This is a genomic window from Pseudomonas fluorescens, from assembly GCF_902498195.1.
Lineage (GTDB): Bacteria > Pseudomonadota > Gammaproteobacteria > Pseudomonadales > Pseudomonadaceae > Aquipseudomonas > Aquipseudomonas fluorescens_BU.
In genome coordinates, this window is the sequence record NZ_CABVIY010000002.1 from 627744 (window position 1) to 683902 (window position 56159).

General features: G+C 60.9%; 54 protein-coding genes and 2 tRNA genes (1 of these 56 only partly in view). 22 read left to right on the plus strand and 34 right to left on the minus strand.

The genetic code is table 11. The annotated features are described in order from the left end of the window. Nucleotides 1-109: 109 nt before the first annotated feature. Complete coding sequence (mutS, locus tag F8N66_RS08280; RefSeq protein WP_150769712.1) at nt 110-2689, minus strand: DNA mismatch repair protein MutS; 2580 nt, start codon at nt 2687-2689, stop codon at nt 110-112. 210 nt (nt 2690-2899) lie between these two features. On the opposite strand from mutS, the gene F8N66_RS08285 reads away from it, so the two are divergent. The 5 genes from F8N66_RS08285 (at nt 2900) to recX (ending at nt 6457) form a co-directional block, all read left to right on the plus strand. Further along, nucleotides 2900-3634 carry an XRE family transcriptional regulator gene (locus tag F8N66_RS08285; RefSeq protein WP_150770156.1) on the plus strand — a complete coding sequence of 245 codons (735 nt, stop codon included), beginning with the start codon at nt 2900-2902 and terminating at the stop codon, nt 3632-3634. Nucleotides 3635-3875: 241 nt separating this feature from the next. Next, complete coding sequence (locus F8N66_RS08290) at nt 3876-4217, plus strand: phage holin family protein (RefSeq protein WP_150769713.1); 342 nt, start codon at nt 3876-3878, stop codon at nt 4215-4217. Nucleotides 4218-4335: 118 nt separating this feature from the next. After that, a complete protein-coding gene (locus F8N66_RS08295; protein WP_150769714.1) occupies nt 4336-4836 on the plus strand; it encodes a CinA family protein in 501 nt (166 codons plus the stop codon). An 83-nt stretch (nt 4837-4919) separates the two neighbouring features. Next, nucleotides 4920-5978 carry a recombinase RecA gene (gene recA / locus F8N66_RS08300; protein WP_008030012.1) on the plus strand — a complete coding sequence of 353 codons (1059 nt, stop codon included), beginning with the start codon at nt 4920-4922 and terminating at the stop codon, nt 5976-5978. Between the two features lie 8 nt (nt 5979-5986). After that, nucleotides 5987-6457 carry a recombination regulator RecX gene (recX, locus tag F8N66_RS08305; RefSeq protein WP_150769715.1) on the plus strand — a complete coding sequence of 157 codons (471 nt, stop codon included), beginning with the start codon at nt 5987-5989 and terminating at the stop codon, nt 6455-6457. Nucleotides 6458-6499: 42 nt separating this feature from the next. Here recX and F8N66_RS08310 read toward each other — a convergent pair whose 3' ends face one another. Then, complete coding sequence (locus F8N66_RS08310) at nt 6500-7618, minus strand: LOG family protein (RefSeq protein WP_150769716.1); 1119 nt, start codon at nt 7616-7618, stop codon at nt 6500-6502. Nucleotides 7619-8101: 483 nt separating this feature from the next. On the opposite strand from F8N66_RS08310, the gene F8N66_RS08315 reads away from it, so the two are divergent. Further along, the gene (locus F8N66_RS08315; RefSeq protein ID WP_150769717.1) at nt 8102-8302 is read left to right on the plus strand and encodes a hypothetical protein; all 201 of its coding nucleotides are present in this window, start codon (nt 8102-8104) and stop codon (nt 8300-8302) included. Here F8N66_RS08315 and F8N66_RS08320 read toward each other — a convergent pair whose 3' ends face one another. Continuing rightward, a complete protein-coding gene (locus F8N66_RS08320; protein WP_150769718.1) occupies nt 8303-8728 on the minus strand; it encodes a PA3611 family quorum-sensing-regulated virulence factor in 426 nt (141 codons plus the stop codon). Between the two features lie 191 nt (nt 8729-8919). On the opposite strand from F8N66_RS08320, the gene F8N66_RS08325 reads away from it, so the two are divergent. The 3 genes from F8N66_RS08325 to F8N66_RS08335 all read left to right on the plus strand — a co-directional run bounded on the left by F8N66_RS08325 (nt 8920) and on the right by F8N66_RS08335 (nt 10943). Beyond that, nucleotides 8920-9663: a tRNA-uridine aminocarboxypropyltransferase gene (locus F8N66_RS08325; RefSeq protein WP_150769719.1), complete on the plus strand. Its 744-nt coding sequence runs from the start codon at nt 8920-8922 to the stop codon at nt 9661-9663. 191 nt (nt 9664-9854) lie between these two features. Beyond that, nucleotides 9855-10505, plus strand: coding sequence for a response regulator transcription factor ErdR (gene erdR, locus F8N66_RS08330; protein ID WP_150769720.1), 651 nt, complete (start codon nt 9855-9857; stop codon nt 10503-10505). Between the two features lie 75 nt (nt 10506-10580). After that, nucleotides 10581-10943, plus strand: a complete 363-nt coding sequence (locus F8N66_RS08335) for a diacylglycerol kinase (RefSeq protein ID WP_150769721.1) — start codon at nt 10581-10583, stop codon at nt 10941-10943. Here the strand turns inward: F8N66_RS08335 and F8N66_RS08340 are convergent. Continuing rightward, the gene (locus tag F8N66_RS08340; RefSeq protein WP_150769722.1) at nt 10940-11866 is read right to left on the minus strand and encodes a LysR family transcriptional regulator; all 927 of its coding nucleotides are present in this window, start codon (nt 11864-11866) and stop codon (nt 10940-10942) included. The two genes, F8N66_RS08335 and F8N66_RS08340, sit on opposite strands and share 4 nt — an antisense overlap. A gap of 139 nt (nt 11867-12005) precedes the next feature. Between F8N66_RS08340 and fpr the strand changes: the two genes are divergently transcribed. Beyond that, nucleotides 12006-12785 carry a ferredoxin-NADP reductase gene (gene fpr / locus F8N66_RS08345; RefSeq protein ID WP_008054100.1) on the plus strand — a complete coding sequence of 260 codons (780 nt, stop codon included), beginning with the start codon at nt 12006-12008 and terminating at the stop codon, nt 12783-12785. Between the two features lie 133 nt (nt 12786-12918). Here fpr and tsaA read toward each other — a convergent pair whose 3' ends face one another. From tsaA to rimO, 6 genes are all read right to left on the minus strand, one after another. Further along, nucleotides 12919-13617 (minus strand): tRNA (N6-threonylcarbamoyladenosine(37)-N6)-methyltransferase TrmO, encoded by a 699-nt coding sequence (tsaA, locus tag F8N66_RS08350; protein WP_150770157.1) that lies wholly within the window; start codon nt 13615-13617, stop codon nt 12919-12921. Between the two features lie 185 nt (nt 13618-13802). Next, nucleotides 13803-14573: an SDR family oxidoreductase gene (locus tag F8N66_RS08355; RefSeq protein ID WP_150769723.1), complete on the minus strand. Its 771-nt coding sequence runs from the start codon at nt 14571-14573 to the stop codon at nt 13803-13805. A 215-nt stretch (nt 14574-14788) separates the two neighbouring features. Further along, the gene (locus F8N66_RS08360; RefSeq protein ID WP_046816549.1) at nt 14789-15259 is read right to left on the minus strand and encodes a DUF1456 family protein; all 471 of its coding nucleotides are present in this window, start codon (nt 15257-15259) and stop codon (nt 14789-14791) included. 75 nt (nt 15260-15334) lie between these two features. After that, nucleotides 15335-16045 (minus strand): rRNA pseudouridine synthase, encoded by a 711-nt coding sequence (locus F8N66_RS08365; RefSeq protein WP_150769724.1) that lies wholly within the window; start codon nt 16043-16045, stop codon nt 15335-15337. Nucleotides 16046-16235: 190 nt separating this feature from the next. Continuing rightward, nucleotides 16236-16709, minus strand: coding sequence for a GNAT family N-acetyltransferase (locus F8N66_RS08370; RefSeq protein ID WP_150769725.1), 474 nt, complete (start codon nt 16707-16709; stop codon nt 16236-16238). Nucleotides 16710-16832: 123 nt separating this feature from the next. Next, nucleotides 16833-18170, minus strand: a complete 1338-nt coding sequence (gene rimO / locus F8N66_RS08375; protein WP_150769726.1) for a 30S ribosomal protein S12 methylthiotransferase RimO — start codon at nt 18168-18170, stop codon at nt 16833-16835. Nucleotides 18171-18458: 288 nt separating this feature from the next. Here rimO and F8N66_RS08385 point away from each other — a divergent pair, with 288 nt between their 5' ends. Beyond that, complete coding sequence (locus F8N66_RS08385; RefSeq protein ID WP_150769728.1) at nt 18459-20360, plus strand: potassium transporter Kup; 1902 nt, start codon at nt 18459-18461, stop codon at nt 20358-20360. 259 nt (nt 20361-20619) lie between these two features. Here F8N66_RS08385 and F8N66_RS08395 read toward each other — a convergent pair whose 3' ends face one another. The 4 genes from F8N66_RS08395 to F8N66_RS08410 form a co-directional block, all read right to left on the minus strand. Further along, a complete protein-coding gene (locus F8N66_RS08395) occupies nt 20620-21918 on the minus strand; it encodes a virulence factor family protein (protein ID WP_150769729.1) in 1299 nt (432 codons plus the stop codon). After that, the gene (mprF, locus tag F8N66_RS08400; RefSeq protein ID WP_412070722.1) at nt 21918-24524 is read right to left on the minus strand and encodes a bifunctional lysylphosphatidylglycerol flippase/synthetase MprF; all 2607 of its coding nucleotides are present in this window, start codon (nt 24522-24524) and stop codon (nt 21918-21920) included. Before mprF ends, F8N66_RS08395 begins: the two co-directional genes overlap by 1 nt. A gap of 314 nt (nt 24525-24838) precedes the next feature. Continuing rightward, nucleotides 24839-24915 (minus strand) — tRNA-Met (locus tag F8N66_RS08405). Nucleotides 24916-25132: 217 nt separating this feature from the next. After that, nucleotides 25133-25209 (minus strand) — tRNA-Met (locus tag F8N66_RS08410). A gap of 284 nt (nt 25210-25493) precedes the next feature. Between F8N66_RS08410 and dinB the strand changes: the two genes are divergently transcribed. Further along, a complete protein-coding gene (dinB, locus tag F8N66_RS08415) occupies nt 25494-26555 on the plus strand; it encodes a DNA polymerase IV (RefSeq protein ID WP_150769731.1) in 1062 nt (353 codons plus the stop codon). Between the two features lie 97 nt (nt 26556-26652). Here the strand turns inward: dinB and F8N66_RS08420 are convergent, their stop codons facing one another. From F8N66_RS08420 to F8N66_RS08435, 4 genes are all read right to left on the minus strand, one after another. Further along, nucleotides 26653-27606 (minus strand): hypothetical protein, encoded by a 954-nt coding sequence (locus F8N66_RS08420; protein WP_150769732.1) that lies wholly within the window; start codon nt 27604-27606, stop codon nt 26653-26655. A gap of 17 nt (nt 27607-27623) precedes the next feature. Beyond that, nucleotides 27624-29339 (minus strand): proline--tRNA ligase, encoded by a 1716-nt coding sequence (locus F8N66_RS08425; protein ID WP_150769733.1) that lies wholly within the window; start codon nt 29337-29339, stop codon nt 27624-27626. 143 nt (nt 29340-29482) lie between these two features. Next, complete coding sequence (locus F8N66_RS08430; protein WP_150769734.1) at nt 29483-31042, minus strand: AmpG family muropeptide MFS transporter; 1560 nt, start codon at nt 31040-31042, stop codon at nt 29483-29485. Between the two features lie 44 nt (nt 31043-31086). Next, nucleotides 31087-31440: an MGMT family protein gene (locus F8N66_RS08435; RefSeq protein ID WP_150769735.1), complete on the minus strand. Its 354-nt coding sequence runs from the start codon at nt 31438-31440 to the stop codon at nt 31087-31089. Nucleotides 31441-31603: 163 nt separating this feature from the next. On the opposite strand from F8N66_RS08435, the gene F8N66_RS08440 reads away from it, so the two are divergent. Further along, a complete protein-coding gene (locus F8N66_RS08440; protein WP_150769736.1) occupies nt 31604-32611 on the plus strand; it encodes a DUF481 domain-containing protein in 1008 nt (335 codons plus the stop codon). Between the two features lie 160 nt (nt 32612-32771). Here F8N66_RS08440 and F8N66_RS08445 read toward each other — a convergent pair whose 3' ends face one another. After that, nucleotides 32772-32981, minus strand: a complete 210-nt coding sequence (locus F8N66_RS08445) for a cold-shock protein (protein WP_002554837.1) — start codon at nt 32979-32981, stop codon at nt 32772-32774. 353 nt (nt 32982-33334) lie between these two features. On the opposite strand from F8N66_RS08445, the gene dcd reads away from it, so the two are divergent. Continuing rightward, nucleotides 33335-33901 (plus strand): dCTP deaminase, encoded by a 567-nt coding sequence (gene dcd / locus F8N66_RS08450; protein ID WP_150769737.1) that lies wholly within the window; start codon nt 33335-33337, stop codon nt 33899-33901. A 107-nt stretch (nt 33902-34008) separates the two neighbouring features. Beyond that, nucleotides 34009-34218: a hypothetical protein gene (locus F8N66_RS08455; RefSeq protein WP_008060697.1), complete on the plus strand. Its 210-nt coding sequence runs from the start codon at nt 34009-34011 to the stop codon at nt 34216-34218. Between the two features lie 72 nt (nt 34219-34290). Here the strand turns inward: F8N66_RS08455 and pdeM are convergent, their stop codons facing one another. Both pdeM and F8N66_RS08465 read right to left on the minus strand, forming a co-directional pair. Then, nucleotides 34291-34977, minus strand: coding sequence for a ligase-associated DNA damage response endonuclease PdeM (gene pdeM, locus F8N66_RS08460; RefSeq protein WP_150769738.1), 687 nt, complete (start codon nt 34975-34977; stop codon nt 34291-34293). Beyond that, nucleotides 34974-37463 carry a ligase-associated DNA damage response DEXH box helicase gene (locus F8N66_RS08465; protein WP_150769739.1) on the minus strand — a complete coding sequence of 830 codons (2490 nt, stop codon included), beginning with the start codon at nt 37461-37463 and terminating at the stop codon, nt 34974-34976. Before F8N66_RS08465 ends, pdeM begins: the two co-directional genes overlap by 4 nt. Before the next feature lie 239 nt (nt 37464-37702). Here F8N66_RS08465 and F8N66_RS08470 point away from each other — a divergent pair, with 239 nt between their 5' ends. Beyond that, nucleotides 37703-38080, plus strand: coding sequence for a hypothetical protein (locus F8N66_RS08470; RefSeq protein WP_224790452.1), 378 nt, complete (start codon nt 37703-37705; stop codon nt 38078-38080). Between the two features lie 42 nt (nt 38081-38122). Here F8N66_RS08470 and F8N66_RS08475 read toward each other — a convergent pair whose 3' ends face one another. From F8N66_RS08475 to F8N66_RS08510, 8 genes are all read right to left on the minus strand, one after another. After that, a complete protein-coding gene (locus F8N66_RS08475) occupies nt 38123-38887 on the minus strand; it encodes an ABC transporter ATP-binding protein (protein ID WP_056856146.1) in 765 nt (254 codons plus the stop codon). Between the two features lie 13 nt (nt 38888-38900). Then, nucleotides 38901-40037: a succinylglutamate desuccinylase/aspartoacylase family protein gene (locus F8N66_RS08480; protein ID WP_150769741.1), complete on the minus strand. Its 1137-nt coding sequence runs from the start codon at nt 40035-40037 to the stop codon at nt 38901-38903. A gap of 26 nt (nt 40038-40063) precedes the next feature. Continuing rightward, nucleotides 40064-40774, minus strand: coding sequence for an ABC transporter permease (locus tag F8N66_RS08485; protein WP_150769742.1), 711 nt, complete (start codon nt 40772-40774; stop codon nt 40064-40066). Further along, nucleotides 40771-41499, minus strand: coding sequence for an ABC transporter permease (locus F8N66_RS08490; protein WP_150769743.1), 729 nt, complete (start codon nt 41497-41499; stop codon nt 40771-40773). The genes F8N66_RS08485 and F8N66_RS08490 overlap by 4 nt, the downstream gene beginning before the upstream one ends. 56 nt (nt 41500-41555) lie before the next feature. Next, on the minus strand, nt 41556-42338 hold the full coding sequence (locus tag F8N66_RS08495) for a transporter substrate-binding domain-containing protein (protein ID WP_150769744.1): 783 nt from the start codon (nt 42336-42338) through the stop codon (nt 41556-41558). A gap of 243 nt (nt 42339-42581) precedes the next feature. Beyond that, a complete protein-coding gene (locus tag F8N66_RS08500; RefSeq protein WP_150769745.1) occupies nt 42582-44270 on the minus strand; it encodes an ATP-dependent DNA ligase in 1689 nt (562 codons plus the stop codon). Further along, nucleotides 44267-45301, minus strand: a complete 1035-nt coding sequence (locus F8N66_RS08505) for a ligase-associated DNA damage response exonuclease (RefSeq protein WP_150769746.1) — start codon at nt 45299-45301, stop codon at nt 44267-44269. The genes F8N66_RS08500 and F8N66_RS08505 overlap by 4 nt, the downstream gene beginning before the upstream one ends. A gap of 196 nt (nt 45302-45497) precedes the next feature. Then, nucleotides 45498-47948, minus strand: coding sequence for a penicillin acylase family protein (locus F8N66_RS08510; RefSeq protein ID WP_150769747.1), 2451 nt, complete (start codon nt 47946-47948; stop codon nt 45498-45500). Between the two features lie 201 nt (nt 47949-48149). Here F8N66_RS08510 and F8N66_RS08515 point away from each other — a divergent pair, with 201 nt between their 5' ends. Next, nucleotides 48150-48701 carry a cysteine hydrolase family protein gene (locus F8N66_RS08515; protein ID WP_150769748.1) on the plus strand — a complete coding sequence of 184 codons (552 nt, stop codon included), beginning with the start codon at nt 48150-48152 and terminating at the stop codon, nt 48699-48701. A 108-nt stretch (nt 48702-48809) separates the two neighbouring features. Here F8N66_RS08515 and F8N66_RS08520 read toward each other — a convergent pair whose 3' ends face one another. The 4 genes from F8N66_RS08520 to F8N66_RS08535 all read right to left on the minus strand — a co-directional run bounded on the left by F8N66_RS08520 (nt 48810) and on the right by F8N66_RS08535 (nt 50545). Then, nucleotides 48810-49010: an SEC-C metal-binding domain-containing protein gene (locus F8N66_RS08520; RefSeq protein ID WP_034146774.1), complete on the minus strand. Its 201-nt coding sequence runs from the start codon at nt 49008-49010 to the stop codon at nt 48810-48812. Nucleotides 49011-49015: 5 nt separating this feature from the next. Then, a complete protein-coding gene (locus F8N66_RS08525) occupies nt 49016-49501 on the minus strand; it encodes an LEA type 2 family protein (protein WP_150769749.1) in 486 nt (161 codons plus the stop codon). Nucleotides 49502-49566: 65 nt separating this feature from the next. After that, nucleotides 49567-50043: a YchJ family protein gene (locus tag F8N66_RS08530; RefSeq protein WP_150769750.1), complete on the minus strand. Its 477-nt coding sequence runs from the start codon at nt 50041-50043 to the stop codon at nt 49567-49569. 4 nt (nt 50044-50047) lie between these two features. Further along, on the minus strand, nt 50048-50545 hold the full coding sequence (locus F8N66_RS08535; protein ID WP_150769751.1) for a DUF6231 family protein: 498 nt from the start codon (nt 50543-50545) through the stop codon (nt 50048-50050). Nucleotides 50546-50735: 190 nt separating this feature from the next. Between F8N66_RS08535 and F8N66_RS08540 the strand changes: the two genes are divergently transcribed. From F8N66_RS08540 to F8N66_RS08555, 4 genes are all read left to right on the plus strand, one after another. Further along, on the plus strand, nt 50736-51431 hold the full coding sequence (locus F8N66_RS08540; protein ID WP_150769752.1) for an OmpA family protein: 696 nt from the start codon (nt 50736-50738) through the stop codon (nt 51429-51431). 90 nt (nt 51432-51521) lie between these two features. Beyond that, nucleotides 51522-52235, plus strand: coding sequence for an OmpA family protein (locus F8N66_RS08545; protein ID WP_150769753.1), 714 nt, complete (start codon nt 51522-51524; stop codon nt 52233-52235). Between the two features lie 148 nt (nt 52236-52383). Beyond that, on the plus strand, nt 52384-52662 hold the full coding sequence (locus F8N66_RS08550; protein ID WP_150769754.1) for a DUF1145 domain-containing protein: 279 nt from the start codon (nt 52384-52386) through the stop codon (nt 52660-52662). Then, the gene (locus tag F8N66_RS08555) at nt 52655-53413 is read left to right on the plus strand and encodes a collagen-like protein (RefSeq protein WP_150769755.1); all 759 of its coding nucleotides are present in this window, start codon (nt 52655-52657) and stop codon (nt 53411-53413) included. The genes F8N66_RS08550 and F8N66_RS08555 overlap by 8 nt, the downstream gene beginning before the upstream one ends. A gap of 103 nt (nt 53414-53516) precedes the next feature. Here the strand turns inward: F8N66_RS08555 and F8N66_RS08560 are convergent, their stop codons facing one another. After that, on the minus strand, nt 53517-53981 hold the full coding sequence (locus F8N66_RS08560) for a CopD family protein (RefSeq protein ID WP_150769756.1): 465 nt from the start codon (nt 53979-53981) through the stop codon (nt 53517-53519). A gap of 99 nt (nt 53982-54080) precedes the next feature. Here F8N66_RS08560 and dinG point away from each other — a divergent pair, with 99 nt between their 5' ends. Then, on the plus strand, nt 54081-56159 hold the 5' portion of the coding sequence (dinG, locus tag F8N66_RS08565) for an ATP-dependent DNA helicase DinG (protein ID WP_150769757.1). Its footprint extends 66 nt past the window's final position; the window shows 2079 of its 2145 coding nt (coding positions 1-2079); the start codon lies at nt 54081-54083; the stop codon falls past the right edge of the window.

Below are 56159 nucleotides of genomic sequence, written 5' to 3' on the forward strand. Positions count from 1 at the left end.
GCCCCTTCACGTAGGGGTCGCAAGGTTTGGGAGCGATAGTCTGCAGGCCAGGCTATAACCTGCAGCATCCCAAACCGCGCGCGATTCTATCAGCTTACAAGCCTGTGCGTTAGATCCGTGTCTTTAGTGTATAGAGCATTTCGAGTGCGCGGCGCGGCGTCATGTCGTCCAGATCGAGCTTGGCCAGGTCATCCAGCACCGGGTGCGGCAGGCTGGCGAACATGTCGCTCTGTTGAGGCGCGGCCGGTTTGCCCTTGGCAGGCTTGGGCGTTTCATGGGGCAGGGCGGTGTCTTCCAGCCGGCTCAAATGCTCGCGGGCGCGCACGATCACTTCACTCGGCACACCGGCCAACTGCGCCACCGCCAGGCCGTAGCTCTGGCTGGCAGGCCCTGGCAGCACGTGGTGCAGGAACACGATGCGTTCATTGTGCTCGGTCGCGTTGAGGTGAACGTTGGCCACCAGTGGTTGGGCTTCCGGCAAGACCGTCAGCTCGAAGTAGTGGGTGGCGAACAGTGTGTAGGCGCGCAAATGGGCCAGTCGTTCCGCCGCCGCCCAGGCCAGGGACAAGCCGTCGAACGTGCTGGTGCCGCGTCCGACTTCGTCCATCAGCACCAGGCTGCGCTCGGTGGCGTTGTGCAGGATGTTGGCGGTTTCGCTCATTTCGACCATGAAGGTCGAGCGCCCGCCGGCCAGGTCATCGCTTGAACCGATCCGCGTGAAGATCCGGTCGACCAGCGACAATTCACAACTGGCCGCCGGTACGAAACTGCCGATATGGGCCAGCAACACGATCAACGCGGTCTGGCGCATGTAAGTGGATTTACCGCCCATGTTCGGGCCGGTGATCACCAGCATGCGCGTATTGTCGTCAAGGCTCAGGTCATTGGCTACGAACGGCGTGGTCAGCACTTGTTCGACCACTGGGTGGCGACCCTGGCTGATACGCATGCATGGCTCGCTGACGAATCGCGGACAGTTCAAGTCCAGGTTCAGCGCGCGCTCGGCAAGGTTGCTGAGTACGTCCAGCTCGGCCAGCGCCGCGGCGGTGTCCTGCAGCGGTGGCAATTGTGCGATCAGATCCTCGAGCAGCGCTTCGTAGAGCATCTTCTCCCGGGCCAGGGCGCGGCTCTTGGCCGACAAGGCCTTGTCTTCGAAGGCCTTGAGCTCCGGCGTAATGAATCGTTCGGCACCCTTGAGGGTCTGGCGGCGGATGTAGTCGGCCGGTGCCGATTCAGCCTGTTTGCTCGGCAGCTCGATGAAGTAACCGTGGATGCGGTTGTAACCGACTTTCAGGTGCGACAGGCCGGTGCGGGCTTTTTCACGGGCTTCGAGGTCGATCAGGAATTGCCCGGCGTTTTCGCTGAGCGATTGCAGTTCATCGAGTTCGCTGTCGTAACCGGTCTTCAGCACGCCACCGTCGCGGATCACCGCTGGCGGGTTATCGACGATGGCTTTTTCCAGCAGCGCGGCCAACGCCGGATAGGTACTGGTGGTGATCGCCAGTTGTTGCAGGTGCGGAGCTTCAAGCTCGGTCATCGCCACTTGCAATTCAGGCAGCGCGCCGAGAGCGTCGCGCAGGCGTGCAAGGTCCCGCGGGCGGGCGTTGCGCAGGCCAATGCGGGCAAGGATCCGCTCGATGTCGCCGATTTCCTTGAGTTGCGGTTGCAGTTTTTCGAAACGGTAGCCGTCGAGCAGGCACGTGATCGACGTCTGACGGGCCAGCAGAATTTTCAGGTCGCGCAGAGGGCGATTAAGCCAGCGGGTCAGTAAACGGCTGCCCATGGCGGTCTGGCAACGGTCGACCACCGATTGCAACGTGTTGTCACGACCGCCGGCCAGGTTGGTGTCCAGCTCCAGGTTGCGACGGCTCGCGCCGTCCAGCACCACGGTATCGTCCAGGCGTTCATGGCGCAGGCTGCGCAAGTGGGGAAGGGCGGTGCGTTGGGTTTCCTTGGCATAGGCCAGCAGGCAACCGGCGGAGCCGATGGCCAGCGTCAGGTTCTCGCAACCGAAACCTTTCAGGTCCTGGGTGGAAAATTGCTGGCACAGGCTTTTCAGCGCCGAATCACGCTCGAAATCCCATGGCGCACGGCGACGAACGCCACGACGTTTTTCCGCTGGTAGATCCTTTGGCCAGTCATCCGGGATCAGCAGCTCCACCGGATTGACGCGCTCCAGCTCCGCCAGCAGATTCTCCCAGCCCTTGATTTCCAGCACGCTGAAGTTGCCGCTGGTAATGTCCAGCACCGCCAGGCCGAACAGGCGCTCATCACCCAGGACGGCAGCGATCAGGTTATCCCGACGTTCATCCAGCAGCGCCTCGTCACTCACCGTCCCGGGGGTGATGATCCGCACCACCTGACGATCTACCGGCCCCTTGCTGGTGGCAGGGTCGCCGACCTGTTCACAGATCACCACCGACTCGCCGAGTTTCACCAGTTTCGCCAGGTAACCTTCGGCGGCGTGGTAAGGAATCCCGCACATCGGAATCGCCTGGCCGGCCGATTGCCCACGGGCGGTCAGGGTGATGTCCAGCAACTTGGCGGCCTTCTTCGCGTCCTCATAGAAGATCTCGTAGAAGTCACCCATGCGGTAGAACATCAACTGGTCTGGGTGCTGGTTCTTCAGGCGCCAGTACTGTTGCATCATCGGCGTGTGGGAGGACAGGTCGGAAACGGCTGTATTCATTGGGGATCGGAAAACTCGTTGAAAGGTGTGGGGCAAAGGTGGGGCATCGGCCCGGCTTTTCCGCGATGGGCGCAAGATTAACATGGGCGGTCTGCCGGACGCAGGGATGAACGCCATGTGGTGCATTTCTACTGGTTTATGCACTGTTTATGCGTTATTAATGCAATTCGGCATTTGTCTTCTTCGAGAAGTACCAACACTATGCGCGTGATGCAAAAACGCAATGTTTCTACCGTCTTGAGAGCGCTGCTCGATCAGCACGGGATCTCCCCGACGGAGCTTCACCGTCGTACCGGCGTGGCTCAATCCACGCTCTCGCGTATCCTCAGCGGGAAGATCGTCGATCCTTCGGACAAGCACATTTCGAAGATCGCCGAGTATTTCAACCTGAGCACGGACCAGTTGCGCGGTCGCGCGGAAGTCGCGTCGCCAGCGACTGTCGGACGCGATAAGTCGCATTCGGAGCTCAAGGATATAAGTCTGTGGGACGACGATACGCCCGTCGAAGACGACGAGGTGTCTGTCCCCTTTCTGCGCGAGGTAGAGTTGGCTGCGGGATCGGGAAGATTTGTCATTGAAGAGAGCGAACGCTCTAGTTTGCGCTTCGGCAAGCGCAGTCTGCGCCATAACGGCGTGCAGTTCGACCAGGCAAAATGTGTCACCGTGCGTGGCAACAGTATGTTGCCAGTGCTGCGTGACGGGGCCACTGTCGGGGTCAATGCCGGCAAATGCGGGATTGGCGACATCATTGACGGCGATCTTTATGCAATCAACCACAACGGCCAGTTGCGCGTGAAACAGCTTTATCGCCTGCCCACCGGTATTCGTCTGCGCAGCTTCAACCGTGATGAACATCCGGACGAGGACTACAGTTTTCAGGAGATGCAGGAGGAACAAATCGTTATCCTCGGTCACGTCTTCTGGTGGGGCATGTACGCTCGATAACCTCGGTTTCGCCCGGAAAAACCGCTAACCCAGCGGTTTTTTTTCGCCTGGTAAATACACGTCATAGCGTCTTCAAGCGTTTTTTTGATGCGCTTGTGCATTTCACTGCGAGCAATGTATGCGTTATGGCATTGATTAACTATGCGTTAGTGCATAGGCTTGTCAGCGACCTGATCAGATCCTGGTCTGGGCGAAGCTAAAGAGAGCCATGGGTGGCAACCTCATCCTCAGGAGGCGTGTAATGACATTTGAGCAGTCTGTGTGGCAGGACATGCCCCTTTGGCTGGTGATTGCCCTCATTTTGCTCGGCGGCGTTGCGGGCGAGATGTGGCGTGCAGACAAGGAAGGTATTCGCGGTTGGTCGCTTTTGCGGCGACTGTTCATGCGCTCGGGCTCCAGCATGATTTGCGGTGCTTCGGCAGTCATGCTGCTGCATGCCGCCGGTGTTTCCATCTGGGTCGCGTGCGCAGGCGCTTGTCTAACGGCGATGGCCGGTACGGACGTCGTTATCGGCCTGTGTGAGCGATGGGTCGCCAGGCGCATTGGCGTGGCTGTCAGACTGCCCGGCGATGCCGAGGACTGATTGTCTATCAGCCTTGTATCAGGGCCCTCGCCCGCTAACATTTTGATCGACGCCGTAACTTGCAAGCGCGATCCGCTCGTGTACGGTAGTCCTCATTCCGCCCGATCAGGAGATGACCGTGAAAGAAATCACCCAGTTGGCCGCTGAACTCGGCAGGCGCTTGCAGGTTCTCAATGCCCACGTCACTGCCGCAGAGTCCTGCACCGGTGGCGGAATCAGCGAGGCGATCACCCGGATTCCGGGCAGCTCGGCGTGGTTCGAAGCCGGTTATGTCACCTATTCCAACCTGCAGAAAACCCGGCAACTGGATGTCCCGGCGGGTCTGTTCCCAACGGTGGGTGCTGTCAGTCGCGAGGTGGTCGAGGCCATGGTCCGTGGCGCCCAGGAAAAAAGCCACGCACGTTTTGCCGTGGCGGTAAGTGGGGTCGCCGGGCCGGATGGCGGCTCGCCAAACAAGCCGGTAGGCACCGTCTGGTTGGCTTGGGGCGTCGGTGAGCAGGTGTTCAGCGAGGTGCAGCACTTCCCAGGTAACCGGGACGAGGTCCGCCGACAAACGGTGAAGGCCGCGCTAGAGGGGCTGCTACGGCATGCGGCAACAGAAATCTCAAATCAGGGGTAGGCGATCCTCGAGCGCTGTGGAATAATACTGTCTACTTATACAGGTGTTGGCCGTCAGGCCTTATTGATTACGTGAGGACTTTAATGGACGACAACAAGAAGAAAGCCTTGGCTGCGGCCCTGGGTCAGATCGAACGTCAATTCGGCAAGGGTGCCGTAATGCGTATGGGCGATCAGGACCGCCAGGCGATCCCGGCCATCTCTACTGGCTCTCTGGGTCTGGACATCGCACTGGGCATTGGCGGTCTGCCAAAAGGCCGTATTGTTGAAATCTATGGTCCTGAATCTTCCGGTAAAACCACGCTGACATTGTCCGTGATCGCCCAGGCTCAAAAAGCCGGCGCGACCTGCGCATTCGTCGATGCCGAACACGCCCTCGACCCTGAATACGCCGGCAAGCTGGGCGTCAACGTCGACGACCTGCTGGTTTCCCAACCGGACACCGGCGAGCAGGCCCTGGAAATCACCGACATGCTGGTGCGCTCCAACGCGGTTGACGTGATCATCGTCGACTCCGTGGCGGCGCTGGTGCCAAAGGCTGAAATCGAAGGCGAAATGGGTGACATGCACGTGGGCCTGCAAGCCCGTCTGATGTCCCAGGCGCTGCGTAAAATCACCGGTAACATCAAGAACGCCAACTGCCTGGTGATCTTCATCAACCAGATCCGTATGAAAATCGGCGTGATGTTCGGCAGCCCGGAGACCACCACCGGTGGTAACGCGTTGAAGTTCTACGCGTCGGTTCGTCTGGATATCCGCCGCACTGGCGCGGTGAAAGAAGGTGATGAGGTTGTCGGTAGCGAAACTCGTGTCAAGGTTGTGAAGAACAAGGTGGCTTCGCCGTTCCGTCAGGCCGAGTTCCAGATTCTTTACGGCAAGGGTATCTACCTCAATGGTGAGATGATCGACCTGGGCGTTCTGCACGGCTTCGTCGAGAAATCCGGTGCCTGGTATGCCTACGAAGGCACCAAGATCGGTCAGGGCAAGGCCAACTCGGCCAAGTTCCTGGCGGATAACCCGGAGATCGCGGCAAAACTCGAGAAGCAACTGCGTGACAAGTTGCTGTCGCCTTCATCGGTAGCGGAATCCAAGGCCTCCGCGGTCAAAGAAACCGAAGACGACCTGGCCGACGCTGATATCTGATTGCTCCGATGACGACCGCCGTACTTGATACACTCGTCGCGGTGCGGCGAACCGCCATGGACCTGCTCGCGCGACGCGAGCACGGTCGAGTCGAGCTGACGCGTAAACTGCGTCAGCGCGGCGCTCTCCCCGAAATGATCGACTCAGCACTCGATCGATTGACGGAAGAGGGTCTTCTCTCCGAATCCCGTTACCTCGAAAGCTTCGTTTCCTACCGTGCACGTGCCGGTTACGGCCCTTTACGCATTCGTGAAGAGTTGAGCCAGCGCGGCTTGCAGCGTGTTGATATCGAACTCGCCTTGCGCGAGAGCGGTATCGACTGGCAGGGGCAATTGGAAGACACCTGGCGGCGCAAGTTCTCCGGGCAGTTACCGATAGATGCACGGGAACGTGCCAAGCAGGGCAGGTTCCTCGCGTATCGGGGATATTCCATGGAAATGATCAGCCGCTTGTTCAACGGCCGAGGAATGGACGATTGACTGAAACGGCTCGCTATTTGATAGCGGGCCGTTTTTTTTGCCTCAGGTAACCTTCGAAGGCTCCCGCGCACGCTGTGGCGCCTGCTGCTGGGAGGGCGCCCAGTTTTCCGGCAAGTTGATGTAATCCACCAGTTCACGCAAGCGGCCATGATTACGGGCGTTGAAGGTGAAGGCCAGTCGAGCCAGGTGACTGAATTGCGCTTCGTCGTGCTCCTCGCCGTCGTAGGCATGCTGATGGAAATGGTCGCTCAGGCACAGGTCGGCAAATGCCGCCTGCATGTGTTCGAGCGCGGGATCGCTGAGTTTGTGGTTCATGCGGATCACGAACTGATGCTTGAGCCATCGGCTTGAGTGGAAGTTGCTGTAGAACTGGTTGATGTGTTCGACAGCTTCCTCGGCGCTGTAGACCAGTCGCACCAGTTTCATGTCAGTGGGAAGGATGTAGCGGTTTTCCTCAAGCTGCTGATGGATGAAGTCCAGCGCCCCTTGCCAGAATTTGCCACCTGGCACATCCAGCAACACCACCGGCACCAGCGGGCTTTTGCCGGTCTGGATCAGTGTCAGCACCTCCAGTGCTTCATCCAGGGTGCCGAACCCGCCAGGGCACAGCACCAGTGCATCGGCTTCCTTGACGAAGAACAGCTTGCGGGTAAAGAAGAAGTGGAAGGGCAGCAGGTTGCTGGTGCCATTGACCGTGGGGTTGGCGTGTTGTTCGAAGGGCAGGGTGATGTTGAATCCCAGGCTGTGCGCCAGGCCAGCACCTTCGTGAGCCGCTGCCATGATGCCGCCACCTGCGCCCGTGATCACCATCATGTCCGAGCGTGCCAGTGCACTACCCAGTTCCCGTGCCATAGCGTACAGCGGGTGTTCCACGGGGGTGCGAGCCGAGCCGAACACCGTGACTTTGCGCCGGCCCTTGAATTGCTCCAGTACACGGAACGCGTGCTCCAGTTCGCGCAGGGCTTGTAGAGTGATCTTGGCATTCCAGCGGTTGTGGTCTTCCTGGGCCATTCGCAGCACGGTCAGGATCATGTCGCGGTAGATGGGGATGTTCGGGCTGTTGGGGGAAACCAGGGTGAGTTGTTCTTCGACCTTGCTGATCAGGTCGTGGCCGCTTTCTTGAAAATGACGGCTCAGGAGGTCATTCGGTTGGTAAGGCATTCAACTTCTCCTTCTGCACAGAACCCTCGGCGCCGACGACGCATTCGTCGATACCACGACACGTCATGTATCGCTGTCTGCCCAAGCCCATGCCTGGGCGATCCACTTGACCCTGATAATCATCGGGTCATCCATACAGGCTCTGTTTTTCCCTTGGATGAAAGAAAACATTCGCACAACGAACGCGTTTTGGGCGGCCCCTTTCCTGCCCTGAAAAAATCGACTGGATTACTCTGAAATCTAGACCCTTGCAGGGATTTGCGCTGCCTTGATGATTGCGCCGCAAAGTCTTTCCTGGCAACCGCTTATTGACGATTTGCAAGGTGGTTTCACCGCTCGTCAGAACGTTCGCCGAGAGTTCTGCTGTCTGATTTACTAAGTTACAGGCGTCATGCGACAGCTTTGCGTCAATGGCAGGGCGCACGGTATAGCGGTTCAGGGATTAATCGCTCAACAAGAGCGAGGAGCAAGGAGGCGGTAGCCATGGCCAGAGTCATTCTGGAAATAGAGATCGATACGCAGCTGTATCGGTTGCTGAAGTCATCGGCCGAGATCAATCATGTGAGTCTCGAGGAGGAGTGTTGCCGACGACTGGAGGGAGCAGAGCGGCGCTCGCGTTACTTGCAGGCATTGCTGGCGGATCTGCGCGCCGAGGATGAGCAGCGGCGCGCCAAGTCCAGATAGTTACTTCTTCTTCACCGGTGCGGCTTTCGGGCAATCCGACTCCTGGAAGCTTGCGGAACCGACCGGGCGATTGGTCTTCACCTCGGTGAAGTCATAGCGCATGACCGCGCCCTTCTTCATCAGCTTGCGGAACCCTTCATTCCTGCACACGGACGCGCCAAGCTGGAAATACACGGCTTTGGGATCCGCGCGCATCTTCTGCGCATGGCTGCTCTGTACGCTCAGGTGGTTGATCAGCACGTTGCCTTCGGCGGTGTAGCCTTGGTCAAGAATGTCTTCATTGATGGCCCGAGGCGTGCCAACACTGCTTTGCGCGGCGACGTTGCGCAGTTCTCTGTTCAGATTCTGCTCACTCAGGGACGCAGCCTGAGCGTTGAAGGACGACGCCAGCAGAATGGCAGCGGTGGGAACGATAAGGCGCAGCATGAAACTCTCCTGGTTCAGTGACTGGTGGTTCGACCAGCCACGTGACTGTGCGTTCAGTGGCGGCGAATTATAGGGGAGCCGGTCTGGACGGTACAGGCTCGCGCCATCCGCTCTGGTAAACTGCCGGCCTTTACATTGCCAAGCCGAGTGCTGTTCGTGTCGAGTTTCCCTGTCTGCCGGTGTTGCCCACGATGAATCACGCCCCCAACGCCGTCGCCCGCCTGCGCGATCAGCGTGAAGAAGAAGGTATCAAGCCGATCCAGGCCCGCGGCTGGCGCGCCACCCGCTGCCGTGCCTGTCGTGTGATCGAAAGTCATTGCCTGTGCGCCTGGCGTCCACAGGTCGAGACCCGTTCCGGGGTCTGCCTGATCATGACCGGCAAGGAGGTGTTCAAGCCGAGCAATACCGGTTGGCTGATCGCCGATGTGGTGCGCGATAACCATGCATTCATCTGGTCGCGGACCGAAGTCGATCAACAGTTGCTGGCCTTGTTGTCCGATCCGCAATGGCAGCCTTACCTGGTGTTCCCGGGCGAATATGTAGAGCCCGAGCGCGTCACCCACAGTGTGGCGGTCGACAGTGCCAGGCGTCCGTTGTTCATTCTGCTGGACGCGACCTGGACCGAAGCCCGGAAGATTTTCCGCAAAAGCCCTTATTTCGATGCGTTGCCGATTCTTAGCCTGTTGCCTGAAAAACTCTCGCGCTATCAATTGCGCCGCTCGACCCGCAGCGAACACCTGTGCACTGCGGAAGTCGCGGCGTTGTGCCTGGATCTGGCGGGTGATGTGCAGGCGTCGTCGGCACTGGAGGCTTATTTCGACGTGTTCAGCCAGCATTACCTCGGAGCCAAGCGCCAACTCGAAATGAACGTTGAAACACCGGCGCATGCCGAGTTGTTGCCATTTGTGCGCAATGCCGTCCCGGCCGTGGGCTGATTGTCGCCCATACTGCAAAAGACTGTACTGGCCATGTCGCTTGACCACCCCGGTTTCGCTGGGCATGCTTGGCGCCGATTGGGGCGCGGCCGGAGTTTGATACGCCGTCTGGATTGGTGTTGAACGTGCCCTGTTGGTGCAGCTCCGTGGCTGTACCTCGAGTTGTTTGAAAAAACAGGATCATTTGAAAAATGGCCACATACGAAATCCTGATCGCCGATGACCACCCGCTTTTTCGTTCCGCCTTGCATCAAGCGTTGACCCTCGGGCTTGGTCCGGATGTCCGTCTGGTGGAAGTGGCGAGCATTGCCGAGCTGGAAACCCGCCTGACCGAGAAGGCCGACTGGGACCTGGTGCTGCTGGACCTGAACATGCCGGGGGCGTACGGTTTTTCCGGGCTGGTGCTGTTGCGCGGCCAGTACCCGCAGATTCCGGTGGTGATGGTCTCGGCCCAGGAAGAAGCCTCGGTGATGGTCAAGTCCCGTGAGTTCGGCGCCAGTGGCTTCATTCCCAAGTCCAGCGACCTGAGCGTGATCCAGAAGGCCGTGCGTGCCGTGCTGGATGGCGACGTGTACTGGCCACCGCAGGCATTCGAAGCGGTCAGCGTTTCCGATGAAGCCAAGGCAGCCAGTGAAGGCCTTGCCAGTCTCACGCCGCAGCAGTTCCGTGTATTGACCATGGTCTGCGAAGGCTTGCTGAACAAGCAGATCGCCTATGAGTTGAGTGTGTCCGAGGCGACCATCAAGGCCCACGTCACGGCGATTTTCCGCAAGCTGAACGTGCGAACCCGTACCCAGGCAGCGTTGCTCCTGCAACAACTTGAGTCAATTTCGAGCCACTAAGGGCTGGCGTCTTCACGCTTTTTTGACTTGGGTTAATCTAGCTTTTCCACTCCCTTTTGGTCAGTTGCCTACTCTATGTCCCCATTCAAAGGCCAGACCGGCCTGAAACGCATCCTCAATGCCTCCGGCTACTCCTTTGATGGCCTGCGTGCCGCTTTTACCGGCGAAGCCGCTTTCCGGCAGCTGGTGTTGCTCAACGTCATCCTGATTCCCTTGTCGTTCTTCCTGAACGTCAGTCGCGTCGAGCAGGCGTTGCTGATTGCGGTCTGCCTGTTGGCCCTGATCGTCGAGTTGCTCAACTCGGCCGTGGAAGCGGCCATCGACCGCATTTCCCTTGAACGGCATCCACTGTCGAAGAACGCCAAAGACATGGGCAGCGCCGCGCAAATGGTGGCGTTGACCATGATCGCGCTGGTGTGGGCGGTGATTCTGCTTTAAGCGATGGTCGGCAGCACGATCTCGTCGCTGCGCTGGACCCCGGCGGTGAAGGCGCGGCACAGATCGAGGAACTCGCGCATCGCCGAGGTCTGGTATTTCTGTTTGTGCCAGATGAAGTAGAACTGCCGCGCCAGGTCCAGGTCCGGCGTCTCCACCGGCACCAGGCTGCCACGGCGAAAGGCGTCGCGCAGTGCCAGCCGCGAGATGCAGCCAATCCCCAGGCCGGACTCCACCGCGCGCTTGATCGCTTCGGTGTGTTCCAGTTCCAGGCGAATGTTCAGCGCGCTGCGGTGATGGCGCATGGCCTGATCGAAGGTCAGGCGAGTTCCCGAGCCTTGCTCACGCAGGATCCAGGCTTCATGGCTCAGCTCTTCCATGGTCGCGATGCCCCGCTGGGCCAGGGGATGCTGGGGCGCGCAAAACACCACCAGCTCATCCTCGACCCAGCTCTGCACTTCGATGTCCGGATGGCTGCAGTCGCCTTCAATCAGACCCAGGTCAATTTCGTAATGGGCCACCTGCTGCACAATATTGGCGGTGTTCTGTACATGGAGCTTCACCTGGCTTTCCGGGTGGCGCTGCATGAAACCGCCGATCAGCAGGGTGGCCAGGTAGTTGCCAATGGTCAGGGTCGCGCCCACCGCCAATGAGCCGAAACCGGACTTGCCGTTGAGCAGGTCTTCGATTTCCTTGGCCTGGTCGAGCATCGCCACCGCTTGCGGCAGCAGCTGTTTACCGAGCGCGTTGAGGCTCAGCCGTTTACCGGCACGGTCGAACAGCTGGCAGCTGGACTGGCGCTCCAGTTCGGTGATCGAGGTGCTCGCCGCCGATTGTGAAAGGTTGAGCAGGCCTGCGGCACGGGACACGCTTTCCTGCTGGGCAACGGCGACGAATACTTGAAGTTGACGGAGAGTAAATCGCATATCGATATAACCGATAACCCTTATCTTAATAATCCATTTAACAGATATTCTCGCTGCTATTAGAATGCGATGCAATTGCGCACCGCTATTCTGGCTTGTGAAGCGCAGGCGCAGACAAAATCTCCAGGAGTCCCCGTACATGAGCAACATGAACCACGAGCGTGTCCTCAGTGTTCATCACTGGAACGACACTCTGTTCAGCTTCAAGTGCACCCGTGATCCGGGCCTGCGCTTCGAGAACGGTCAGTTCGTGATGATCGGCCTGCAACAACCCAATGGCCGCCCGCTTATGCGCGCTTACTCGATTGCCAGCCCGAACTGGGAAGAGCATCTCGAGTTTTTCAGCATCAAGGTGCCAGATGGTCCGCTGACTTCCCAGTTGCAGCACCTCAAGGAAGGCGACGAGATCATCATCAGCAAGAAGCCTACCGGCACGCTGGTGCTGGATGACCTGAAGCCTGGCAAGCACCTGTACCTGCTCAGCACCGGTACCGGCCTGGCGCCGTTCATGAGCGTCATCCAGGACCCGGAAACCTACGAGCGTTTCGAAAAAGTGATCCTGTGCCACGGCGTGCGTTACGTCAACGAAGTCGCCTACCGCGAGTTCATCACCGAGCACCTGCCGCAGAACGAGTTCTTCGGCGACGCCCTGCGTGACAAGTTGATCTACTACCCGACCGTAACCCGCGAGCCGTTCGAAAACGAAGGCCGCCTGACCGACCTGATGCGCAGCGGCAAGCTGTTCAGCGACATCGGTCTGCCGCCGATTAACCCGCAGGACGACCGCGCCATGCTGTGCGGCAGCCCGAGCATGCTCGACGAAACCAGCGAAGTGCTGAACAGCTTCGGCCTGAAGGTTTCGCCGCGGATGCGCGAGCCGGGTGATTACCTGATCGAGCGTGCGTTCGTCGAGAAATAAGAGCACCGCTCAGCCGCGTTGCTTTACCTGTGGGAGCGAGCCTGCTCGCGAAGAGGATGTACCAGTCGGCATTGATGTTGACTGACACACCCCCTTTCGCGAGCAGGCTCGCTCCCACAGTGGTTTGTGGCGTTCAGATCTTTGCGGGAATCACTTCGAGCACGCGGATCAGCTCCGGCGTCGGGTAGTGCCAGCGCACATCCAGGTCCCAGAACTGCGCACCGTATTCCCGCTCCGGCGCCGGTGTCTGGTAAGCGGGGCGCGGATCCTGCGCCAAACATTGCTCAATCAACTCAACCAACGGCTCTGCAAGGCGTTGAGCGTGACCGTGAGCCTGATGCAGCGCACTCTCCGTCCACTGCACGGGAATCAGCCGTGGCGCGGCGCTGGCGATGTTGTTGGAGGCTGCATCGATGATGTCGGCGTAAGGCACATAGGGTTTGATATCCAGAACCGGTGTGCCATCCAGCAGATCGATGCCGGATATCCAAAGGCGATTGGCTTCGACCTTGTCCAGTTTCACCACGGATTGGCCAATGCCGTTAGGGCGGTGGGTGGCGCGGGTGGCAAACACGCCCATGGATTTGTTACCGCCCAGGCGAGGCGGGCGCACTTTGAGGCGCGGCTTGTCCTCCAGGGCTTGATGAAACAGGAACAGCAGCCAGACATGGCTGACCTGCTCCAGTCCCTGCACCGCATCGCCCTGGTCGAATGGTGCCACCAATTCCAGGACGCCGCGCGCGGCCGGGGCCAGTTGGGGTTGGCGCGGGATGGCGAACTTCTCCTTGAAGCAGGAACGCACGAAGCCGATGGGGGAAACGCTGTAGGTCATGGTGGGCGGTCGAGGCGGGATGAGGGTGGGCATGATAACCCGATCGACTTGTGTTCAGTGTTGGCTGTGCTGGCCCTTTCGCGAGCAGGCTCGCTCCCACAGTGGATCTGTGTCGGACACAAAATTTGTGAACACCGATTCCCCTTGTGGGAGCGGGCTTGCTCGCGAACGCCGCACCGCCAATCTCAGAGGCTGAACCCTCCATCCAGCGGAATGATGTTACCGGTCATATACGCCCCGGCCGTACTCGCCAGGCTGATCGCCAGCGCCGCCATTTCCTCCTCGCGCCCCCAGCGCTTCATCGGGATCAGTGCCGTGTCCTGCGCCAATGCCTGCTCATCATTGCCGATGTGTTGGGTCATCTTGCTCGGAAAGCGCCCCGGTGCGATCACGTTGACGTTGATGTGCTGGCTCACCAGTTCCCGTGCCAGGATTCGCGAAAGCTGATGCAGCGCCGCCTTGCTTGGCCCATAGGCATAGGCCTGTTCGCCGAAGGATGAAATCCCGGCAACCGAGCCGATGTTGATGACCCGTGCCGGATTCGCAGGCGAGCCGGCCTTGCGCAGCAACGGCAGGAATTGCTGGATGCAATTGAATACCGATGTCACGTTGAGCTGCATGACCTTTTCCCAGCCTTTGATGGGGTAGCTCTCCAGAGGGGCGCCCCAGGTGGTGCCGGCGTTATTGACCAGAATGTCGAGGTGGGTGATCTGCTCGCCCAGCCGCGTGGCCAGCTGCAACACGCCTTCTTCGGTGGCGAGGTTGGCCGCTACGCCATGGCAGCGTCCGAAGGCACCGAGTTCATCCGCCGTTTGCTGGCAGGCTTCGGCATCGCGGGCGCAGACGTACACGGTGGCGCCGGCTTCGACATAAGCCTTGGCGATCATTTTGCCGATACCACGGGTGCCGCCGGTCACCAGCGCGGTGCGGCCTTGTAGGGAAAAATAGGGATGCATGGCAAATCCTGAAGACTGAGGGTCATTACACCCTAGTCGCCAGCCGCCGGAAGCGGAGCCACTATTTTTATGCGGAATGGGGGGCCATTCGGACCTGTAGGCGCTGCCGAGCTTGGCGAGGCTGTGATCTTTCAAATTTCAGCTGGTTGAAAAGATCAAGAGATCGCAGCCTCGCTACGCTCGACAGCTCCTACTGGTCAGAGGCGTGTTGCACGTTACTGTGGGCGCACGCGCAGGGTCAGGCCCTTGAGGAAGTTACGCAGCAACTGGTCGCCGCACGGGCGGTAGTTGGTGTGGCCGAACTTGCGGAACAGTGCGCTCAGTTCCGGCTTGGACACCGGGAACTCGGCGGCCTTGAGGATCGCGTGCATGTCGTCTTCCTTCAGTTCGAAGGCCACGCGCAGCTTTTTCAGAATGATGTTGTTGGTCACCGGGACTTCGATCGGCTGCGGCGGACGGCTTTCATCCTTGCCGCGCTTGAAGATCACCAGGCCGTCGAGGAAGTGCGCCATGACTTCGTCCGGGCAGCGCACGAAGCCTTCTTCGTCCTCTTCTTTCTTGTCAAGGTACGTCAGGAGGTCTGGCAGGGTCACGTCCATGCCGCCGAGCTTGATGATCTCGATGACCTTCTTGTCGCTGATGTCGAGCATGTAGCGCACGCTGCGCAGTACGTCGTTATGAATCATGTAGGCAGTCCTGATATTCAGCTGTGGGCGTCGCGTCCAGGCGCGACACCGAAATGTGTGGCGGCGTGAAAAGCCTTAGAACTTCTCTTTGCCGGACAGGTAGCGCCATTGCCCCAGGGGCACCTTGCCGATGGACACGCCGCCGATACGGATGCGGCGGATGGCCACGACCTTCAGGCCGACCGCCTGGCAGAACAGGGCGATCACCCCCGGTTGCGGGTTCTTCATGGCGAAACGCAGGCGGTTTTCGTTCTGCCAGCTGGCCTTGACCGCCGGGAGTTCCTTGCCCTTGTACGTCAGGCCGTGTTGCAGGCGATTGAGGCCATGCTCGACCATGTCGCCTTCAACCTCGACCACGTATTCCTGCTCGATCTTGCTGGCATCGGCCGTGAGCTTGCGCAGAATCTTCCAGTCCTGGGTGAACACCAGCAGGCCGCTGGCATTGGCCTGCAGGTCGGTGCTGGCGGTCAGGCGCTGGAAGTGGCCCTTGAGCGGGCGTTTGCCGTAGCGATGTTCTTCGCTCAGGGTTTCGGCGGTGATGGTCGCCATGGCGCTGTCCGCGTCCATGCCGGCGGGCACGTTGAGCAGAAGGGTCACCGGTTCCGGCGCGGTGGCCTTGGCATCCTTGTCGAGTTCGACTTTCTGGGCGCCGACCTTGAACTGCGGCTCGTCGATGACTTCGCCGTCGACGGTGACCCAGCCGCCCTCGATGAACAGCTCAGCCTCCCGACGGGAACAGCCGACGAGTTCGATGAGGCGTTTGGAGAGTCGAATCGGGTCAGTCATGACAGGGCCGTAACAAAAAAGGGGTGGGCATTGTACCTGCCTGGCGCCGGTTAATCCCGGAACCATTTTGCCGCAGGGGCTTTTTGTGGGAGCGGGCTTGCTCGCGAAAGCGGTGGAACAGCGAACATTAAGGGTGACTGACACACCGCTTTCGCGAACAAGCCCGCTCCCACAAGGGGTCTGTGTTGTGTCAGCCGTTGCGCGTCAGTTGATGCGCCTGGCGAAAGCGCATGTGCAACAACGGATACGGCTGGCCCATGCCATCAACTTCCGAACGGCCGATCACCTCGAACCCTTGCTTGAAATAAAACCCCAGGGCTTGCGGGTTCTGTTCGTTGACGTCCAGTTGATCGGCATTGAGGTGTTCCATGGCATAGCGCAACAACTGCTTGCCCAGTCCCTGGCCACGATGCGCCGGATCAATGAAGAGCATTTCGATCTTGCCCGCCGCGACGCCGGCGAACCCGGTGATGCGCTGGCGCGCGTCTTTGGTGCAGATCAGCATCACGGCGTCGAGGTAACGGGTCAGCACCAGGTTTTTCAGCAGTTCGATGTAGCTGTCCGGCAGAAAGTCATGGGTGGCGCGTACCGACGCTTCCCAGACCTGTGTCAGTTCTTCGTAGTCGCTCAGTTTCGGTGTGTGGATAACCGAATGTCGGCGCATGCCCGCCTGCTCCTTCTTTTCACAACCGGCTGTAAAGGGTGAGAGTCCATTCCACACAAAACGATAGCCGTAAAAAAGCCCCGCATCTCGTCAAGAGAGCGGGGCTTTTCATATTTTTTTCGTTTAGATCTGTTCGGCCCAGAGGTCGTATTCGTCGGCGTCGGTCACTTTGCACCAGACCTTGTCGCCCGGCTTGAGGTTGCTGCCGTTGTCGATGAACACGTTGCCGTCGATTTCCGGGGCATCGAAGAAGCAGCGGCCGACCGCGCCCTGCTCGTCGACTTCATCGACCAGGACTTCGATCTCGCGGCCGATGCGCATTTGCAGGCGTGCCGAGCTGATGGCCTGCTGGTGCGCCATGAAGCGCTCCCAACGGTCCTGCTTGACGTCATCCGGCACCACGTCCAGGTCCAGGTCGTTGGCGGGCGCGCCTTCGACTGGCGAGTACTGGAAGCAGCCGACGCGATCGAGCTGGGCTTCGGTCAGCCAGTTGAGCAGGTACTGGAAGTCTTCTTCGGTTTCGCCGGGGAAGCCGACGATGAAGGTCGAACGGATGATCAGGTCCGGGCAGATTTCGCGCCAGTTCTTGATCCGGGCCAGGGTCTTGTCTTCGAACGCCGGGCGCTTCATCGACTTCAGCACTTTCGGGCTGGCGTGCTGGAACGGGATGTCCAGGTACGGCAGGATCTTGCCGGCGGCCATCAGCGGGATCAGCTCGTCGACGTGCGGGTACGGGTAGACGTAGTGCAGGCGAACCCAGACACCGAGGGTGCTCAAGGCTTCGCAGAGTTCGGTCATGCGGGTTTTCACCGGCGCGCCGTTCCAGAAACCGGTGCGGTATTTCACGTCGACACCGTAGGCGCTGGTGTCCTGGGAGATCACCAGCAGCTCTTTCACGCCGGACTTGACCAGGCGCTGGGCCTCGTCGAGCACATCGCCGACCGGACGGCTGACCAGCTTGCCGCGCATCGACGGGATGATGCAGAAGCTGCAGCTGTGGTTGCAGCCTTCGGAAATCTTCAGGTAGGCGTAGTGGCGTGGGGTCAGCTTGATCCCTTGCGGCGGCACCAGGTCGATCAACGGGTTGTGATCCTGGCGCGGCGGCACGACTTCGTGCACGGCGTTGACCACTTGCTCGTACTGCTGCGGACCGGTCACGGCCAGCACGCTCGGGTGCACGTTGCGGATGTTGCCTTCTTCGACGCCCATGCAGCCGGTCACGATGACCTTGCCGTTTTCCTTGATGGCTTCGCCGATCACTTCCAGGGACTCGGCCTTGGCCGAATCGATGAAGCCGCAGGTGTTGACCACCACGACATCGGCGTCCTGGTAGGTGGACACGACGTCATAACCTTCCATGCGCAGCTGAGTCAGGATGCGCTCGGAGTCGACCAGTGCTTTGGGGCAACCCAGGGATACGAAGCCAACCTTTGGATTGGCCGGCGCAGGAGTGGTGGACATGTCTAACCTCGGTATTTGTGACGCCTCCAGCCGACAACGGCAAGGCGACAAACGGGCGCTTTGCTGCGCCTCTGATCAAAAAGTGCGCAATTCTAGCGATGGGAAGCGCTCTTGACCAGCTTTATGCAGGGAAATACGACGAGTGCTGCGCTATGCTTCGCGCCGTTGGGCTTTACCGATTTTTTACAGTCAACAAAACGTCTGTAACAACAGGTAAAACAGCGCATGCTGCAATACAAAGCATAGTGCTTCGTTCGAAGAAGCCGGTTTGGGAATCAGGAGTGTTGGATGGGTCAGGCAAGTAGTCACGCGGCGGGCGCCGAGCATTCGGCGGCGAAGCCGATCGGCATGCTGGTGGCGGCGGTCGGGGTGGTGTATGGCGATATCGGCACGAGTCCGTTGTACACCCTCAAAGAAGTGTTCTCCGGCGGCTATGGCGTGCCTGTGAACCATGACGGCGTGTTGGGCATTCTGGCGCTGATCTTCTGGTCGCTGATCTGGGTCGTATCGATCAAATACATGATGTTCGTGCTGCGCGCCGACAACCAGGGCGAAGGCGGGATCATGGCCTTGACCGCGCTGGCGCGGCGGGCGGCGGCGGGGCACGCCAGATTGCGCACCTTGCTGGTGGTGTGCGGATTGATCGGCGCAGCGCTGTTCTATGGCGACAGCATGATCACCCCGGCGATTTCCGTGTTGTCGGCCATCGAGGGCCTGGGACTGGCATTCGACGGGATCGACCATTGGGTGGTGCCGCTGTCCCTGGTGGTGCTGGTCGCGTTGTTCCTGATTCAGCGCCACGGCACCGCGCGCATCGGCATCCTGTTCGGACCGATCATGGTCACCTGGTTCGTGGTGCTCGGGGCGCTGGGCGTCTACGGCATCCTCCAGCACCCGGAAGTGTTGCAAGCCATGAACCCGGTGTGGGGCGTGCGTTTCTTTATCGTGCACCCGGGCATGGGCGTGGCGATCCTCGGCGCGGTGGTGCTGGCGCTGACCGGTGCCGAAGCGCTGTACGCCGACATGGGGCACTTCGGCCGCAAGCCGATTGCCCGGGCGTGGTTCATCCTGGTGCTGCCGGCGCTGGTGCTGAACTACTTCGGCCAGGGAGCGCTGCTGCTGGGCGATCCGGAAGCGGCCCGCAACCCGTTTTACCTGCTGGCACCCAGCTGGGCGCTGATTCCGCTGGTGGGGTTGTCGACCATGGCCACGGTGATTGCCTCCCAGGCGGTGATTTCCGGGGCATTCTCCCTGACCCGACAGGCCATTCAGCTGGGCTACATCCCGCGCATGCACATCCAGCACACCTCCAGCGCCGAACAGGGTCAGATCTACATCGGGGCGGTGAACTGGTCGCTGATGGTCGGCGTGGTGCTGCTGGTGCTGGGTTTCGAGTCCTCCGGTGCCCTGGCTTCGGCCTACGGTGTGGCGGTGACCGGCACCATGCTGATGACCAGTATTCTGGTGTCGGCGGTGATATTGCTGTTGTGGAAGTGGCCACCGGTCCTGGCGGTGCCGATCCTGCTGGGTTTCCTGTTGGTGGATGGTGTGTACTTCGCCGCCAACGTGCCGAAAATCGTGCAGGGCGGGGCGTTTCCGGTGATCGCCGGTCTTGCGTTGTTTGTCCTGATGACCACCTGGAAGCGCGGCAAGCAGTTGCTGGTGGATCGTATCGACGAGGGCGGGCTGCCGCTGCCGATTTTCATCAGCAGCATCGCCGTACAACCGCCGCACCGCGTACAGGGCACGGCCGTGTTCCTCACCGCGCGACCGGACGCCGTGCCCCATGCGCTGCTGCACAACCTGCTGCATAACCAGGTGCTGCATGAGCAAGTGGTGCTGCTGACCGTGGTGTACGAAGACATCCCAAGGGTGCCGCCGAACCGCCGTTTCGAGGTCGATTCCTACGGCGAAGGTTTCTTCCGGGTGATCCTGCACTTCGGCTTCACCGACGAGCCGGACGTGCCGCAGGCGTTGAAGCTGTGCCATCTCGATGAACTGGATTTCAGTCCGATGCGCACCACGTATTTCCTCAGTCGCGAGACGGTCATCGCCTCCAAGCTCGAAGGCATGTCCCGCTGGCGCGAGGCGCTGTTCGCCTTCATGTTGCAGAACGCCAATGGCAACTTGCGCTTTTTCAACCTGCCGTTGAATCGGGTGATTGAGTTGGGGACGCAGGTGGAGATGTAAGACCCGCATCATTGAAAGCCCCCGTTGCCGTCGTGGTAGCGGGGGCTTTTTAGTGGTCGGGCGCTTGATCTGAACCCTGCGCGAATCACCTGTGGGAGCGGGCTTGCTCGCGAAGGCGGTGTCTCATTCAACGATGATGTCGACTGACACGGCCCCTTCGCGAGCAAGCCCGCTCCCACAAGGGTTCTGTGGTGTCTGCCGGGATGAAAAAGCCCCCGCTACCGTCAGGCAGCGGGGGCTTTTTTCGGCGCGGTTCAGGTCACTCCTGCGCCGTTGCTTCTTCCTTGGCCTGACGCTTCTCGATCACATCCACCAGGCGCTGGGCCAGCTTCGGGTAGTTCTCGTCGAAGTGGTGACCACCAGGCAACTGGATGGTCTCGCCCACGGCGCTCTTGTCGGTGCAGCCGCTTTCGTCGACTTCTTCTTCACCGTAGATGCACACCACTTTTTCGGCGGGCAGCTTGGCCATTTCGGGGCCGGTGGCGGCTTCCTTGCCGGCATTGCCCAACCAGCCTTCGACTTCAATTTCGAAGCTGCCGGTGCGGGCGAAGGCTAGCAGGATGATTGCATCCACGCGATTCTGCTCGGATTCGGCCAGGCGGTTGTAGATCGCCGGTAGCACATCGGCGCCGAACGAGTAGCCGGTCAGGATGAAGCGCTTGGTGCCCCATTTCTGCCGGTAGTGCTGCATCAGCTCGGCGAGGTCCAGGGCGCTTTGCTCGGGGCTCTTGTGCTGCCAGTAGTAGCGCAGGGTGTCGATGCCGACCACCGGATAGCCGATCTTGGCCATTTCGCCCGCGACATCGCGGTCCAGGTCGCGCCAGCCGCCATCACCGGACAGGAACAGGGTCACGGTGTCCTTGGCCTGGCCCGCCGGCACTTCGACCACCGGGATTTGCAGGCCGCCCGCGGCTTTGTCGCCACCGACGAGGATCTTGCGCAGTTCGTTGTTCAGCACTTGCGGCAGGTTGATGTCGTAGTCGCTGATGCTGGTTTCGGCATTGGGTTGGTCACGTACGAAGCCGGCGCTGGTGTCGTCCGGGTTGTCGTTCCAGGCCACCAGCCAGTGGCCATGAGCCGCGCTTTTCGGCAACAGGTGCGTGCAACCGCCTTTCTCCAGGGCCAGGTCCACCGAAACGGCCTGGGATTTGTCGTCCTTCTGCTCGGACAGCCAGCGCCACGCCAGCACGGCACCGGGGCCGATACCGCTGACCAGGGTCGCCGGGCCCTTGAGTTCCCTCAGGCCAGATTGCAAGGCGCGGCTTTGCAGCAGGCAGTCCTTGGGCAGAATGACCTGGACGATCTGCGCCGAACCGCTACGGCTCAGGGTCAGCAATTGTTTGTCGCTGAGTTTTTGATCTTCGTTGACGGCCACCAGCACCTGGGCGCGCGGCGTGCTGCCGGGGATGACGCGGGTCATCGCGGCACCGTCGGCCGGGGTCAACTGTTCGAGGGTCGGTTCCGGAGCCGGGCGTTTGAGGTACCAGTAGCCACCACCGAGAATCAGGGCCAGCACCACCAGCGTGCCCAATACATAGCGCAAGGAGCGTTGAATCATCAGCGTTTCACCAATCCAGTCAAGCCGCCCGCGATCAGGGCAGCAGTGTCGGCCAGGGCAACCAGCGGATCGAGTCCGGCGGGCACGGCCATATAACGGGGTTCCCAGTCAGGCTGGAATTTGTCTTTGAAGCGGCGCAAGCCTTGGAAGTTGTAGAGCTGCTCACCACGGCGGAACACCATCGAGCCCAGGCGCTGGGTCAGTGGCGCGCCGCGACGGGGTTGCAACCCCGACAACGGCACCATGCCCAGGCTGAAGCGCGCGTATCCATGATTTTTATAATGTTGAATCAGGCCGACCATCATGAACTCCATGGTCAGCTTGGGGGCTTCAGGGTGCGCGCGCATCAGGTCGAGGCTGGCCAGGTCATGGCTGTAGGTCTCGAGCAGGTTGGCGAATGCCACCGGACGCCCTTCGAAACGGATCACCGCGATGCGGAAATGCTTGAGGTAGTCATCGCTGAAACGGCCCAGGGAGAAGCCTTTCTCGCGCACGTTCTTGCCGGTCAGCCAGGCATCGGAAATCACCTTGAGCTCATCCATCGGCGCCTGGCCCGCTTCGAAGATCTCCAGCGACAGGCCATCGCGGGTGCCTCGGTTCCAGGTGTAGCGCAGGTCTTTCATCTCCTTGCCCTTGGCTTCGAGATCAAAGCGCTTGAGATCGACCCGGGCTTCTTCGCCGAGCTTGATCGCGGTCAGGCCGATGTCCATGTAATAGGGCAGGTTCTCGGCGCGTACCTGATAGAACACGGGGCGGGCGTGGTGGATGTCGCACAGGTCGCGGAACTGCCAGATCATCTCCGCCCGTTGCTGGCCCGGGCCAATCGGGTCGTACAGCGCCACCAGGCTGCGGCCACGGCGAGCGTACATCAGGAACGCCTCGTCGTTGGGGTGAAACAGCAGCGCCTTGTCACCGGTCAGTGCGAGGCCGCCATCGGGTTGCGCCGAGGCCATGAGAATCTTGCTCGCCCGCTCCAGTTCATCGGGGGTCGGCAGATGGATCACCGGGCGTGCCGTGCGCAATAGCCAGGTCAGGGACACCACCACCAGCAGCACGGCCGCCCCCAGCAGCGAGCGCAGGCCGCGCGGTGCATCGGCGTCGAGGGTGAACTGCCACCAGAGCTGGTGGCTGTACGGCACATCCTGATAGGCGAACAACAGCAGCCACATCGAGGCGCCGAGGACGCAGAGGCTGGCCACCAGGTACAGCGGCGAAAACGGCAGTTCGGTCAGGCGGCTGGGGCGATAGAACGAGCGGCGGAAAACCCCGAGCAGACTGGCGGTCAGGACCATCAGGCTGGCTTCTTCCCAGTCGAAGCCCTTGAGCAGGGAGAGCAGGGCGCCGACCAGCAACAGAATGGTGGTCAGCATCCAGGCCGCCGACAGCCGGCGGCGCAGGCCCTGGGCGAGCAGCAGGCAGAGCACGCCGATCAGGCTGGCGCCAAAGTGCGAGGCGTCGACCAGGCGATGGGGGATCAGAAAGCCGATGTGTTCCAGGCGGGTGTCGATTTCCGGGGTCGCGCCTGAAAACAGCAGCACCACGCCCGACAGAAACACCAGCACTGCCAGTATCGGTGCGGCAAGGCCCGAGGCGGCGCGCAAGGTCTGGCGCGTCTGGAACAGGCGCTGGCCTTCGCTGATGAGCAGCAGCAGGCAGGCCACCAGCATCGGCAGCACAACATAGATCAGGCGATAGAGCAGCAGGGCTGCCGCCAGTGGCGCAGCGCCGAGTGTGTCGGAGAAGGCCGCCAGCAAGATCGCTTCGAACACCCCGACGCCACCCGGCACATGACTGAGCACGCCAGCGGCCAGGGCCAGCAGATACACCAGGAGAAACGCACCGAAAGGCGGCGCTTCGGGCAACAACAGATAGAGCACGGTGGCCGCGGCAGCGACGTCGAGGGCGGTAATCACCAGTTGCAGGAAGGTCAGGCGGCGCCCCGGCAGGCGCAAGGTGCGGCGACCGACCTTGACCAACAGGTTGTCGGCATAAGGTTGTTCCGGCAGGCGACGGCGGTAGATCCCCGTCGCCAGTACGGCGAATAACAACAGTACGGCGGCTGCTACTGCGCCCAGCAGGGTTTCCGAGAGTCCCAGTGCGGCGGAGGCCCCGGGCAGGTTACTGAGCGTTGCGAGGGCGGCGAGCGGCGGCAGGGCGCAGCCGAGCGACAGGCTGGCAAACAGCGTCATGTGGGCCACTTCAGTGGCGCCCAGGCCATGACGTGCATACAGGCGATAGCGAACCGAGCCCCCCGACAGCATCGAAAGACCGATGGCATTACCGATGGCGAAGGCGGTAAAGCCGCCCAGTGCCAGGGTTCGCGGTGCCAGGTTCACGCCGGCGTAGCGACTGGCCGACCATTCGTAACCCAGCAAAATGATGAAACCTGCCACGGTCGCCCCCAGCGCACCGAGCAAGGCCGGCTTGGGGATTTCGAGAATCGAATCGTGCAGCGCGTCGAGATCGAGCTCGCTCAGCAGATGGCGGCAGGCAATCAGCGCGATCGCGAACAACAGCAGCGTGACCGCCAGGCCAATGGGCTGGCGGTATTTGCTGACGCGGTCCAGCAACCGCAACCGCTCAGCCTTGATCGGTTGTGTTGCCATCACTGTGTCTTGAGAGTCAGGTGGGGTGGCGCGCATCAATCACCTCTTGGATTGTGCGCGACAGGATGGGGGTATCCAGCCAAGTTACCAATCCCTGTAGAAAAAAATAATCACAAATAGTAACGCCTTGCGCCAGTTGTCGGCGACGGCGTGACTTCAGTCGTCGTGGGCTGGGGCTGCGATTGAGCATAGCCTGAACTCGGCGCATGGGTGACCCCCAACGGCTCACCACACAGTGACAGATCATTGTTGCGAAAGGACTTTTTCAACAGATACAAAAAAGGCCACTCTTTCGAGTAGCCTTTTTTGATGTTTGGTTGCGGGAGCCGGATTTGAACCGACGACCTTCGGGTTATGAGCCCGACGAGCTACCAGACTGCTCCATCCCGCGTCTGTGTGGCGGCATTCTATAGAGATACGCCTTGGTGTCAACCGTTAATCCCGAATGGGGTCAAATAAATGTAGAAACGGGTCAAACGGTCGCAGGAAGGGCTTAAGTTTCGGAAAATGAACGGATTCTCATTCCGGCACAGAGCAGGGATACGAGCGTGTTGAAAAACAGGCGCGCACAAAAAAGGCCACTCTTTCGAGTAGCCTTTTTTGATGTTTGGTTGCGGGAGCCGGATTTGAACCGACGACCTTCGGGTTATGAGCCCGACGAGCTACCAGACTGCTCCATCCCGCGTCTGTGTGTCGGCATTCTACAGAGGATCGACAGGGTGTCAACCTTCAATATCGGTAAAACCTCTTCAGGTTCAATCGCTTAGGTTGCTCTCGAAGGGATGGGTCGGGCTGAGAGGCAGGCGTGGCAAGGGCTCAAGCTCTATCAGCGTGAGACTTTTGATTGAGAAAATAAATTTTCCGGCTGCTTTTCCTACAGCCGCCAAAGAAGATTCTGACTACTGGTGCTATATACAGGTGTCAGTGAGATACTGCCTATCCGACACCGCGCATGAACACCGCATTGATATGACCCAGCGAAAAATCATCCACGTCGATTGTGACTGCTTCTACGCCGCCATCGAGATGCGTGACGACCCGCGCCTGGCCGGTAAGCCGCTGGCAGTGGGCGGGGCGGCGGATCGGCGAGGCGTGATTGCGACCTGCAATTACGAGGCGCGGGCCTATGGCGTGCGCTCGGCCATGTCGTCCGGGCATGCGTTGAAGCTGTGCCCGGACCTGACCATCGTCAAGCCGCGTATGGATGCCTATAGAGAAGCATCGAAGGAAATTCATACGATCTTCCGCGATTACACCGACATCATTGAGCCGCTTTCCCTGGATGAGGCTTACCTGGATGTGTCGGACAGCGCTCATTTCGGCGGTAGCGCGACGCGCATCGCCCAGGACATTCGTCGCCGGGTATCGAATCAGCTGCACATCACCGTCTCGGCCGGCGTGGCGCCGAACAAGTTTCTCGCCAAGATCGCCAGCGACTGGAAAAAGCCCAACGGCCTGTTCGTCATCACGCCGGATCAGGTCGAGGACTTTGTCAGCGGTCTGCCGGTGAGCAAGCTGCACGGGGTCGGCAAGGTCACTGCCGATAAATTGGGCAAGCTTGGCATCGTTGATTGCGCGCAATTACGCGAGTGGGACAAATTGGCGCTGGTGCGCGAATTCGGCAGCTTTGGCGAGCGACTCTGGAGCCTTGCCCGTGGGATCGATGATCGCCAGGTGCATAACGACAGTCGCCGGCAATCGATCAGTGTCGAAAATACCTACGACGTCGACCTGCCGGACCTGGTGAGTTGCCTGGATAAATTGCCCGAGCTGCTGGACACCCTGGCCGGTCGCATGGCGCGAATCGACAACAGCTACAGGCCGGGAAAACCGTTCGTCAAAGTGAAATTTCATGATTTCACCCAGACCACGCTGGAACAGGCCGGAGCAGGGCGGGATTTGGGCAGTTATCAGTTGTTGCTGACCCAGGCGTTCAATCGAGGCGGCAAACCGGTGCGGTTGTTGGGGGTGGGGGTAAGGCTGGAGGATTTGCGGGGCGGGTTTGAGCAGATGGAGTTGTTTGAGCGTTAAACCTTAAAGTCAAAAGATCGCAGCCTGCGGCAGCTCCTACAGGGGGAATGCGTTCCTCTGTAGGAGCTGCCGCAGGCTGCGATCTTTATACAATGCCCTAATTCGGCCCCGGATCCGCCACCAGTCGCCCGGCATCCTTGGTCAGGGACTTGAGGAATTCGGTCTGCAATTCGGGATCGTTGCGGGTCAGTTCGATCAGGCTCTGTTCCAGCTCGCTGGCTTCTTCTTCAAGACCCAGTTCCGACAGGCGCTTGACCCGGTGCACCCACTGGCTCACTTCGTCGTCTTCGAGGTCGTCGTAGATCAGCCCGTGGGCTTCGAGCAGCTTGCCGCGCAGGGTGTTGCTCAACGCCAGGGAAGAATCGGTGTGCACGTCATCCTTGGCGTCCGCGACACTGATCTGCAACTTACCCAGATGGTTCAGGTCATGTTCGGCAAACGGGCTGTCCAACAGGTTCAGGCGCAAGACGCCGTTTTTGTCGGTGCTCAGCTCGAAGGTTTCCTTGCCGGCCTTGACCTCGACCGGGCGCTCGCTCCACGGCAGGCTCGAGTATTCGGTGCGCTTGTCGAGCTGGACTTCATCGATTCCGGCCAGGTTCTGCTGCGCACGACCGTTGGATTGCACGTTCATGAACGGGTTGAGCCCGGCGAAACCGTAACTGAACCAGTCCCGGGTCACGCTATCCGGAAGATTGCCGAGGGCAAACACGTTGGCCACGTTCGCGCCGACACCGCCCACCACCGCGACCGCGCCCAGCGGGATCTCGTAGATCTCCCGCCAGGGTTGGTAAGGCGTGTAGCGATCGTAATGGCGCGTGACTTCGAACTCGGTGACTTCGAAAGTCTTTTGCTCGTGGATTTTTACCCGGCGTTGCGGCAGCTCAAGCACCTTGGGCTCGCCAACATCGATCTGCAGGCTGTGATCGAGCAGTTTGCGCTCGACACGTTCCTCGTGCTCGCTGCGTTGTGACATGTGATTGGCACAGCCGCTGACCAGCAGGGTGCCGCACAGGGCGGCACCACCGAGGCCTAAGGTGTTTCGCTTGAACATGACGTCTCTATCTGGTTTCAGCGGCGGATACGGGCCTGAAGGAACGACAATACGTCAGCGACCGGCAGTGCTTGCGGCTCGGCCTCGGTACGGCTCTTGTATTCCAGGTTGCCATCGGCGAGGCCACGGTCACTGACCACGATCCGGTGAGGAATGCCGATCAGCTCCATGTCCGCGAACTTGATGCCCGGGCTGGTTTTCTTGTCGCGATCGTCCAGCAGCACTTCGAAGCCGGCCGCCGTCAGTTCGGCATACAGCTTGTCGGTGGCTTCGCGAACCAGCTCGGTTTCGTAGCGCAGCGGTACCAGGGCGATCTGGAACGGCGCCAGGGTGTCGCTCCAGATGATGCCTTTGTCGTCGCTGTTCTGCTCAATGGCGGCGGCCACCACGCGGGAAACGCCGATGCCGTAGCAACCCATTTCCAGGGTGACCGGCTTGCCGTTCTCGCCCAGCACTTCGCACTTCATCGCCTTGCTGTACTTGTTGCCCAGCTGGAAGATGTGCCCGACTTCGATGCCGCGCTTGATGTCCAGGGTGCCCTTGCCATCCGGGCTCGGGTCGCCGCTGACCACGTTACGCAGGTCGGCCACGGTCGGCACCGGCAGGTCGCGCTCCCAGTTCACGCCGAAGTAATGCTTGTCGTCGATGTTGGCACCGATGCCGAAGTCGCTCATCAGCTCGACGGAACGGTCGATGATGATCGGCAGTGGCAGGTTCAGCGGGCCGAGGGAACCGGCGCCGGCGCCGATGGCGTCACGCAGTTCGGCATCGGAAGCCATGACCAGCGGGCTGGCAACGCCAGGCTGGTTGGCGGCCTTGATTTCGTTCAGCTCGTGGTCGCCACGGATGATCAGGGCGATCAGCTTGCCTTCTTCCTCGGCGTGCACGATCAGGGTCTTGATGGTCTTTTCAATCGGCAGATTGAATTTCTCCACCAGGGCGGCGATGGTCTTGGTGTCTGGCGTGTCGACCAGGCGCAGTTCTTCGGCCGGTGCAGGGCGCGATGTTTCGCGCGGCACGGCTTCGGCCTTCTCGATGTTCGCGGCGTAGTCGGAACCGTTGCTGAAGACGATATCGTCTTCACCGGACTCGGCCAGTACGTGGAATTCGTGGGAGCCGGCGCCGCCGATGGAGCCGTTGTCGGCTTCAACCGGACGGAATTTCAGGCCCAGGCGGGTGAACACGTTGCAGTACGCCTGGTGCATGCGGTCGTAGGTGACCTGCAGGGATGCCTGGTCAGCGTGGAACGAATAGGCGTCCTTCATGATGAATTCGCGGCCGCGCATCAAGCCGAAGCGTGGCCGGATCTCATCTCGGAATTTGGTCTGGATCTGGTACAGGTTGATCGGCAGCTGCTTGTAGCTGCTCAACTCGTTGCGCATCAGATCGGTGATGACTTCTTCGTGGGTCGGGCCGGCGCAGAAATCGCGACCGTGACGATCCTTGAAGCGCAGCAATTCAGGGCCGTACTCTTCCCAGCGACCGGATTCCTGCCACAGCTCGGCCGGTTGAGTGCTCGGCATCAACACTTCGAGCGAGCCGGCGGCGTTCATTTCTTCACGAACGACGGCTTCGACCTTGCGCATCACTCGCAAGCCCATCGGCAGCCAGGTGTACAGGCCCGAGGCGAGTTTGCGGATCATGCCGGCGCGCAGCATCAGCTGATGGCTGATCACGACCGCGTCGGAAGGCGTTTCTTTCTGTGTGGCGAGCAAAAATTGACTGGTGCGCATGGTTGGCCGTTATCGATTGCTGATGACGAGAAATGACGGAGCATTGTACGGGCGAGATCCGCTGTCGTACAGGCGTGCGGTCGGTGGTGTGGCAGGAGGGCGGGAAACGCCGCGCCCTCGGTCTCTCTTCCTGCAAATGCTTCCTACGATTCTTCCGCGACCTGGGTCGGTACGGGTTCCGGCGTCGGTGTAGGACCTTCGCGGCGGCTCTCCTGGAACCAGTGCAGGGCGATCAGGACCAGGGTCGGAACACCCAGCAGGGCGGTGATCAGGAAGAAATTGTGATAGCCGAATTTCTCCACCATGACCCCGGAGTAGCCGCCGATCAGGCGTGGCAGCAAGAGCATGATCGAGCTGAGCAGGGCGTATTGGGTGGCGGAGAACTTGAGGTTGGTCAGGCTCGACAGGTAGGCGACGAATGCCGAGGTCGCCAGGCCCGAACTGAAGTTGTCCAGGGAAATGGTGACCACCAGCATCTGCAGGTTGGGGCCCATGTCCGCCAGCAACAGGAACAGTATGTTGGTGCTGGCCGAGGCAATGCCGCCGATGAACAGGATGGGCAGGATGCCGAACCGTACGATCAGCAGGCCACCCATGCCGGCGCCGACCAGCGTCATGATCAGGCCGAAAATTTTACTGACGCTGGCGATCTGGTCCTTGGTGAAGCCCTGGTCGATGTAGAACACGTTGGCCATCACGCCCATGACGGTGTCGGACATCCGATAGGTCGCGATCAGCCCGAGCAACAGCAGTGCTTGCCAGCGGTAGCGCAGAATGAAGTCGTTGACCGGCGTCAGTACCGGCGCCAGGCCGCGACGTCCCATGGCCGACAGGCACAGGGCGGTGAGCGTGGTGTAGAGGATCGCGCGCAGGAAGGCGCGGTCTTGCAGCAGCAGGTCCAGCAGGCTCACGCCTTCGAACAGCACGCTGGCGAAGTCGGTGTTGTAGAGCTGGGTGAACATGGCGGGCACGGACACCAGCAGCACGATCAGTACGAAGACCGACGCCAGTTGGTGCACGAAACTGTAGCGTCCGGCCTGCAGTTGCGTGCGCAGCGGAACCGGCGGCTCGCGCATGAACAGGCTGGTCAGGAGCGCCGGGACCATCAGGACGCCGAACAGGATGTAGGTGCCGGCCCAGGCCGAGTGCTGGTAGTTGAAACCGGTAGAGCCAAAGCCTTCGGCAAAATACAGGGCGCCGGCGGTCGCCAGCAGGGCGGCGATTCGATAGCCGGACATGTAGCTGGCGGCCAGCGCGGCCTGGCGATTGTCTTCGGCGATCTCCAGCCGGTAGGCGTCTACCGCAATGTCTTGTGTTGCCGACGCGAAGGCGACGACCACCGCGATGGCGATCAGCCAGGACAAATGCTTTTGCGGGTCGCAGAAACCCATCCCGATCAAGCCGAGGATGACCAGTGCCTGGGACAGCACCAGCCAGGAACGTCGTCGCCCCAGCTTGCCGAGCAATGGCAGGCGCCATTGGTCGAGCAGCGGTGACCAGACCCATTTGAAGGCATAGGCCAGGCCGATCAGGCTGGCATAGCCGATGGTTTCGCGGGCCACGCCGGCTTCGCGCAGCCAGACCGAGAGTGTCGAGAACACCAGCATGTAGGGCAGGCCGGCGGCGAAACCCAGCAGCAACAGTACAAGCGTCGAGGGGCTGGCATAGGCAGCGAGCGCGGCGCGCCAGGTTTTACGGGGCATGGGCTGGAGTCTGCCTCAAGAAATACGGAAACAAAGCGCGCACTCTAACCGCTGTGCTCTACCGGGCGCCAGCCATGGCGCCGAATATCAACACGATTATTCAGGATACTGATGCCTTCCAGGCGCAATCGCGCGCGTTGTTCGTCCCCCGATGGGCTGCCCACGGGCAGGCTGATACGTCCGCCGGCGCCCAATACGCGGTGCCAGGGCAACTTGGTGTCGCCTGGCAGCTGGCTCAAGGTTCGACCGACCCAGCGGGCGGCGCGGCCAAGACCGGCGAGTTCCGCCAGTTGGCCATAACTCACCACCTTGCCCTCGGGCACTTGCGCGAGGGTCAGGTAGAGCGCCGTGCGTCGGATTTGTGCCGCACTGTCGGATTCTGCGGTGGGTGCATTCACGTGCGGTGTTCCTGAAAAAAATCAAAGTACCGTCTGTAGAGTAAATCGTGGATTGCGCAATGAGAAATGAACTCAATAGAAATCGTCGGGTCAGTCCTTCCTATGGCTTTATTCCTGGGGATCAAGCCGACTTTTTTTCGCAATCTTGAGTCTGTATTTGCTTATGTTGTCCAGAACTCTGCTGTGCCTTGCTGTCGTCAGCGCCTCCTCTCCCTTGCTTGCCGACACCGTCTGGCTGAAGAACGGTGACAAGCTGAGCGGCAAGATCGTCCTTTTCGATGGTGGCAAGCTGCTGATCCAGACGGAATACGCCGGTGCGGTGCCCATCGACTGGAAACAGGTCAAAACCCTGGAAAGCGACCAGGAAATGCTGGTCAAGCAGGACGCCTACACCGGTGAGAAAGCCAAATCCCTGCACGCCGCTGAAGATGGCAAGGTGACCCTGGCCAACGGTGATGCGCCCAAGACAGTAGAGCTGGCGAGTGTTCAGCAGATCCTCAAGCCCAAGCCGGTGGTCGAGGATCTGGTGTGGAAGGGCAATATCGATGCGGCCCTGGATTATCAGCGCGCCGAAAAAGATACCGATGATTACGACATCGATTTCAAGACCACGGCGCGCCATGGTCGCTGGCGGCACATCGCGGAAGGCGAGTACAACCGCGAGTATCAGGATGACGTGACCACCACGGATAACTGGCGTGCCGAGTATTCCCTTGACCGATTCCTGACGGACAAATGGTTCTGGCAAGGTCGCCTGGTCTACAAGCGCGACAAGGTTGAAGACCTGTCCCGTCAGCGTACCGTCGGTACCGGCCCTGGTTATCAGTTCTGGGATGACGAGTTGGGCGCATTCTCCCTGGGTTCGCTGATCAACCGCACGGATTATCAATTCGCTGATGGCAGCAAGGAGAACTTCTATTCCGTGGCGATGAAGTGGGACTACAACCGCTATCTGATCGGCAAAAAGGTGGAGTTCTTCACCAATGGCGAAGTGGGCAAGCCGCTGTCGGGCGTGGCCGAGTATGCGCTGGATGCGGAGATGGGCTTGCGCTACAAGGTCACGGACTGGGCTTCGCTGAACCTCAAGGCCGAGCGTGACATCATTAGCGGTACCAACGATGCTGACCTGGACAAGACCCGTTACACCGCAGGGTTTGGCGTGACCTGGTAAAGCGTCAAAAGATCGCAGCCTGCGGCAGCTCCTGTACAGGAATGATGTACACCCTGTAGGAGCTGCCGCAGGCTGCGATCTTTTTTTGCCTGCGAAAAACACACAGGCACAAAAAAGCCCCGCTTTTGAGGGCGGGGCCTTTTACTAAAGCAAGTACAAGTTAGATAACTTGAACTTCTTCAGCTTGCATGCCTTTCTGACCGCGGGTAGCGATGAAAGAAACCTGTTGGCCTTCTTTCAGGCTTTTGAAGCCGTCGGATTGGATAGCTTTGAAGTGAACGAACAGGTCGTCACCGGATTGTGGAGTGATGAAGCCGAAGCCTTTTTCATCGTTGAACCACTTAACGGTACCGGTTTGGCGATTAGACATGGTGTAACTCCTTGAACAAAGATAACTGCGACTCAGGAAGAACCCTGGCCGAGACTGAGTGCAAAGAGCAGGAAAAATTCTTGTAGATGGTTGGATCGAAATTCAACATATCGTGTAGAGATTCTCAGTGACACAAGCAGCACAGTGACGCCACCTTAACCCTTTTTCCGGAACGTGCCAATGCTTCTTGCGAAGGTTTCTCGGTTTTCATGATCGACGGTGCGCCGTATTGTTTCGAAGGGCCGTAGATTCAGGGTGATCGTCGAGATTTGCACCCGGCACTTTGAACCCGGCGGCCCGCCCCGGTAAGATGCCGGACAGATTTTTTCCACCTCGCTATTCAGGACACCGCCATGAGCATCAAATCGGACAAGTGGATTCGCCGCATGGCCCAGGAACACGGCATGATCGAGCCGTTCGTCGAGCGCCAGATGCGCGGCAGCGACGATAACCGAGTGATCTCCTACGGCGTGTCGAGTTACGGCTACGACGTTCGTTGCACCAATCACTTCAAGGTGTTCACCAACATCAATTCGGCCATCGTCGACCCGAAAAACTTCGATGCCGGCAGCTTCGTCGACATCCATAGCGACGTCTGCATCATTCCGCCGAACTCCTTCGCCCTGGCCAGCACCGTCGAATACTTCCGCATTCCGCGCAACGTGTTGACCATCTGCCTGGGCAAGAGCACTTACGCTCGCTGCGGCATCATCGTCAACGTCACTCCGCTCGAGCCGGAGTGGGAAGGTCACGTGACCCTGGAATTCTCGAACACCACCAACTTGCCGGCGAAAATCTACGCCAACGAAGGTGTGGCGCAGATGCTGTTCCTTGAGTCCGACGAAGAGTGCGAAGTGTCCTACAAAGACCGTGGCGGCAAGTACCAGGGCCAGCGCGGCGTGACCCTGCCGCGGACCTGAGTCAGCCGTCTGACAAACCGTGGGAATTCCTGGGCGAGCGTAGACTCTATGGAGTGTACTGCTCCGATCCGCGCAAGGCGGATCGGGCCATCGCCCAGGAGTGCTTTATGAAGATCGACCCGCGTATAAGTGCCGAACTGGCAAGGCTTGAGCCCAATCAGGTAGGCGTTTTGGCCTGGTCGTTGTTGGCACACCCGCCAGTCAGCATGGCAGGGGGCATCCCCGGCCAGCCTGATCCCGATACCCCCAACGAACAACCCACCGAGCCAGGCGAACCGACCCTGCCGGACGAGCCGCCTCCCGCGCCCGTGGCCTGATCACATTGTCTGTAGGAGCGAGCCCTGCTCGCGATGGACGAAAGGGCGACGCGTCTATTCAGGCAGCCCTGGTCATCGTTGACGTTCATCGCGAGCAGAGCTCGCTCCTACAGGCCATATTTCGTTGTCGCCGACGACGAAAATCCTGCTGCTTGGGTCCTGTTTAACCTGAAAGCCACCGGTAAACGCGCCGAAGGCGGGTAGCAGGCTCATGTCTTCCCCCAGTTTGAAACACGCCAGCCGCAGGCTCTGGCGCCCCCTGCCGTGCAGTCGATAGACCGGGTGCACATGCCCCGCCAATACGTGCCGTGTCGGGTGCGGGTCGGGTTCATGCTGCAAGGCAAACGGCCCGAGCAACAGGGGTTCGCAAACCACGCGAATATCCAGCGAGGCAGGCGGGTCACCGGCACGTTTGTCGTGGTTGCCGCGGATAAGCGTCATGGGCAATTCAGGGTGTCGCGCTCGCCATTCGGTCAAGGCATCAAGCGTGGCCTTTGCATGGGAGCCGGGGCCGTGGAGAAAATCACCCAGGAAAATCACTTGCCGACAGCTCAGGCCCGCCAATATTGCATCCAGCACGGCAATGTTGTGTGACGTGGTGCCTTGAGGGACGGGTTGTCCGAGGCTTCGATAGGCGGCCGCCTTGCCGAAATGCGCATCGGCGACCAGCAGCGCCTGTTGCGCGGGCCAATAGATGGCTTTCTGTGGCAGCAACCAGATTTCTTCCCCCGCCAGGTCGACCGGATAGGGCGTGTTCATCGGGCTTTCCCGGACTCGGCGGTGTTCTCCAGATCGCTGACCATGCGTCTGATGCGGTCGGCGAGTTTTTCCGAACTCATGCTCTCGCGCATGCGCTCCACCAGCAGCGGAAAGCCGAGTGGTGTGGGACGCTTGATCGGATGCAGGTCCAGTGTCATCCGGTTAATCCGCTCCAGCGTCTGTTCCAGGCGGCGAATATCCAGCTCGTCGCGCAGGACTTCTTCCCCGGCCTGGGCCAGCAACAGGTTGTTGGCGTCATATTGTTTGAATACTTCGAAAAACAACCCGCTAGAGGCCTGGACCTGACGGGTGCTTTTCGGTGCACCGGGGTAGCCGGCGAAAACCAGCCCGGCGATCCGGGCTACTTCCCGAAAGCGGCGCAACGCAAGTTCGCCCGCATTAAGGCTGGCCAGCACGTCCTGCAGAAGATCATCGGTGCTGAGCAGGGCGCGATCGAGTTGTTGCGCCCAATCGACAGGCGTGGCGCTGAGCAATTCCAGGCCGTAATCGTTGACCGCTATCGAAAACGTCAACGCCTGCCGTTGACTGACCCGCCACGCCAGCAGGCTCGCCAGGCCCAGATGCACCTGGCGCCCGGCGAAGGGGTAGAGGAAAAGGTGCCAACCCTCGCGAGACTTGAGTGTTTCGGCCAGCAAGCTGTGTTCGGTTGGCAACCCTGACCACCGTTGCTGCACTTGCAGCAACGGGCGCAGGGCCTGCATTTCCGGACCGACGAACTGGCCGTCCGCGGCCGCTGTAAACCGCGCGACCACGGCGTCGGCCAGCTCGCTGGACAATGGCATGCGCCCGCCATTCCAGCGCGGTACCGCCGCTTTTTTCACGGTGCTGCGCTTGACGTAGGCGGTCATGTTCTCAACGCGTACCAACTCCAGCAACCGCCCGGCGAACAGAAACCCATCGCCCGGTTTCAGGCGCGCGATAAAGCCTTCCTCGACACTGCCCAGTTGCTTGCCGCCACCCCCCTTGCTCCAGAATTTCAACTGGATGCTCGCATCGCTGACGATGGTGCCGATGCTCATGCGATGCCGCCGGGCCAGGCGTGCATCAGGAACCCGCCACACCCCTTGGGCATCAGGTTCGACACGGCGGTAATCCGGATAGGCCGTCAGAGAAAGCCCGCCATGGCGTACGAACGCCAGCGCCCAGGCCCAGTCGGCCGGGCCGAGGTCACGGTAAGCCCAGGCGCCGCGCACTTCTTCGTACAACTCGTCGGGCACAAACCCGCCTCCCAGCGCCATGCTGACCAGATGCTGCACCAGCACGTCCAGTGGCTTGTCCGGCGAAAAACGGGGTTCGATGCGACGTTGCGCCACCGCGTCGTGCGCAGCGGCGGCCTCGATCAATTCAAGGCTATGGGTTGGCACCAGCGTGACCCGCGATGTCCGCCCCGGCGCATGCCCGGAGCGTCCGGCACGCTGCATCAGTCGCGCCACACCCTTGGCTGAACCGATTTGCAGCACGCGCTCCACGGGCAGGAAGTCCACGCCCAGGTCGAGGCTGGAGGTGCAGATCACCGCTTTCAGTTGGCCGTCCTTGAGCGCGCGTTCGACCCAGTCGCGTGTGTCGCGGGACAATGAGCTGTGATGCAGCGCGATCAAGCCGGCCCAGTCCGGCCGGGCGTCGAGCAAGGCCTGATGCCAGATCTCCGATTGCGTGCGCGTGTTGGTGAACACCAGGCTGCTGGCGCTGGATTCAATCTCGGCGAGCACTTGCGGCAGCATCTTCAAGCCGATGTGCCCGGCCCAGGGAAAACGTTCAATGGTGGGCGGCAGCAGCGTGTCGACTTGCAACGCCTTGGTGGTTTGGCCTTGCACACTGATGCCGCCACCCTGTGGGATCAACACCTGCTCGGCGTGGGACAAATTACCGAGGGTCGCGGAAACGCCCCAGACGATCAGCCCGGGGTGCCAGCGGCGCAAGCGGGCCAGGGCCAGTTGCAATTGCACCCCCCGTTTGTTGCCCAATAATTCGTGCCATTCATCGACCACCACCATGCGCAAGGTTGAGAGCGCTGTCTGGGCGTCGGCGCGGGCGAGTATCAGGGTCAGGCTTTCCGGGGTGGTGATCAGGGTCGTCGGCAGGCGACGACTCTGGCGCGCCCTTTCGCTGCTGCTGGTGTCGCCGGTGCGCAAGCCGACAGTCCACGGAATCTGCAGGTCGCGCAGCGGCGTTTCCAGTGCGCGAGCCGTATCGGCGGCCAACGCGCGCATTGGGGTGATCCACAGCACGGTCAAGGATTCGCCGACGGGTTTGCGTTTGCGCGTGGTTTCAACCGCAGGGCGGGTGCGAGCAAAGCGGTTGAGCGCGGCGAACCAGACGGCATAGGTTTTACCGGCCCCGGTGCTGGCGTGCAGCAAACCGGAATGCCCTTGTCTCACTGCCGCCCACACCTGTTTCTGGAAGGCGAACGGCTTCCAGCCGCGAGCGGTGAACCAGGGTCTGGCGAAGTTGGAGACGGTTCCCATGCCGGGCGCGAGGCTCTGAAGGTTGTCTCTCAGTGACCGCGATGCGGCCGGACAAGTTTAATCCGGTTGCATTTTGTTGAGTGCCCGCCTGGCCATCGGCGCGTTTCTCATATCCGGAAATAACTGAACGGGCCGTTGAAACCAATTGGCAGATCCAGCGTGTTTTCATCGCGGCCCTGCTCGTCGTGCGAACAGTCGAGCCGGACAGTTATCCATGGATCTGAAAAAAGGGAATGCAGATGAGCAGACATCGACCGGGAACATTGAGTGCCGAGGTGATGACGGACAACGGTCCTGAAGTGTTTCGTGTGACGCAAGGGCTTTGTTATTACGAACGGGCCGGCGTGCACTGCATCGAGGCGAGTGACGGGCAAGGCAGGGCGTTTCACATCCATTTGCCGGCAGCCATCGAGAGCGGCAGTTTCAGTCTGGGACTCAGCGAACGTGCGCCCATGATCATCCATGTGACAGGCCATTGCGAAGCGGAACTTTATCGTGGCCGGCTTGAGCTGAAGGTGGGCGGAGATGCGCACTTTTGCGGAAGCTTCAGCGGAATTGATGCCGATGGCTTCGATATCGAGAACGGCATTTTCAGGCTGGAACACCCGTTCTCTTGACACGGAAACCGGGCAGGCCGGCTTCCGGTTCAAGAGAAACGGCTACTTCAGGTTGCCGCTCAGGAACTGCTTCAGGCGTTCGCTCTTCGGATTACCCAGCACGTCTTCCGGCGCGCCTTCTTCTTCCACCAGGCCTTGATGCAGAAACAGCACCTGGCTCGACACTTTGCGCGCGAAGCTCATTTCGTGGGTGACCATGATCATGGTCCGCCCTTCTTCGGCCAGGCCCTGGATCACCTTCAGCACTTCGCCCACCAGCTCCGGGTCCAGGGCCGAGGTCGGTTCGTCGAACAGCATGACTTCCGGCTCCATCGCCAGCGCCCGGGCAATCGCCACGCGCTGTTGCTGACCGCCGGAAAGAAACGCCGGGTACTGATCGGCTACCCGCGCCGGCAGCCCGACTTTGTCCAGGTAACGACGGGCACGGTCCTCGGCTTCCTGCTTGCTGCAACCCAGCACCCGGCGTGGTGCCATGGTGATGTTTTCCAGCACGGTCATGTGGCTCCACAGGTTGAAGTGCTGGAACACCATGGCCAGGCGGGTGCGGATGCGTTGCAGTTCATCGGGATCGGCGACGTGCATGCCATGGCGATCCTTGACCATGCGGATCGCCTGGCCGTCCAGGCTCATGGCGCCGTCGTTGGGTTGTTCGAGAAAGTTGATGCAGCGCAGGAACGTACTTTTGCCCGAGCCGCTGGCGCCGATCAGGCTGATGACGTCGCCGGTGTTGGCCTTGAGCGAAACGCCTTTGAGCACCTCATGATCGCCATAGCTTTTATGCAGGCCTTCAATGGTCAGTTTGTACATGGAACAAGCATCCTCAAGGCGAAAGTAGGTAGCCGCTGCGATAGGCTTCGGCGCCCGCGACGTGGGCGATCACCATGCCAGCCGTGGCCATGCGCCGCAGCGAACGGGCGTACATCAAGCCGGCGGCGGTGCAATGGACGGGGGTAACACGGTCAGAAATCGGATCGATGATTTCGGCGATCAGTTGCCCGGCTTCCAGGTATTCCCCCGGCAACGCGGTAAACACCAGCAATCCGCCGACCGGCGTGGCCACGGGCTCGACACCGGCCAGCGGGGTGGCCGGGTAGGGCAGGTCGGGCAAGGGAGCGGGTTCGCCGGCGATCGCGCCGAAGTGAACCAGGTAGTCGATCAGCGCCTGGCTGTCGAGGCTGGCCAGCGGGTGATTGACGTCGCCCTGGCCGCGCAGTTCGACGGTGACCGAAAAGCTTCCCGGCGGAATATCAAAGTGTTCGCCGAAGCGCTCCTTCAATTGCCACCACAGCAGCGTGAAACATTCGTCGAACGACTGACCGCCGGAATCGGTCGCCAGCAGGCTGGCTTCGGAACCGATGTAGCGCGCCAGCGGCTCGACCAGCGGCCAGGCGTCGGGCGTGGTGTAAAGGTGCGCGACCGCTTCGAAATCGCAATGCAGGTCCAGCACCATGTCGGCATCGCACGCCAGGCGTTGCAGGGTCAGGCGCTGGGATTGCAGCTGAGTGCTGGCGGTCTGCCGGGCCAGCGCGTTGCGCAGGCTGTTGCGGATCAGTTGCAGGTTGTGTTGCGGGTCGTCGCCGAGTTGGCCTTCGATGTCGTTGCCGACCTCTTCGCTCAAATCGACGAACCAGCGGTTGAAGTTCTGCCCGCTCTCCAGCTCGTAGCGGCCCAGCGGCACATCCATCAGCACCTGTTCCAGGCCGATCGGGTTGGCGACCGGGACCAGGACGATTTCGCTGCGCAGGCGGCCAGCGGCTTCCAGTTCCGCCAGGCGTTGCTTGAGGTGCCAGGCGACCAGCATGCCGGGCATCTCGTCGGCATGCAGGGACGACTGGATATAGATCTTGCCCCGGGCGCTTGTCACGCCAGGCGCCGAGGTCGGGCCGAAGTGGAAGCTGTGGATCTGTCGTGCTGTCCCCGGCAGCGGGGCCAGCAGGTCATGTATCTGGTGGCGCATTCGTTGTTTCCTGAAACAAATAGGACCTAGTGGGTCGGCCCGAGGAAAGCCAGCCATCGGCGTTCGGCGAGACGGAACAGGCCGACCAGCGCAAAGGTGATGGTCAGGTAGATCAGCGCGGCGATGCCGAACGACTGGAAGGTCAGGAAGGTCGCCGAGTTGGCGTCCCTGGCGACTTTCAGGATGTCCGGGATGGTCGCGGTGAACGCCACCGTGGTCGAGTGCAGCATCAGAATCACTTCGTTGCTGTAGTACGGCAACGAGCGACGCAGGGCCGACGGCATGATCACGTAGGCATACAGCTTCCAGCCTGTGAGGCCATAGGCCTTGGCCGCTTCGACTTCACCGTGGGCCATGCTGCGAATCGCCCCGGCGAAAATCTCCGTGGTGTAGGCGCAGGTGTTCAGGGCGAACGCCAGGATGGTGCAGTTCATCGCATCGCGGAAAAAGCTGTCGAGGACCGGTTGCGCGCGCACCGCGGCCAGGCTGTAAATCCCCGTGTAGCAGATCAGCAACTGGATATACAGCGGCGTGCCTCGGAACAGGTACGTGTAGAACTGCACCGGCCAGCGAATGTAGGCGCGTGGCGAAACCCGGGCGATGGACAGCGGGATCGAGACGATGAAACCGAAGAAAATCGATGCGCTGAGCAGCCACAGGGTCATGGCCAGGCCGGTGATGTTCTGGCCGTCGCTGTAGAGGAAGGGCCTCCAGTATTCCTGCAGGAGTTCGATCATCGTACGGCCTCCCGTGTGCCGGCGGCGTAACGGCGTTCCAGCCAGCGCAGCACGAAGTTGGAGACGCTGGTGATCACCAGGTAGATCAGGGCGGCGAGCACCAGGAAGTAGAACAGTTGATAGCTGCTTTTACCGGCGTCCTGGGCAGCCTTGACCAGGTCGGCCAGGCCAATGATCGACACCAGTGCGGTGGCCTTGAGCATCACCATCCAGTTGTTGCCGATACCCGGCAGGGCATAACGCATCATTTGCGGGAACACCACGATCCGGAAACGCTGACCGCGCTTGAGGCCGTAGGCGGTGGCCGCTTCGACCTGGCCGCGCGGCACGGCGAGGATGGCGCCACGGAAGGTTTCGGTGAAGTACGCGCCATAGATGAAGCCCAGGGTCAGTACCCCGGCGCTGAACGGGTCAATCTCGATGTATTCCCATTCCAGGTAATCGGTCAGCGACGTCAGCCAGGTTTGCAGGCTGTAGAAAATCAGCAGCATCAGCACCAGGTCCGGCACCCCGCGAATCAGCGTGGTGTAGCACTGGGCGGGCAGGCGCAGCAGTTTGACCCTGGACAGTTTGGCACTGGCGCCGAGCAGGCCGAGTAACACGGCCACCAGCAGCGACATTGCCGATAATTTGATGGTCATCCAGGTGCCTTCCATCAGCAGCGGACCGAAGCCCTTGAGGCTGAAGGCGGAGAGCCCCAGATTTTGCAGGAGGTTTTCGAACATAAATCAGCAACCTGATCGGGTGAAAAAAGCGCCCATCGCGAGATGGGCGCCGGGCATTATTTGCCGCTGTACAGATTCAGATCGTTGAAGTGTTTTTTCTGAATGGTGGCGTAGGTGCCATCATCGTGTAACGCTTTGATACCTTTATCCAAAAGCGCTTTCAGCTCGGTGTTACCTTTCTTAATGCCGATCGCGGTTTTGGCTGGCAGCAATTCGCTGTCGACGGGCTTGCTGACATCATAATCGGCACCCTGTGGAGACTTCAGGAAGCCCAGTTCGGCTTGCAGCATGTCCTGGATGCCAGCGTCGAGACGACCGGAAGTCAGGTCGGAATACACCTGGTCCTGGTTCTGATAGGCCTGGGTTTTCACGCCGGCCTTGTCCAGAACGGCCTTGGCATAGGCTTCCTGAATGGTGCCTTGCTCGTAGCCCACGGTCTTGCCCTTCAACGAAGCGACGTCTGCGGTGATGCCAGAACCTTTTTTGGACACGTAGGCGGTTGGGCCGGAGAACAGCTCGCCAGAGAAGTCGATGACTTTTTCGCGGGCCGGGGTGACGGTCATCGAAGAGATCACGCCGTCGAATTTATTGGCTTTGAGGCCAGGAATCATGCCGTCGAAATCACTTTCGACCCATTTGCACTTGACCTTCAACTCGGCGCAGATCGCGTTGCCCAGATCGATATCGAAACCCACCAGGTTGCCGTCGGCCGCTTTCGACTCGAACGGTGCGTACGAAGGGTCAACGCCGAAACGCAGTTCCTTGTATTCCTTTGCCAGCGCAGAGCCAGCAGCTACGCACAATGCCAGTGCAGAAAGGGTCAGCAATGCTTTTTTCATTATTCAATCCCTAAGAACCAATATGAGCGCTTGTGGCGCAGAATTATTGTTACTGGTAAGCGTAAGACCTAATGAAAGTAGCAATTTCCGAACCAGAGTGCCGAACAAGCGTTTAAAAGGTGTCCGGGAAATTGCCGGATGGGATTAGTGCACGAAAATGGGCGGCGTGGAAGGGCTGCACTTTTTTGGATCAGACCGATGCGATTCTGATCGTCCCAAGCTCCGCGTGGGACGATCAACAAACTAGGCGAGTAAATCCTGCAAGGTCGCCAGGTTGTCCGCTTCTTCGACGGTTTTGTCCTGCCGCCAGCGCAGCATCCGTGGAAATCGCACCGCAATGCCGCTCTTGTGTCGCTTGGACAGGGCAATCCCCTCGAACCCCAGCTCAAACACCAGGCTCGGTTTGACACTGATCACCGGGCCGAATTTTTCCACCGTGGTCTTGCGAACAATGTTGTCGACCTTGCGCATTTCTTCATCGGTCAGCCCCGAGTAAGCCTTGGCGAACGGCACCAGCGCGCGTTCGCGGGCGTCGGGCGGGCCGTCCCAGACGGCGAAGGTGTAATCGCTGTAGAGACTGGCCCGGCGCCCGTGACCGCGCTGCGCGTAAATGAGCACCGCGTCGACGCTGAACGGGTCGACTTTCCATTTCCACCAGACCCCCACGTCCTTGGTTCGACCGACGCCGTACTGGGCATTCCGATCCTTGAGCATCATGCCCTCCACCCCAAGCTGGCGAGACGCCTCCCGTTGCCGGGCGAGGTCCTGCCAGTCTTCGCCGGCCAGCAAGGGCGAGGCGAGCAACACCGGGTGATGGCAGTGGGCGATGAGCTGCTCCAGTTGCGTGCGCCGCCGCGCTTGCGGCTGGGTGCGCCAGTCATCGCCTTTCCATTCGAGCAAGTCGTAGGCGAGGAGGACCACGGGCACGTCACCGAGGATTTTTTTGCTCAGGGTCTTGCGACCGATTCGCTGCTGCAGCAGGGCGAAAGGTTGCACGGACGGTTCGTTCGGCCGTGGCGGGTCGAAGGCATCTTCGGTCTCGGCGTGACGGGGTTTCCAGGCGACGATCTCGCCGTCGATCACCGTGCCGTCGGGCAGGCAATGAATCAGGCTTTCCAGTTCGGGGAATCGCTCGGTGACCAACTCTTCACCCCGCGACCAGATCCACAGTCGTCCCTCGCGCTTGACCACTTGGGCGCGGATGCCATCCCATTTCCACTCCACCTGCCATTGGCCGGGAGGGCCGAGCAGGGCGTCGAATTGCTCGACCGGTTGTGCCAGGGCGTGGGCGAGAAAAAACGGATACGGCTGGCCGCCGCGCTGGGCATGCTCGTCGGACGATTCCGGGGCGATCAGTTTCAAGTAGCTGGCCGCGCTGGGGCGGTGGGAGAGGTCGGTGTAGCCCACCAGCCGCTGGGCCACGCGCTTGCTGTCCAGCTGTGCCATGGCCGCGAGCGCGCGGGTCACCAGCAGTTTGGAGACCCCGACGCGGAAACTGCCGGTGATCAACTTGATGCAGAGCATCAGGCTGGCGCGGTCCAGTTGCGCCCAGAGTCCGGGCAGGCGTTCGGCGAGCACTTCGGGAGGTTCGCCGCGCAACGGCAGGAGTTTGTCTTCGATCCACGTCGCCAGTCCGTCGGTGGACGTGTGGGGCGACTCGGGCAGCACCAGTGAAATGGTTTCCGCCATATCGCCCACGGCTTGATAGCTTTCCTCGAACAACCACGCAGACAGGCCGGAATACGCCACCGCCAGCTCACGCAGGACCCGCACCGGGATCAATTGCCTGGGCCGCCCGCCGGAGAGGAAATACACGGCCCACGCGGCGTCTTCCGGTGCGGCTTTCGCAAAATAAGCTTGCATCGCGGCCAGTTTGGCGTTGCTTGAGGTGGTGGCGTCCAGTTCGGCGTACAACTCGGCGAAGGCCTTCATGGCAGCGCCTCGGTGGGTTCGGGGTCGGCAGTCGACTGCTCTTCTTCATCGTCGCCGTATTCGGTATTGAAGCCTTGGGCATCGAGGCCTTTTTCCCGCAGATGACGCACCAGCACGGCGATGGAGCCGTGGGTGACCATTACCCGCTCGGCACCGGTCTGTTCGATGGCCCAGAGCAGGCCCGGCCAATCCGCGTGATCGGATAACACGAAGCCACGATCCACGCCGCGCCGCCGACGGGTGCCCCGCAGCCGCATCCAGCCGCTGGCGAAGCCGTCGCTGAAATCGCCGAAGCGACGCATCCAGGTGCTGCCGCCCGCCGAGGGCGGGGCGATGACCAGCGCCTTGCGCATCATCGGGTCGGTTTTTTTGACCTCGCCGGCGTAAATCGTCGGCGGCAGGTAGACACCGCTCTCGCGGTAAACCCGGTTCAGCGGTTCAACCGAACCATGGGCGAGGATCGGGCCGAGGCTGGCGTCGATGCCGTGGAGAATGCGCTGGGCCTTGCCGAAGGCGTAACAGAACAGCACGCTGGCCTTGTCCTGCGCGGCATTGGCTTGCCACCACTGATTGATTTCGGCAAACACCTGCGCCTGGGGTTGCCAGCGATAGATCGGCAGGCCGAAGGTCGACTCGGTGATGAAGGTGTGGCAACGCACCGGTTCGAACGGCGCGCAGGTGCCGTCGGGTTCGATTTTGTAGTCACCGGAGGCGACCCAGACTTCGCCGCCATGTTCCAGGCGCACCTGGGCCGAGCCGAGCACGTGGCCGGCGGGGTGGAAACTCAGGGTGACGCCGTGGTGGCTCAATGGCTCGCCATAGGCCAGCGTTTGCAGGTTGAGGTCCTGGCCCAATCGCGCGCGCAGAATCCCTTCGCCGGCGGTCGCTGCCAGATAATGGTGGTTACCGCTGCGCGCATGGTCGCCGTGGGCATGGGTGATGACCGAGCGCTCGACCGGACGCCACGGGTCGATATAGAAATCGCCAGCGGGACAGTACAGGCCTTCGGGACGTGCGATGACAAGGTCCACGGTGTCACCCAAATGGAGGGGCTTGTCAGGTGAGAGGTGGGTGCGGGGGCAGAAGTTCTATCGATTTTCAGGACCAACACTATTCAAATGTGGGAGCGGGCTTGCTCGCGAAAGCGCAGTCACAGTCATGATCCATGTCGACTGGTATAGCGCCTTCGCGAGCAAGCCCGCTCCCACATTAGGTCCGTGTCGGCTGTTATTTACCCGGTGTCAGGGTCAACCGCTGGTTGCCGTAGGCTTTGTCGAAATTCTGCGGCTGCATTGGCAGGCTCATGTATTGCCCTTTCAGCCACGGATCGATGCTGTTCAGGTAGTAGGGGCTGGCCGGGTTGCCGGACTGGCCGGTGGCGAGCTGGCCCGTCAGCGGTTCGGCCTGGCCAAAGTCGACAATAAAACGCATGGCCGGCACCCGCGTGGTGTTGAAGTCCTGGCCCCAGGCGAACGCGGCGGTATTGAGTGTGGTGTGGTCGCCGCCGGCCGGCAGCGGACCGCGCACCACCTGGCCACTGCTGTTTTTCCACTCATAGCGGTGCAGTTTGCCCCACTGCCAGGCGTTGTGAGCGCCACCCAGCTGCTGGTCGCCGGCACTGATCGCCGCGGCCAGGCTGCGGGCGAGGATCGCCGGTTTGTCTTCTTTCTGCGCGGTGCGCACGTCATCCCAGAACGGACTGTCTTCGCGCCCCAGCAGGTGATCGGCCTGTGCGGCATAGGACAGCTTGCCGTTGGCGATAAAGGCTTGCCACGCCGGGCTGCTCTCCGGCCCCAGTTCATCGAGGAAGATCTGGCGGGTGCTTTCCTGCAGGAACAGCTCGTAGAGGGCGGCGTCGGCGGACGTCGGGCTGAGTTTGCCGTCGAACGCCATCAAGCGGGTAATTGCCTCGCGCGCCTTGTCGCGGTCGCCAGCCGGCAGGGCGTCAATGGCCTGCTTGAGCGGTTGAGCCATGCCCGGCGCCTGGAGCATTTTCTTCAGCTTGGCGGCGAAGGTGGTGGTCTGGTCGTACTGCATGGCGATCAGGCTGCGGGTGTCATGTTTGCCCACGCCCGCCAGTTCGGCCAGGCGCTCGCCGCGTTCCGGTGCCGACCAGGAATTGGACAGCTGCATGCCGTAGCCATGGGGAATGACCCGCTGGTTGGCCGTGCCGAGCCAGCCTTGCGCCGGGTCCTGATCGTAGGGGTGCAGCATCGGGTCGGCGTAACCGTCCCAATCGTAGCGGCCGTCCCAACCCGGCGACGGCAACAGGCCTTCACCTTCGCGGCGATTCGGGTAGCGGCCGGTGACCTGCCAGCCAATGTTGCTGGCATCGGCAAAGACCAGGTTCAGGGCGATGGCGCGGATCTCGCGGCTGGCGTCCGACGCTCTCTCGACATTCTGCGCACGGGACAGGTCGAAAAACGCGTCCAGGGTTTTATCGTCGGTGAAGCTCGGCGTCTGCAAGGCCAGGCCGAAACCGCTGCCCTGGGCCAGGCCCTGGGCGCTGTTGAGCAACGGGCCATGGCGGGTTTCGTACACGGCTTCGCGAACCGGCCGCTGGCCTTTGATGAAGTAAGTTTCGTTGCGCACGATCGCAGGCTGCCATTTGCCGTTGGCTTCATAGGCAAGGCCATTGCCCTGGCGCTTGATTTTCTCCAGGAACAGGTCCTGGTTGTCGCCCATGACCGTGGTCATGCTCCACGCCACTTTGCCGTTGAACCCGCCCAATACCATCGGCAACCCGGCGATGGTCACGCCGGACGCCTGATATTTCGGTGCGCGAATCTGCACGTAGCTGAACAACGAAGGCACACCCATCGGGCCGTGGCTGTCGCTGGCCAGCAGGCTTTTACCGCTGCGGCTGCGTGGCGGGGCGATGGCCCAGTTGTTCGACGACGTGGCGCCCAGCAGATTCAGGTCAGACAACTGGCTGGTGGCTTTGCTGATGTCTGCCAGGCCCGGCACCTGGCCGTTGAGCTTGATGCTTTGCAGCTTTTCGCTTTCGGCCAACGGCAATTGTTCATCGGGGGCCGAAGGCGTCAGCCACGGCAGCTTGTCGGTGGTGACCGTTTGGGCCAATACCAGCGAGGCAATTTCTTCGGGCAGGTTGGCCGACTGGCTGAAGTTCAGCAGGCAGAAAATCAGCGCCGAATCTTCCGGCTTCCAGTATTCAGGTTTGTAGCCGGTGGCGGCGAGGTCGGCCGGAAGTTTGTCGCGGTAGCGGAACAGGTACGCGTTGACGCCGCGGGCATAGACTTCGAAGAACCGCTTGAGGCGCGGCGAAGACGCCTTGTACAGCTCGCCGGCGTTTTTCTTCAGGTTGACGGCGCGCATGTAGCGGTCGGCATCCAACAGGTCCGAACCGTGCATTTCCGCCAGGCGACCCTGGGCCAGCAAGCGCAGGGTGACCATCTGCGTGATGCGGTCACTGGCGTGCACGTAGCCCAGGGTAAACAGTGCGTCGTGGAACGTGCTGCTTTCGATCAACGGCATGCCCATGGCATTGCGTCGCACCGAAACGTTCTGTGCCAGACCCTTGAGCGGCTGTACGCCGGAAACGGGTGGCAGGGTGTCCTGGGCATTGAAGGTCTGACAACCGGTCAGGCTCAAAACCCCCGCCACTGCTGCGGCAACGCCGAACCGGGGTAGAAAATGTGTAAGGGCTGGCGAGGCCATGGCAAAGCTCCTGCGGGGGTGGTAGCGCAATAAAGTCGCTACGTTAGTGAGCGGGAGGAGGGCGCGCAAGCGGGGGGACGAGGTTATTTCAAAAGATCTCAGCCTGCGCCAGCTCCTGCATTGATTGGCGCACACCTTGTAGGAGTTGCCGAAGGCTGCGATCTTTCGGCCTTCAACCCAATCTCCGGGAGCAACACGGGCATGGAGCTCAAGAAAAACGCAGCACTGATCATCATCGATCAACAGAAAGGCATTCTGCACCCCAGGCTCGGGCGTCGGAATAATCCCCAGGCCGAGGAGCGCATTCTTGAACTGTTAGTGCACTGGCGCCGCAGCGGGCGGCCGATCGTGCATGTACAACACTTGTCCCGCTCAGAAGATTCGGTGTTCTGGCCACAGCAGTCAGGCGTGGAGTTTCAGGAGCGGTTTCAGCCATTGGCGGGCGAGCGGCTGATTCAGAAACAGGTGCCGGACGCGTTTTGTGCAACGGCCCTGGAGGCGTATCTGCGCGAGGCGGGGATCGGGCAGTTGATCATCGTCGGCGTGGCGACCCACAACTCGGTGGAGTCCACGGCAAGAACGGCGGGCAACCTGGGGTTTGATACCTGGGTGGCCGAGGATGCGTGCTTTACCTTCGACAAGGCTGACTTCTTTGGAAATGCCCGATCAGCCGAGGAGGTGCACGGGATGTCGCTGGGGAATTTGCACGGGGAGTATGCGACGGTGGTGAGTACGGCGCAGATTCTGAATTGATAGAAACATTTCGCGCCCCCGCTCCCACAGGGGAACGCATTCCAAATGTGGGAGCGGGCTTGCTCGCGAAAGCGGGCTATCAGGCGAAGAGGTTCTTCGCCCGAAGCATCAAGCGCCGTGGCACTTCTTGAATTTCTTGCCGTTGCCGCAAGGGCAAGGGTCGTTGCGGCCGACGTCTTTCAGGGCATTGCGCACCGGTTCCTGGTGGGCGTGGCCGCAGTTCGGGCCGTGGACATGGCCATGGTCGTGATCATGGTGGTCATGATCGTGGTTGCAGTCAGGGCCATGGACATGGGGTTGCTGGGTCATCGGGGTTACTCCGGAATAAGATCGGCGGGGATTATCACGCCATTACGCGCCAGGTGCACGTAGCGGGCGATGAATAAACCGGTTTCCATCTCGCCTTCCAGGCGATAGGGAATGCCCTGCTCGGAATTTTTGAGCTGTTTGACCAGGTCTTTGACCTTGGGCCACAGGTTGGTGCGGATCGGCACCTTGTAGAAACGACTGCCCTTGGGGCTGACAGTGATCCAGTGTTCATGCTCGCCTTCGGCCAGCAGGATGTTGCCCAGATGAATGCGGTACTCCATGCCGCGCACGGTCAGGTCGCTGTCGTTGCGGTTGTCGATGCGAAAGTGCAGCACGAACCGCTGCTCCATCAGCTTGGCCCGCACGACTTCCACCTTGACCAGATGCACCTCCGGGTCCGGTTCATCGGTGCTGAACCACGACGCACAGCCGCCGAGCCCCAGGCACAGGGTCAGGGTGAGCAGGCAGCGTGTGAGTCGTCGGGTGATCATGGTCGCGGTTCTCCCTTGAACCCCAGTGTAGGAGCTGCCGCAGGCTGCGATCGTTTGCCCCTGCTTCAGCCGCCGAAATACCCCGAACAGCACTTCTTGAACTTCTGCCCGCTGGCGCAGGGGCAGGCATCGTTGCGCCCGACATCGAGTTGCACGGTGGGGTCGATGAAATACCAGCGGCCGGCGTTCTGCACGAACGAGGAGCGCTCGCGGTGACTGTGTTCGCCGCCGCTATCGTGCCAGCGCGCGGTGAAGGTGACGAAGGCATGCTCCGGCTGCCCGCCGAGGACTTCGGAGCTTTCCACATCAAGACCCAGCCAGGTGCTTTGGGCGCTCCAGTCACTGATCGACTGCCGATCAAGGTCCGTCTGCTGGGCGGGCAGGGTGGTTGCCACCAGGTAATCGATCAGGCCTAGCACATAAGCGCTGTAGCGCGAACGCATCAGGGCTTCGGCGCAGGGCGCCGGGTGACCGGCATGGTAATGACCGCAGCAGGCGTCGAGCAGGGTGCCGCTGCCGCAAGGGCAAATGGATGTACTCATTGCGTTACCACCAGTATTTCCCGAAATTTTCCGGATTGGCCCAGAAACGCGAGTTGAGCCAGTCGGGTACCTGTTTGTAGTCAAGCAGATCATAGGTAAAGAGGGTCAGCACCTGGTCGTCGCGCTGGAAGCGTTCGCTGGCTTGCAGGGCCAGGGAGAAAAAATCCGTCTCCTGCCAGCCGCTGGCGGGCAAGTCGGCCAGGACCGCGATGCGACTGGCATTGAGGTTGCGGATACCGCCGAGCAAATTCAGGCCATCGCGCTTGGGCAAGTGTTCGAGGCAATCGAGCACCAGCGCCAGATCAAAGCGCCGTGCCGCCAATTCGTCAGGCAACGGTCCCGGTGCCGCGTGCGCCACACAACTATCGGGGTGTGCGAGCTTGAACGCTTCAAGCGCGGGAAACTCGCTGGCGCCGATCAGCAGCAGGCGCGAAGGGGCATAACGATCCAGCAAAGCGGCCAGCGCCTGTTGCGGCGTGCGCGAAGAAATACCAGCAATCATCGAAGATCCTCACTCAGATGTGTCAAGACTAGCCTGCCCGCCAGTTCGAGCCTAGAGCGGGTTTGCCGCAAATGTGACGATCTCCCGTGAATACGGGACAAAACAGCAATGGCCTATTGCTGGCGGAGATTAAAACTCCGGTCTTTACTCCGTGAATCGGTTCTAAGCCGATCCTTCAGGAGAAAACTAGATGAGCATAGTTCGGACAGCATTACCCCTGGTTCTGCTAACCAGTGTGTTGACTGGTTGCGCAGGTTTGCAGAAAACCGACTGGCCGACCTGTGCGGCGGTCGGTGGTGTCGTAGGTGCGGGTCTCGGTGCTACCGAGAGTTCGTCATGGGCAGGTTGGGGGGCGCTGGTCGTCGGCGGTACGGCGGCGGCCTATTGCTGGGTACATGGTGATGGCGACGAAGACGGCGATGGCGTGCCGGATAGCCGCGACAAGTGCCCGGGCACGCCTCGCGGCGTGAAGGTCGATGCCGATGGTTGCCCACCACCAGCACCTGCTCCAGTGGTTGAAGAGGTCGTGGTGGTCAAGGAAGAAACCATCGTCATCCGCGATGTTCACTTCCAGTTCGATAAAGCCACGCTCACGTCCTCGGACAAACTGGTACTCGACAAGATTGCCACCCGTTTGAAAGCGGAAGCCCCGACTGCCCAGTTGACCGTTACCGGTCATACCGACAGCGTGGGCAGCGATACCTACAACCAGAAACTGTCGGATAAACGCGCCCACTCGGTGGTTGAGTACCTCATCCAGGAAGGCGTGCCGCGCAGTAACTTTGTGTCTGTCGCCGGTGCGGGTGAAAGCCAGCCGGTTGCCGACAACAAAACAGCTGACGGTCGCGCGCAAAACCGTCGCACGGAAATCAAAATCCAGCGCTAGCGCCCCTCGCATCCGTGGCTTGTGCAGTCGCGGATGCGGGTCTTTACTCCTGTGTAACCGGTATTGGCCGGTGACACAGGAGCTTTCAAAATGAGCAAACTCACACGGACCGTCTTGCCGGTTCTGCTGCTTGGCAGCCTGTTGACCGGTTGCGCTACACACAGCGATGGCACTGCCCCCCTCAATCAACGTACCTGGCCGATCTGCAGCGTCATTGGCGGACTGGTCGGCGGAGGCCTGGGCGCTATCGAAAGTGGCGGTTGGGCGGCCGGTGGAGCGGCGCTCGGTATCTTGACCGGTGGTTTGATCTGTTACGCGCAGGACGGTGACGAGGACGAGGATGGCGTTTTCGACCGCCGTGATCGCTGCCCCGACACCCCGGCCAATACCCCTGTGGAACATCACGGTTGCCCGCTGCCGCAATACCCGGCCAGCGTGAAACCGGCGGAGCCCGTACAGCCCGAAGTCATCATGTTGAGCAATGACGTGTTTTTTGGCTTCAATAAATCGGACCTGACCCCCTACGCGCAGAGCCAGCTCGATTCGATCATGAGCAAACTGCTGGACGCCGATGTGGTGAGCATCAAGGTGGTGGGACATACCGACAGCGTCGGAGCGGATGCCTATAACCAGGCATTGTCCGAGCGTCGCGCCAGCAGCGTCGCCGAATACCTGTTGAGCCAGGGCGTGGCGCCGAACAAGATCACCAGCGAAGGCAAGGGTGAAAGTCAGCCGGTGGCCGATAATGCGACAGAAGAGGGCCGCGCGAAAAATCGTCGCGTAGAGCTGCACATCAATCGCTGAGCCGCGAAATAGAGCCGTCGGGCGAAGATTCATCGCGTTTCGACGGCCATTCGGCGGGCTTCATGAAGAATTTTCGCTTGCCCTCTGGCTTATCCCGCGTGGAAGCCGTTACTGTGCGCGCAAAGAATAATTCTCATCGGGGGAGCGTATGAAGGTGCTATGGGGGCTGGGGAAGCTGTTAACCCTGCTGTTCTGGTTGGTGGTGCTGGTCAATCTGCTCATGCCGTTCATCCATCCGCTGCACCTGCTGGTCAACCTGGCCGGCAGCCTGCTGGCGGTCCTGCATCTCCTTGAGGCGCTGCTGTGCTATCGCAGCCTCCGGGGGCGCGAGCATCCATGGCGTGACCGCCTGAAGATTGTCTTTTTCGGCGTTTTCCACCTGCAAACCATTCCAGCTACCACCGCATCTAAGGCTTCCCATGCGTAAATTCTGTCTGCTCGCCGCACTCATCAGCCCATTGGCCTGCGCCCAGGTGGTGAGTGTCGAAACCAACTCGCTGATGCGCCTGCCCAACACCGCCAGCACCTTGCAGCTGGAGCGCCTGGAAGTGGCCGACTACGGCACATTACTGATTCCCTCGAACGTGACCGAAGTCACCGTTGGCGAACTGCATTTGGGGCGTGATGCGCGGATCGCGATCGTGCCCGGCGAACAGCCGCTGGAATTGAAGGTCAGCCGTGCGCAGTTGTCCGAAGGCAGCCAGATTACCGCTCGCGGTGCGCCAGGCACCTACCAGAAAGCCGCTCGCTCCGGGCGTAACCTGAATTTGCAGATCAAGGCCTTGAACGCACCGCAACTGCAGGTGGATGCGCGCGGTGGCGCGGGTGCGCCAGGGTTTGTCGGCCTTGACGGCGCCAACGGCCAGGCACCGGGTTGCACCTGGGGCCAGGCGGGCCGCGGTGCCGATGGCAGCGACGGCAGTAACGGCCAGCCAGGCGCGCCGGGCGCGTTGGTCAAGCTGGCAGTACCGCACGACTACCCGGCGGAACAGATCAAGGTTCAGGTGGCCGGCGGTGCCGGTGGCCTGGCCGGTCCTGGCGGCAAGCCGGGCGCGGGCGGCAAGGCCAAGGGCTGCATCATCTATAAGGCCGACGGCGGCAAGAGCGGCAAGCCCGGGGCTGACGGGCAACCCGGGACTGCCGGGGCGGCGGGTTCGGTGACGGTGCAGCGGTTGTAAGACACTTTCTGAAATGGCTGTTGCCTGATCAAAGCCGTCGCGGGCCAGCCCGATCCCACAGGATTCACACAGTCCTGTGGGAGCGGGCTGGCCCGCGATGCTTTCAGAAGCTTGGCCGCATCGCAGCCAATACGACCACCACCAACCCCACCAGCAGATTGATCCCCACCACCCGACGAATCCGTCCCAGCACCGCCGCGCCCGCCGGCCAATCCTGCGCCTCAACGGCCGCACGCAACTCCGGCAGCATCAACGCCTGAATCCTGATGAACAGTGCCGTCATCACCACATACAGCCCCATCATCCCCTGCACATAACGTGGCGCCAGTTCAAACCCTGAGAAATGCAGGTTCAGCATGACCACGCCGCTGACGGGCAACAGCACCACCGCCCCCCACACCCAGCGGAAAAAACCCTGAAACACTTCCAGCCACAGCTTCAACCGGGCAGGGCCCTCCAGTGCCTTGATCGCCGCAGGGCGCAAGACCATCCAGGCGAAAAACATGCCACCCACCCACACCAGCGCGGCGAGGAGATGCAGGCTATAAACAAGGCTAAAAGCGGTCATTGGGGTACTCCGTTCTGCGCGGGATTCATTAGCGGGGTATGATAGCGGCCGATCCGAACCACTGAAAATATATCCAGCGTTTTTTGCGCCAGACAATCCATGATCAGCACTGAACTCAAAACCACGATCCAGGGCGCCTATTCGCGTTTTCTCGAAGCCAAGAGCCTCAAGCCGCGCTACGGTCAACGCCTGATGATCGCCGAAATCGCCAAGGTCCTCGGGGACATCGACACCGACGACGAAGGCCGGCGCAGTGGCGACCCCGCGATTGTCGCGGTGGAAGCCGGCACCGGTACGGGCAAGACCGTGGCCTATAGCCTGGCGGCGATCCCCACCGCCAAGGCTGCCGGCAAACGCCTGGTGATCGCCACGGCCACCGTCGCCCTGCAGGAACAGATCGTCTACAAGGATCTGCCCGACCTGATGCGCAACAGCGGGCTGAATTTCAGCTTCGCCCTGGCCAAGGGGCGGGGGCGCTACATGTGCCTGTCCAAGCTCGACATGTTGCTCCAGGAAGGCCACGCACAGACCGCCACCGCGCAGCTGTTCGAGGAAGAAGGCTTCAAGATCGAGGTGGATGAGGCCAGTCAGAAGCTGTTTACCAGCATGATCGAGAAACTTGCCGGCAATAAGTGGGACGGTGACCGCGACAGCTGGTCCACCGCCCTGGAAGACGCCGACTGGGCGCGCCTGACCACCGATCACAGCCAGTGCACCAATCGCCATTGCCCGAATTTCGGCCAGTGCGCCTTCTACAAAGCTCGGGAAGGCATGGGCAAGGTCGATGTGATCGTCACCAACCACGATATGGTGCTGGCTGACCTGGCCCTGGGCGGCGGCGCCGTGCTGCCGGACCCGCGCGACACCATCTACGTATTCGACGAAGGCCATCACCTGCCGGACAAGGCCATCGGCCACTTCGCCCATTACACGCGCCTGCGCTCCACCGCCGACTGGCTGGAAACCACCGCCAAGAACCTCACCAAGCTGCTGGCCCAACACCCGCTGCCGGGAGACCTGGGCAAGCTGATCGAGCAAGTCCCGGAGCTGGCGCGCGAGATCAAGACCCAGCAGCAATTCATGTTCACCGCCTGCGAGCAGATCGCCGATTTCAAGCCCGGCGAAGACGTCGAGGGCCGCGAACGCCCGCGCCACCGTTTCGTCGGCGGGGTGATCCCCGAGCACATGCGCGAGATGGGCATCGAGCTGAAGAAAGGCTATTCGCGCCTGACCGATTTGTTCACGCGCCTTACCGATCTGCTTAAGGAAGGCATGGACGGCGAGGTCAACATCGGCATCGCCAGCAATCAGGCCGAGGAGTGGTACCCGCTGTTCGGCAGCCTGTTGTCCCGTGCTTCCGGCACCTGGGAGTTGTGGACCGCGTTCACCGTCGAAGACCCGGAAGACAACCCGCCCATGGCGCGCTGGCTGACCCTGGCCGAAAGCGGCTCGCTGTTCGACATCGAGGTCAACGCCAGTCCCATCCTCGCCGCGGAAATGCTCCGGCGCAATCTGTGGAACGTCGCCTATGGCTGTCTGGTGACCTCGGCGACCTTGACCGCCCTGGGCACCTTCGACCGTTTCCGCATGCGCGCCGGCCTGCCGAAAAAGGCCGTGACCGCGGTCGTGCCGAGCCCGTTCCATCACGCCGACGCCGGCGTGCTGCGAGTGCCCAACCTCAACGCCGATCCCCGGGATGCGGCGGCGCACACGGCGGCGATCATCCGCGATCTGCCGCAACTGGTCGAAGGTTCGCGGGGCACGCTGGTGCTGTTTTCCTCGCGCAAACAGATGCAGGACGTGTTCGATGGCCTCGACCGCGACTGGCGCAAGCAGGTGTTCATCCAGGGCAACCTGTCCAAGCAGGAAACCCTGAACAAACACAAGGCACGGGTCGATGGCGGGGATTCGAGCGTGTTGTTCGGCCTGGCGAGTTTCGCCGAAGGGGTCGACTTGCCCGGCGCCTATTGCGAGCACGTGGTCATCGCCAAGATTCCGTTCTCCGTGCCCGACGACCCGGTCGAAGCGGCGCTGGCCGAGTGGATCGAAGCCCGGGGCGGCAACCCGTTCATGGAAATCTCCGTGCCGGACGCCTCGCTGAAACTGGTCCAGGCCTGCGGCCGCTTGCTGCGTACCGAAGAAGACCGCGGCACCATCACCTTGCTCGATCGGCGCCTG

Bases quoted from the DNA above. Each gene is read 5' to 3' on its own strand.
- mutS (WP_150769712.1), bottom strand. From the start codon at position 2,689: ATGAATACAGCCGTTTCCGACCTGTCCTCCCACACGCCGATGATGCAA.
- F8N66_RS08285 (WP_150770156.1), top strand. From the start codon at position 2,900: ATGCAAAAACGCAATGTTTCTACCGTCTTGAGAGCGCTGCTCGATCAG.
- F8N66_RS08290 (WP_150769713.1), top strand. From the start codon at position 3,876: ATGACATTTGAGCAGTCTGTGTGGCAGGACATGCCCCTTTGGCTGGTG.
- recA (WP_008030012.1), top strand. From the start codon at position 4,920: ATGGACGACAACAAGAAGAAAGCCTTGGCTGCGGCCCTGGGTCAGATC.
- recX (WP_150769715.1), top strand. From the start codon at position 5,987: ATGACGACCGCCGTACTTGATACACTCGTCGCGGTGCGGCGAACCGCC.
- F8N66_RS08310 (WP_150769716.1), bottom strand. From the start codon at position 7,618: ATGCCTTACCAACCGAATGACCTCCTGAGCCGTCATTTTCAAGAAAGC.
- F8N66_RS08315 (WP_150769717.1), top strand. From the start codon at position 8,102: ATGGCCAGAGTCATTCTGGAAATAGAGATCGATACGCAGCTGTATCGG.
- F8N66_RS08320 (WP_150769718.1), bottom strand. From the start codon at position 8,728: ATGCTGCGCCTTATCGTTCCCACCGCTGCCATTCTGCTGGCGTCGTCC.
- F8N66_RS08325 (WP_150769719.1), top strand. From the start codon at position 8,920: ATGAATCACGCCCCCAACGCCGTCGCCCGCCTGCGCGATCAGCGTGAA.
- erdR (WP_150769720.1), top strand. From the start codon at position 9,855: ATGGCCACATACGAAATCCTGATCGCCGATGACCACCCGCTTTTTCGT.
- F8N66_RS08335 (WP_150769721.1), top strand. From the start codon at position 10,581: ATGTCCCCATTCAAAGGCCAGACCGGCCTGAAACGCATCCTCAATGCC.
- F8N66_RS08340 (WP_150769722.1), bottom strand. From the start codon at position 11,866: ATGCGATTTACTCTCCGTCAACTTCAAGTATTCGTCGCCGTTGCCCAG.
- fpr (WP_008054100.1), top strand. From the start codon at position 12,006: ATGAGCAACATGAACCACGAGCGTGTCCTCAGTGTTCATCACTGGAAC.
- tsaA (WP_150770157.1), bottom strand. From the start codon at position 13,617: ATGACCTACAGCGTTTCCCCCATCGGCTTCGTGCGTTCCTGCTTCAAG.
- F8N66_RS08355 (WP_150769723.1), bottom strand. From the start codon at position 14,573: ATGCATCCCTATTTTTCCCTACAAGGCCGCACCGCGCTGGTGACCGGC.
- F8N66_RS08360 (WP_046816549.1), bottom strand. From the start codon at position 15,259: ATGATTCATAACGACGTACTGCGCAGCGTGCGCTACATGCTCGACATC.
- F8N66_RS08365 (WP_150769724.1), bottom strand. From the start codon at position 16,045: ATGACTGACCCGATTCGACTCTCCAAACGCCTCATCGAACTCGTCGGC.
- F8N66_RS08370 (WP_150769725.1), bottom strand. From the start codon at position 16,709: ATGCGCCGACATTCGGTTATCCACACACCGAAACTGAGCGACTACGAA.
- rimO (WP_150769726.1), bottom strand. From the start codon at position 18,170: ATGTCCACCACTCCTGCGCCGGCCAATCCAAAGGTTGGCTTCGTATCC.
- F8N66_RS08385 (WP_150769728.1), top strand. From the start codon at position 18,459: ATGGGTCAGGCAAGTAGTCACGCGGCGGGCGCCGAGCATTCGGCGGCG.
- F8N66_RS08395 (WP_150769729.1), bottom strand. From the start codon at position 21,918: ATGATTCAACGCTCCTTGCGCTATGTATTGGGCACGCTGGTGGTGCTG.
- mprF (WP_412070722.1), bottom strand. From the start codon at position 24,524: ATGGCAACACAACCGATCAAGGCTGAGCGGTTGCGGTTGCTGGACCGC.
- dinB (WP_150769731.1), top strand. From the start codon at position 25,494: ATGACCCAGCGAAAAATCATCCACGTCGATTGTGACTGCTTCTACGCC.
- F8N66_RS08420 (WP_150769732.1), bottom strand. From the start codon at position 27,606: ATGTTCAAGCGAAACACCTTAGGCCTCGGTGGTGCCGCCCTGTGCGGC.
- F8N66_RS08425 (WP_150769733.1), bottom strand. From the start codon at position 29,339: ATGCGCACCAGTCAATTTTTGCTCGCCACACAGAAAGAAACGCCTTCC.
- F8N66_RS08430 (WP_150769734.1), bottom strand. From the start codon at position 31,042: ATGCCCCGTAAAACCTGGCGCGCCGCGCTCGCTGCCTATGCCAGCCCC.
- F8N66_RS08440 (WP_150769736.1), top strand. From the start codon at position 31,604: ATGTTGTCCAGAACTCTGCTGTGCCTTGCTGTCGTCAGCGCCTCCTCT.
- F8N66_RS08445 (WP_002554837.1), bottom strand. From the start codon at position 32,981: ATGTCTAATCGCCAAACCGGTACCGTTAAGTGGTTCAACGATGAAAAA.
- dcd (WP_150769737.1), top strand. From the start codon at position 33,335: ATGAGCATCAAATCGGACAAGTGGATTCGCCGCATGGCCCAGGAACAC.
- F8N66_RS08455 (WP_008060697.1), top strand. From the start codon at position 34,009: ATGAAGATCGACCCGCGTATAAGTGCCGAACTGGCAAGGCTTGAGCCC.
- pdeM (WP_150769738.1), bottom strand. From the start codon at position 34,977: ATGAACACGCCCTATCCGGTCGACCTGGCGGGGGAAGAAATCTGGTTG.
- F8N66_RS08465 (WP_150769739.1), bottom strand. From the start codon at position 37,463: ATGGGAACCGTCTCCAACTTCGCCAGACCCTGGTTCACCGCTCGCGGC.
- F8N66_RS08470 (WP_224790452.1), top strand. From the start codon at position 37,703: ATGAGCAGACATCGACCGGGAACATTGAGTGCCGAGGTGATGACGGAC.
- F8N66_RS08475 (WP_056856146.1), bottom strand. From the start codon at position 38,887: ATGTACAAACTGACCATTGAAGGCCTGCATAAAAGCTATGGCGATCAT.
- F8N66_RS08480 (WP_150769741.1), bottom strand. From the start codon at position 40,037: ATGCGCCACCAGATACATGACCTGCTGGCCCCGCTGCCGGGGACAGCA.
- F8N66_RS08485 (WP_150769742.1), bottom strand. From the start codon at position 40,774: ATGATCGAACTCCTGCAGGAATACTGGAGGCCCTTCCTCTACAGCGAC.
- F8N66_RS08490 (WP_150769743.1), bottom strand. From the start codon at position 41,499: ATGTTCGAAAACCTCCTGCAAAATCTGGGGCTCTCCGCCTTCAGCCTC.
- F8N66_RS08495 (WP_150769744.1), bottom strand. From the start codon at position 42,338: ATGAAAAAAGCATTGCTGACCCTTTCTGCACTGGCATTGTGCGTAGCT.
- F8N66_RS08500 (WP_150769745.1), bottom strand. From the start codon at position 44,270: ATGAAGGCCTTCGCCGAGTTGTACGCCGAACTGGACGCCACCACCTCA.
- F8N66_RS08510 (WP_150769747.1), bottom strand. From the start codon at position 47,948: ATGGCCTCGCCAGCCCTTACACATTTTCTACCCCGGTTCGGCGTTGCC.
- F8N66_RS08515 (WP_150769748.1), top strand. From the start codon at position 48,150: ATGGAGCTCAAGAAAAACGCAGCACTGATCATCATCGATCAACAGAAA.
- F8N66_RS08520 (WP_034146774.1), bottom strand. From the start codon at position 49,010: ATGACCCAGCAACCCCATGTCCATGGCCCTGACTGCAACCACGATCAT.
- F8N66_RS08525 (WP_150769749.1), bottom strand. From the start codon at position 49,501: ATGATCACCCGACGACTCACACGCTGCCTGCTCACCCTGACCCTGTGC.
- F8N66_RS08530 (WP_150769750.1), bottom strand. From the start codon at position 50,043: ATGAGTACATCCATTTGCCCTTGCGGCAGCGGCACCCTGCTCGACGCC.
- F8N66_RS08535 (WP_150769751.1), bottom strand. From the start codon at position 50,545: ATGATTGCTGGTATTTCTTCGCGCACGCCGCAACAGGCGCTGGCCGCT.
- F8N66_RS08540 (WP_150769752.1), top strand. From the start codon at position 50,736: ATGAGCATAGTTCGGACAGCATTACCCCTGGTTCTGCTAACCAGTGTG.
- F8N66_RS08545 (WP_150769753.1), top strand. From the start codon at position 51,522: ATGAGCAAACTCACACGGACCGTCTTGCCGGTTCTGCTGCTTGGCAGC.
- F8N66_RS08550 (WP_150769754.1), top strand. From the start codon at position 52,384: ATGAAGGTGCTATGGGGGCTGGGGAAGCTGTTAACCCTGCTGTTCTGG.
- F8N66_RS08555 (WP_150769755.1), top strand. From the start codon at position 52,655: ATGCGTAAATTCTGTCTGCTCGCCGCACTCATCAGCCCATTGGCCTGC.
- F8N66_RS08560 (WP_150769756.1), bottom strand. From the start codon at position 53,981: ATGACCGCTTTTAGCCTTGTTTATAGCCTGCATCTCCTCGCCGCGCTG.